The 57,671-nt window shown below is 61.7% G+C and carries 48 protein-coding genes, 1 tRNA gene and 2 pseudogenes (2 of these 51 only partly in view); 28 read left to right on the forward strand and 23 right to left on the reverse strand.

Annotation, left to right across the window (positions count from 1 at the left end; all coding sequences use genetic code 11):
- Positions 1-456, forward strand: a pseudogene (locus NB231_RS18050) (IS3 family transposase); it begins 720 nt to the left of the window's first position.
- A 191-nt stretch (positions 457-647) separates the two neighbouring features.
- On the opposite strand, the gene NB231_RS19910 reads toward NB231_RS18050, so the two are convergent.
- Complete coding sequence (locus NB231_RS19910) at positions 648-905, reverse strand: hypothetical protein (RefSeq protein WP_040662524.1); 258 nt, start codon at positions 903-905, stop codon at positions 648-650.
- 209 nt (positions 906-1,114) lie between these two features.
- On the opposite strand from NB231_RS19910, the gene NB231_RS14745 reads away from it, so the two are divergent.
- From NB231_RS14745 to NB231_RS14760, 3 genes are all read left to right on the forward strand, one after another.
- Entirely contained in the window at positions 1,115-1,384 is a 270-nt protein-coding gene (locus tag NB231_RS14745; RefSeq protein ID WP_005004396.1) for a DUF3892 domain-containing protein, read from the forward strand.
- Positions 1,385-1,662: 278 nt separating this feature from the next.
- Entirely contained in the window at positions 1,663-2,163 is a 501-nt protein-coding gene (locus NB231_RS14750) for a DUF2280 domain-containing protein (protein ID WP_005004397.1), read from the forward strand.
- A 331-nt stretch (positions 2,164-2,494) separates the two neighbouring features.
- Positions 2,495-2,740, forward strand: a complete 246-nt coding sequence (locus NB231_RS14760; protein ID WP_005004398.1) for a hypothetical protein — start codon at positions 2,495-2,497, stop codon at positions 2,738-2,740.
- A 277-nt stretch (positions 2,741-3,017) separates the two neighbouring features.
- On the opposite strand, the gene NB231_RS14765 is transcribed toward NB231_RS14760, so the two are convergent.
- The 10 genes from NB231_RS14765 to ybgC all read right to left on the reverse strand — a co-directional run bounded on the left by NB231_RS14765 (position 3,018) and on the right by ybgC (position 9,922).
- Positions 3,018-3,093, reverse strand: a tRNA-Lys gene (locus NB231_RS14765).
- Positions 3,094-3,143: 50 nt separating this feature from the next.
- Positions 3,144-3,875, reverse strand: coding sequence for a 7-cyano-7-deazaguanine synthase QueC (queC, locus tag NB231_RS14770; protein ID WP_005004399.1), 732 nt, complete (start codon positions 3,873-3,875; stop codon positions 3,144-3,146).
- Positions 3,876-3,877: 2 nt separating this feature from the next.
- Complete coding sequence (gene queE / locus NB231_RS14775; RefSeq protein WP_005004408.1) at positions 3,878-4,555, reverse strand: 7-carboxy-7-deazaguanine synthase QueE; 678 nt, start codon at positions 4,553-4,555, stop codon at positions 3,878-3,880.
- A gap of 40 nt (positions 4,556-4,595) precedes the next feature.
- The gene (ybgF, locus tag NB231_RS14780) at positions 4,596-5,474 is read right to left on the reverse strand and encodes a tol-pal system protein YbgF (protein ID WP_040662530.1); all 879 of its coding nucleotides are present in this window, start codon (positions 5,472-5,474) and stop codon (positions 4,596-4,598) included.
- A gap of 2 nt (positions 5,475-5,476) precedes the next feature.
- Positions 5,477-5,920: a peptidoglycan-associated lipoprotein Pal gene (pal, locus tag NB231_RS14785; protein WP_005004412.1), complete on the reverse strand. Its 444-nt coding sequence runs from the start codon at positions 5,918-5,920 to the stop codon at positions 5,477-5,479.
- Between the two features lie 155 nt (positions 5,921-6,075).
- The gene (gene tolB / locus NB231_RS14790) at positions 6,076-7,368 is read right to left on the reverse strand and encodes a Tol-Pal system beta propeller repeat protein TolB (RefSeq protein WP_332247713.1); all 1,293 of its coding nucleotides are present in this window, start codon (positions 7,366-7,368) and stop codon (positions 6,076-6,078) included.
- A 19-nt stretch (positions 7,369-7,387) separates the two neighbouring features.
- Positions 7,388-8,314 (reverse strand): cell envelope integrity protein TolA, encoded by a 927-nt coding sequence (tolA, locus tag NB231_RS14795; protein WP_005004419.1) that lies wholly within the window; start codon positions 8,312-8,314, stop codon positions 7,388-7,390.
- On the reverse strand, positions 8,314-8,760 hold the full coding sequence (tolR, locus tag NB231_RS14800) for a protein TolR (RefSeq protein ID WP_232210491.1): 447 nt from the start codon (positions 8,758-8,760) through the stop codon (positions 8,314-8,316). The genes tolA and tolR overlap by 1 nt, the downstream gene beginning before the upstream one ends.
- An 18-nt stretch (positions 8,761-8,778) precedes the next feature.
- Positions 8,779-9,483 carry a protein TolQ gene (tolQ, locus tag NB231_RS14805; protein ID WP_005004422.1) on the reverse strand — a complete coding sequence of 235 codons (705 nt, stop codon included), beginning with the start codon at positions 9,481-9,483 and terminating at the stop codon, positions 8,779-8,781.
- Entirely contained in the window at positions 9,473-9,922 is a 450-nt protein-coding gene (gene ybgC, locus NB231_RS14810) for a tol-pal system-associated acyl-CoA thioesterase (protein ID WP_005004423.1), read from the reverse strand. The genes tolQ and ybgC overlap by 11 nt, the downstream gene beginning before the upstream one ends.
- Before the next feature lie 372 nt (positions 9,923-10,294).
- On the opposite strand from ybgC, the gene NB231_RS14815 reads away from it, so the two are divergent.
- From NB231_RS14815 to murU, 8 genes are all read left to right on the forward strand, one after another.
- Entirely contained in the window at positions 10,295-12,574 is a 2,280-nt protein-coding gene (locus NB231_RS14815; RefSeq protein WP_198007312.1) for an LPS-assembly protein LptD, read from the forward strand.
- 177 nt (positions 12,575-12,751) lie between these two features.
- Positions 12,752-14,044 (forward strand): peptidylprolyl isomerase, encoded by a 1,293-nt coding sequence (locus tag NB231_RS14820; protein ID WP_005004425.1) that lies wholly within the window; start codon positions 12,752-12,754, stop codon positions 14,042-14,044.
- A 6-nt stretch (positions 14,045-14,050) separates the two neighbouring features.
- Positions 14,051-15,082, forward strand: coding sequence for a 4-hydroxythreonine-4-phosphate dehydrogenase PdxA (gene pdxA, locus NB231_RS14825; RefSeq protein WP_005004426.1), 1,032 nt, complete (start codon positions 14,051-14,053; stop codon positions 15,080-15,082).
- Entirely contained in the window at positions 15,079-15,894 is an 816-nt protein-coding gene (gene rsmA, locus NB231_RS14830) for a 16S rRNA (adenine(1518)-N(6)/adenine(1519)-N(6))-dimethyltransferase RsmA (RefSeq protein ID WP_005004427.1), read from the forward strand. Before pdxA ends, rsmA begins: the two co-directional genes overlap by 4 nt.
- 264 nt (positions 15,895-16,158) lie before the next feature.
- Entirely contained in the window at positions 16,159-16,542 is a 384-nt protein-coding gene (apaG, locus tag NB231_RS14835) for a Co2+/Mg2+ efflux protein ApaG (protein WP_005004428.1), read from the forward strand.
- Positions 16,505-17,422 (forward strand): symmetrical bis(5'-nucleosyl)-tetraphosphatase, encoded by a 918-nt coding sequence (locus tag NB231_RS14840; RefSeq protein ID WP_005004429.1) that lies wholly within the window; start codon positions 16,505-16,507, stop codon positions 17,420-17,422. Before apaG ends, NB231_RS14840 begins: the two co-directional genes overlap by 38 nt.
- A 75-nt stretch (positions 17,423-17,497) precedes the next feature.
- Positions 17,498-18,520: an aminoglycoside phosphotransferase family protein gene (locus NB231_RS14845; RefSeq protein ID WP_005004431.1), complete on the forward strand. Its 1,023-nt coding sequence runs from the start codon at positions 17,498-17,500 to the stop codon at positions 18,518-18,520.
- Positions 18,517-19,200, forward strand: coding sequence for an N-acetylmuramate alpha-1-phosphate uridylyltransferase MurU (murU, locus tag NB231_RS14850; RefSeq protein ID WP_040662533.1), 684 nt, complete (start codon positions 18,517-18,519; stop codon positions 19,198-19,200). Before NB231_RS14845 ends, murU begins: the two co-directional genes overlap by 4 nt.
- Before the next feature lie 55 nt (positions 19,201-19,255).
- Here the strand turns inward: murU and NB231_RS14855 are convergent, their stop codons facing one another.
- From NB231_RS14855 to NB231_RS14900, 10 genes are all read right to left on the reverse strand, one after another.
- Entirely contained in the window at positions 19,256-20,212 is a 957-nt protein-coding gene (locus NB231_RS14855) for a sulfotransferase family protein (protein ID WP_050756119.1), read from the reverse strand.
- A 224-nt stretch (positions 20,213-20,436) separates the two neighbouring features.
- Complete coding sequence (gene lipB, locus NB231_RS14860; protein ID WP_040664255.1) at positions 20,437-21,081, reverse strand: lipoyl(octanoyl) transferase LipB; 645 nt, start codon at positions 21,079-21,081, stop codon at positions 20,437-20,439.
- A 55-nt stretch (positions 21,082-21,136) separates the two neighbouring features.
- Positions 21,137-22,291: a D-alanyl-D-alanine carboxypeptidase family protein gene (locus NB231_RS14865; protein ID WP_040662537.1), complete on the reverse strand. Its 1,155-nt coding sequence runs from the start codon at positions 22,289-22,291 to the stop codon at positions 21,137-21,139.
- Between the two features lie 218 nt (positions 22,292-22,509).
- A complete protein-coding gene (locus tag NB231_RS14870; protein ID WP_005004439.1) occupies positions 22,510-23,289 on the reverse strand; it encodes a septal ring lytic transglycosylase RlpA family protein in 780 nt (259 codons plus the stop codon).
- The gene (gene mltB, locus NB231_RS14875) at positions 23,286-24,299 is read right to left on the reverse strand and encodes a lytic murein transglycosylase B (protein WP_005004440.1); all 1,014 of its coding nucleotides are present in this window, start codon (positions 24,297-24,299) and stop codon (positions 23,286-23,288) included. The genes NB231_RS14870 and mltB overlap by 4 nt, the downstream gene beginning before the upstream one ends.
- 155 nt (positions 24,300-24,454) lie before the next feature.
- Complete coding sequence (gene rodA, locus NB231_RS14880; RefSeq protein WP_040664270.1) at positions 24,455-25,558, reverse strand: rod shape-determining protein RodA; 1,104 nt, start codon at positions 25,556-25,558, stop codon at positions 24,455-24,457.
- A 45-nt stretch (positions 25,559-25,603) separates the two neighbouring features.
- Positions 25,604-27,454, reverse strand: a complete 1,851-nt coding sequence (gene mrdA / locus NB231_RS14885; protein ID WP_005004442.1) for a penicillin-binding protein 2 — start codon at positions 27,452-27,454, stop codon at positions 25,604-25,606.
- Between the two features lie 7 nt (positions 27,455-27,461).
- On the reverse strand, positions 27,462-27,911 hold the full coding sequence (gene mreD, locus NB231_RS14890) for a rod shape-determining protein MreD (RefSeq protein ID WP_232210492.1): 450 nt from the start codon (positions 27,909-27,911) through the stop codon (positions 27,462-27,464).
- Positions 27,912-27,946: 35 nt separating this feature from the next.
- Positions 27,947-28,834, reverse strand: coding sequence for a rod shape-determining protein MreC (gene mreC / locus NB231_RS14895; RefSeq protein WP_332247724.1), 888 nt, complete (start codon positions 28,832-28,834; stop codon positions 27,947-27,949).
- A gap of 353 nt (positions 28,835-29,187) precedes the next feature.
- Positions 29,188-30,231: a rod shape-determining protein gene (locus tag NB231_RS14900; protein ID WP_005004458.1), complete on the reverse strand. Its 1,044-nt coding sequence runs from the start codon at positions 30,229-30,231 to the stop codon at positions 29,188-29,190.
- Between the two features lie 119 nt (positions 30,232-30,350).
- On the opposite strand from NB231_RS14900, the gene gatC reads away from it, so the two are divergent.
- The 3 genes from gatC to gatB all read left to right on the forward strand — a co-directional run bounded on the left by gatC (position 30,351) and on the right by gatB (position 33,669).
- Positions 30,351-30,638 (forward strand): Asp-tRNA(Asn)/Glu-tRNA(Gln) amidotransferase subunit GatC, encoded by a 288-nt coding sequence (gene gatC / locus NB231_RS14905; RefSeq protein WP_005004459.1) that lies wholly within the window; start codon positions 30,351-30,353, stop codon positions 30,636-30,638.
- Between the two features lie 81 nt (positions 30,639-30,719).
- Positions 30,720-32,174, forward strand: coding sequence for an Asp-tRNA(Asn)/Glu-tRNA(Gln) amidotransferase subunit GatA (gene gatA, locus NB231_RS14910; RefSeq protein ID WP_005004460.1), 1,455 nt, complete (start codon positions 30,720-30,722; stop codon positions 32,172-32,174).
- Between the two features lie 61 nt (positions 32,175-32,235).
- Complete coding sequence (gene gatB, locus NB231_RS14915; protein WP_005004461.1) at positions 32,236-33,669, forward strand: Asp-tRNA(Asn)/Glu-tRNA(Gln) amidotransferase subunit GatB; 1,434 nt, start codon at positions 32,236-32,238, stop codon at positions 33,667-33,669.
- Positions 33,670-33,673: 4 nt separating this feature from the next.
- On the opposite strand, the gene NB231_RS14920 is transcribed toward gatB, so the two are convergent.
- Positions 33,674-34,474, reverse strand: a complete 801-nt coding sequence (locus tag NB231_RS14920) for a HesA/MoeB/ThiF family protein (protein WP_005004463.1) — start codon at positions 34,472-34,474, stop codon at positions 33,674-33,676.
- Positions 34,475-34,766: 292 nt separating this feature from the next.
- Between NB231_RS14920 and NB231_RS14925 the strand changes: the two genes are divergently transcribed.
- From NB231_RS14925 to NB231_RS19915, 5 genes and pseudogenes are all read left to right on the forward strand, one after another.
- Positions 34,767-35,555, forward strand: coding sequence for a MotA/TolQ/ExbB proton channel family protein (locus NB231_RS14925; RefSeq protein WP_005004464.1), 789 nt, complete (start codon positions 34,767-34,769; stop codon positions 35,553-35,555).
- Positions 35,539-35,940 carry an ExbD/TolR family protein gene (locus tag NB231_RS14930; RefSeq protein WP_232210494.1) on the forward strand — a complete coding sequence of 134 codons (402 nt, stop codon included), beginning with the start codon at positions 35,539-35,541 and terminating at the stop codon, positions 35,938-35,940. Before NB231_RS14925 ends, NB231_RS14930 begins: the two co-directional genes overlap by 17 nt.
- A 12-nt stretch (positions 35,941-35,952) precedes the next feature.
- Positions 35,953-36,354 (forward strand): ExbD/TolR family protein, encoded by a 402-nt coding sequence (locus tag NB231_RS14935; protein WP_005004466.1) that lies wholly within the window; start codon positions 35,953-35,955, stop codon positions 36,352-36,354.
- On the forward strand, positions 36,351-37,274 hold the full coding sequence (locus NB231_RS14940) for an energy transducer TonB (protein ID WP_005004468.1): 924 nt from the start codon (positions 36,351-36,353) through the stop codon (positions 37,272-37,274). The genes NB231_RS14935 and NB231_RS14940 overlap by 4 nt, the downstream gene beginning before the upstream one ends.
- A gap of 426 nt (positions 37,275-37,700) precedes the next feature.
- Positions 37,701-38,009, forward strand: a pseudogene (locus NB231_RS19915) (NERD domain-containing protein); the annotation flags it as partial.
- A gap of 144 nt (positions 38,010-38,153) precedes the next feature.
- Here NB231_RS19915 and NB231_RS14945 read toward each other — a convergent pair.
- Complete coding sequence (locus tag NB231_RS14945; protein WP_004998877.1) at positions 38,154-39,992, reverse strand: IS1634 family transposase; 1,839 nt, start codon at positions 39,990-39,992, stop codon at positions 38,154-38,156.
- 136 nt (positions 39,993-40,128) lie between these two features.
- On the opposite strand from NB231_RS14945, the gene pglW reads away from it, so the two are divergent.
- The 8 genes from pglW to NB231_RS14990 all read left to right on the forward strand — a co-directional run.
- Complete coding sequence (pglW, locus tag NB231_RS14950; RefSeq protein ID WP_269593440.1) at positions 40,129-44,001, forward strand: BREX system serine/threonine kinase PglW; 3,873 nt, start codon at positions 40,129-40,131, stop codon at positions 43,999-44,001.
- Positions 43,998-47,621, forward strand: a complete 3,624-nt coding sequence (pglX, locus tag NB231_RS14955) for a BREX-2 system adenine-specific DNA-methyltransferase PglX (RefSeq protein WP_005004474.1) — start codon at positions 43,998-44,000, stop codon at positions 47,619-47,621. Before pglW ends, pglX begins: the two co-directional genes overlap by 4 nt.
- A gap of 96 nt (positions 47,622-47,717) precedes the next feature.
- Positions 47,718-47,957 carry an antitoxin gene (locus tag NB231_RS14960; protein ID WP_005004476.1) on the forward strand — a complete coding sequence of 80 codons (240 nt, stop codon included), beginning with the start codon at positions 47,718-47,720 and terminating at the stop codon, positions 47,955-47,957.
- Positions 47,958-47,962: 5 nt separating this feature from the next.
- Positions 47,963-48,364: a type II toxin-antitoxin system VapC family toxin gene (locus NB231_RS14965; protein ID WP_040664278.1), complete on the forward strand. Its 402-nt coding sequence runs from the start codon at positions 47,963-47,965 to the stop codon at positions 48,362-48,364.
- Positions 48,361-52,029, forward strand: coding sequence for a hypothetical protein (locus tag NB231_RS19260; protein WP_005004488.1), 3,669 nt, complete (start codon positions 48,361-48,363; stop codon positions 52,027-52,029). Before NB231_RS14965 ends, NB231_RS19260 begins: the two co-directional genes overlap by 4 nt.
- A complete protein-coding gene (gene pglZ / locus NB231_RS14980; RefSeq protein WP_005004490.1) occupies positions 52,026-54,620 on the forward strand; it encodes a BREX-2 system phosphatase PglZ in 2,595 nt (864 codons plus the stop codon). Before NB231_RS19260 ends, pglZ begins: the two co-directional genes overlap by 4 nt.
- Positions 54,617-55,924: a BREX system ATP-binding protein BrxD gene (gene brxD, locus NB231_RS14985; RefSeq protein WP_005004492.1), complete on the forward strand. Its 1,308-nt coding sequence runs from the start codon at positions 54,617-54,619 to the stop codon at positions 55,922-55,924. The genes pglZ and brxD overlap by 4 nt, the downstream gene beginning before the upstream one ends.
- A protein-coding gene (locus tag NB231_RS14990; RefSeq protein WP_005004495.1) for a DEAD/DEAH box helicase crosses the window boundary here: on the forward strand, positions 55,921-57,671 show its 5' portion. The gene runs 334 nt beyond the window's last position; only the first 1,751 of its 2,085 coding nucleotides appear in the window; the start codon lies at positions 55,921-55,923; its stop codon lies off the right edge, out of view. The genes brxD and NB231_RS14990 overlap by 4 nt, the downstream gene beginning before the upstream one ends.

A 57,671-nucleotide genomic window follows, 5' to 3' on the forward strand; every position in this document is an offset into this window, starting at 1 on the left:
GTTTTCTGTACTTGGCGGTGGTACTCGACGTCTTGAGTCGGCGTATCGTGGGCTGGTCGATGGCCACGCACCTGAAGAGCCAGCTGGTAGTGGATGCTCTGGATATGGCGTTGTGCCAGCGCCAGCCTGAGGGCGTGATCCACCATAGCGATCAAGGCTGTCAGCTTAGGTTCAAGGAGTTGTCGCGACGCTGGCGTGCGAGCGTCGATGGGCTCGGTCGGTGATTGCTTCGACAACGCCATGGCCGAGAGCCTCTTCGCCACATTGGAGTGTGAACTGCTGGACCGGCGTCGGTTCCGCAACCCATCCGAGGCACGGCGGGCGGTGTTCCGGTTCATCGAAGGCTGGTACAACCCGCACCGGCGCCACTCTGGGATCGGTAACCAATCACCCGTGAATTACGAGAGGATGCACGCCGAACGTACCTTGGAACTCAACTCCAAACCTGTCCACTGAAACGGGGGAACTCCAATCCGGAAGTCGCCCGTAAGGCCAGACAAATGGCTCGCAAGTTATCCCAAGAGCAACGTAGGCAAGCCTACCCGTGCAGGATCTAGGTGATACAGTCACGCTGATGGGCCATACAGCGTTCGCTTGGCTCGATGCAGTCTATCTCGGGTTAAGGTGCTCGGCGGCCAATGCACGCACTATCCGACCGGCGGCAAGCGGCACTCGCAATGGGGAAGGTCGTAAACCTGAGCACTGATCCTCGCCGATACGCGACTCCCGATCGCGGCCAACCTCGTCGAGGGGTTGAACTTGTCGCGCTTGCCGGACCCCGGATCCCGTCCGGACGCCAGCGATTGGTCGGTTCGCCTGACCCTCACCCCGGCGAGCGCGGACAGCGTCGATGCCTTTGCCGTATCGGCGGGCCCGCCCGGGACGATGGCGATGACGATGGACACATCCGGGATCGGTATAGACGTCGACGACACCGACGAGATCTTCTACGGCGCCCTAAAATGGGTATTGACGATCGGCGCCTCGCTCGGCGCCCAGCTGAGCCTGCTCGCGCAGTCACTCGACGACTCGACGCCGGGCCGGGGAGCTCACCGTCGACGGCACGCCGGACGCGCTTGTCGTCGTCGAGGGCAACATCGTCCTATTCGCCCAGGTGATCATCGTCGGGATGCGCGCGCGGCTCCGGTCCGCGGAGTATTCGAAGGGGCTGCGTCGCTTCGCGATCTTCCAGCTCGATGACCGTCGCAAGTTCCGAGCCCAGGAGCTCGCTCGGCTCATGAAGGCAGGCAAGATCGCGGTCTCTGGTTTCCACGATGTCGGCGGCGACTACGTGCGATCGGACAACGACGATTCGCTCGCCAACAACCTGCTCCAGTCCTTCAAGGACAACGAGACGCGAGAGGTCGTAGTCAAGAACCTTTGACTCGTCAGCGCGAGCACCGGCTCGTCCCTTCCGGCCGCAAGTAGACGGCGCATACTCCGCGGCAGCTCCGCGAGCAACATTCCAAACGATGGGAGGTGCGGTGACCCTGAAGAGACTCGAGATTACCCAATCGCACAGCCGCCGCTATCGGCCGTTCACGGGCCAAGCTGTACCAGACCTGTGTTAAGGAACGAATCGGATCACGATGCGTTATGGCCGAATCGGTTTCGCGGTAACACGAAGCGACGCCGGGCGGCTCGGCGAGTTGAGGTGCGCTGATGATCAAGCGAGCTAAACGGGTGGCCAACAAGCTGACCGAGACCCAAAAAGAACATCTCGTACAGCGACTAGCGTGTTTCGAGTCGCCCAAGGAGGCGGCCGATGCGCTCAACGCAGAGCATGGCGTTAGGATCTCGCCGCAGGGCGCCGAGCGCTACGATCCGACTAAGCGCGCCGAGTTCCTCGCTAACCTCAAGGCCATCCCCGAGGCCAACAAGGCCGTGCGCATCCGCCAGTTGGCGCATGCCTCCCGGGCGTTCAAGGCCAAGGGCAACTACCGCGATATGGCCGACATGCTCGAGCGGATCGCCAAGGAGGTCGGTGACGTGTATTCAAACCGCCGTGAGGTCACCGGTCGCGGCGGCGGTCCGCTGCGGGCGGACTATAGCGATCTGACCGACGAACAGCTCAATGCCCGGATCGTCCAACTCCTCGGGATCACCGGGTTGCCCGTGCTCGACGAGGAGAAGGGAAGTAGCACTGGTCGCGGCCTCAATTGAGGAGTCGCGGATCGCGAGCCCGTTCGCAGCGAAGCACGACCGCCAAGCATGCAGCTAGCAGCAGGTCATCCTTAGCGGCGTTGCTCGCGGAAGCCGGGCGGGAAGTGGTGAACGTGATCGAGCGTCAAGCTGCGTACTATGACCCGGCTATGAGCTAACCTTCGCCAATTTTCGCCACCAATCGCCAAATGTTCGCCACGCCGAAAGCCAAGCGTACCAACGGTTTTCGCCGGATTCGCCGCTTTCGCCATCCCTGGACGCCAACGGTGCTGCCCGCTCCCAATCCTGCGCGCCTGCTATCCTGCCCGTTACAAGGTAACAGGAGATTGCCATGGGCATGAGCACAGCGGAGCGGCAACGCGCTTACCGGAGGCGGCATTTGAGGGATGGTGCGGACGAGCGATTAAGCATGGTAGTACCCGTGCAGGTAAAGCGGCGCCTCGAACGGCTGGCTCGCCATCGCGGGGTTAGCCAGCGCGTCATGCTAGCAGTGGCGTTAGCGAGCCTGGAGCAGGAGATACTGAATGGAATGGATGACACGTCGGCGTTTTACGACAGCGCAGGAGGGTCGCTCTAATGGAAAGCCATCCACGAGCGTGCCCGGGACATGACTGCCGTCATGGAGTGTCGGTTTTGCGTGGCGTCGGATGCGGGAACGTTTCTCTACAGAAGCGGATGGCGCGGGAGGAAGCACGGGAACGGCTGGCCGAACCGGCCTCATAGGAACGCCGAAGTCGCTGGGGGCGACGGACTAAAGGTAGATTTGGAAGGTTAAAAGCGAGTTATGCCTCTACATAGTCTCTACATGAGAGGAGGGCGGCTACCGAGAGAATTACTTAAGTATTTGTTTTATCTGGTGGGCCGTCTAGGATTCGAACCTAGGACCAGCGGATTAAAAGTCCGATGCTCTACCAGCTGAGCTAACGGCCCATCGCGAAAAGGAGACTAATAGTACCGAACAAGCCCGCTGTTAACAATCATTAGCTCTTTTCTTCCGGCGATGGTGATGTGTCGGAAACCGAAACGCCGGGTTGATAGCGGGTGGGGTCGGGCATTCCGGCTTGCCGAAAACCCTTGGCGCGATAATAACAGGCATCACAGCGACCGCAGGCACGGCCGATTTGATCGGCATTGTAGCAGGACACGGTGATTGAGTAGTCCACCCCGAGTCGGGCGCCGCACTGGATGATTTCGGCTTTGGTGAGCTGGATTAGGGGGGTGCTTATATGGTAGCAGCTTCTGTCTTCTGCCGACGATTTAGTGGCGAGATTTGCCATGTGCTCGAAAGCCGTAATGAACTCGGGGCGGCAGTCTGGATAGCCGGAGTAGTCGATGGCGTTGACGCCGATAAAGATATCATGCGCTTGCAATACCTCCGCATAAGCGAGGGCATAGGCCAAAAAGATGGTGTTGCGAGCGGGGACATAGGTCGCTGGTATGCCTTTGCTCGGGGGTTTTGGTAGCGGGGAAGCGACATCGGTAAGGGCCGATCCGCCTAGGTCATCGAGCCCAATTCGCAAAACTCGGTGCTCTGCCACACTCATGGCCTTGGCAATCGCTGTACCGGCCGAGAGTTCGGACGCATGGCGTTGGCCGTAGTCGAAAGAAAGAGCGAAGCAGCAAAAGCCTTGGGCTTGGGCAATGGCAAGTGTTGTGGTGGAGTCGAGGCCACCGGAGAGCAACACGACGGCCCGTGGGTGGCGCTCGTTCATGCTCAGCGCCCCGGCTGATCGCCCCAGAGGTATTTATGAAGCTGGATCTGCAGCCGCACGTTGAGGTGGTCGGCGAGTATCCAGTCGGCTAACAGCCGCGACGAGAGTTCACCATAGCTCGCGGAGAAAAAAACCGTCCACCGCTCACCGAGCTTCAGTTCACTCACCTTGGTGCGTGCCCAATCATAATCCTGCCGGTTGCAGATAACGAATTTCAACTCATCGTGTGGTCGCAGATAGTTTAGGTTTTCCCAACGGTTGCGCCGCTCTTCCCCAGAACCGGGGGTCTTGAGATCCATCACCTTGATGACCCGGGGGTCGACTGCTTGCACATCGAGAGCGCCGCTGGTCTCGAGTGAGACCCGATAGCCTCGGTCACACAGCGAGCTCAGCAAAGTTAGACAGCCTCTCTGAGCCAGCGGCTCGCCGCCGGTGACCGTGACGAATTTTGCCGCGTGTTCTCCAACCCGATCGAGAATTCGTATGATGCTCATTTTCTCGCCGCCGTGAAAGGCGTAGGCCGTGTCACAGTAATGGCAGCGAAGGGGGCAGCCCGTAAGGCGCACGAATACCGTAGGGGCACCGACAGTGCCTGCCTCACCCTGTAGGGAATAGAAGATCTCGGTCACACGGAGCGCTTCCGGCCGTGGCCGCATGGCTACGCTCGGCATAGCGCCCATTATACACGCTCCTTATTCGGTGAGTCGGCAGTGCGGACGCCTATTGCCGTTCATTGCCGATAAGCCGTAAGCGCTGCTGCGCCAGGTTCGCAGCGGTTGAGTTCGGGTAGCGCTGGATAACCTTGCCGAGCGTTTTTCGGGCTCGATCGAGTTTGCCTTGCTCGTGTTGTATGAAGCCGATCTTGAGCTGCGCACCGGGCCGCTTGCCACTGTGGGGAAAATCGTCCAGCACCTTTTGGAACTGCTGCATGGCCTGATCAAAGTGCCGTTCCACGTAGTAGGATTCACCTAACCAGTAACGTGCATTATCAGCATATTGGCTATCGGGATAATGGTGTAGAAACTCGTGGAATTCCTGCTGTGAACGTGCATATCGACCGTCTCTAAGTGTATTGAAGGCTCGCTCGTAAGCCGTTTGCTCTTCGCTAGAGTCAATCGTGTTGCCGTTTTGTCCCCTTGTTTGGTTGCCGTCGGCTGGCTGGTTCTTCTTCTGCTGCGCGTCTCCGTTTGGGGTCACGCCGTGGTCGGGGGCTCCCTCGGTTGGGGGGGGCTTATCTCCATGCGCTCGTTTGGGCGCTTTTGCAGCAGACGAGTTCGATTCCCTTTTCGAGGACGGATCGGGGCCACTTTGTTCCAGTTCGCGCAAGCGGCTATCCACATCCGAGTAGATGTCGCGCTGGCGCCCTTTAATCTCCTGGAATTGGCGTTGCATCCGTTCAATCTCGCCGCGCAGATCTTGCACTTGCTGGTGCAGGGCTTCCATCTGATTAGCCATTTCACCTAGCGCGGCACTATCGAGTTTATGCTCGACAAGCGTCAACCTTTCATCAAGGCTTTGCGCGAAGCTTGTACCAGCCGTTACCAGCAATACGATAAAAGTACTGCCGGCACACCAAGAGCGTCTGGTTGAACTGTTCATAACTATTGGCGATACACGATCAAGGCGCGGCGGTTCTTGGTCAAGGCTGCTTCAGTGTGCCCCGGATCCAACGGTTTTTCCTCTCCATAGCTCACGGTGCTTATTTGTTCCTTGGCCGCTCCGTTGAGTTCGAGAATTCGCTGCACCGCTTTGGCGCGGCGCTCGCCCAAAGCCAGATTGTATTCACGGGAACCACGCTCGTCAGTATGGCCTTCGATGGTCACTTGGTTTTCAGGGTGAGTGGAGAGATATTCGCCATGAGCCTTGAGGATGGGCATGTACTCCGACTTGACGACATTGCTGTCGAAATCGAAGTAGATGACCCGTTTAGCAAGCGGGCTGGCTGGATCCTGCAACTCCGTGCCCTTGAAGGGTTGGGCGCCTTGAGCACCCCTGGTCGCGATACCCGATCCGTCAGTGGCGGATGCGCCACCCCGTTCGCTCATGGGGGGTCCCCCTATAGCCTGCTCGTTATCTGTGGTGGCACAGCCACTCAGTATGAGCAACAAAACCAAGAATGGAGCAGCCATCTGGAATTTTAACCGGCACATTATCTTCTCCTTTGATTGTGCTTCAGAGCGATCCAGGCATGCGATTCGGCTCACAAAGGTGACCACGTGGGCTCCTGCACAGCGTTGTTGAATACCCCCAGACGCTCATGGGCCCGGCCGTAAATGGAAACTGTCGCTAATTCGGATTTGCCACCGAGCACACTGCTGTACAACAACGTAGCGCCGTTCGGTGCAAAGCTCGGCGACTCATCAAGTGGCCCATCCGTTAGTACACGCGTCAGCCGAGTCTGTAGGTCCAATACGGCGATCTTGAACTTGCCATCCTCGCGGTGCACCAGCGCCAGCAGTCGACCATCAGGTGAGAGTGTAGGGCGGGCATTATAGCTTCCCTCGAAAGTCAATCGCTCGGCTTTGCCCCCAGCGCTTGGAAGCCGATAGATTTGCGGGCTGCCGCCCCGATCCGATGTGAAAATGATTTGCTGGCCGTTCGGCGTCCATACCGGCTCGGTGTCTATGCTCGAATTGTGGGTGATTTGCCGTAGGCTTTCGCTCGCAAGATCCAGAATATAAATTTCCGGGTTACCGTCTTTGGAGAGCGTCAGCGCCAACCGGTTGCCCTGTGGAGACCAGGCTGGGGCGCTGTTGATGCCATTGAACGAAGCCACCGTGCGGCGTTTGCCGCTGGCCACTTCTTGGACATAGACTTCGGAGCGCCCATTTTCGAACGATACGTAACCAATCCGCTGCCGATCCGGTGACCAGGCCGGTGACATGATGGGGGCTTTGGAGGTTAAAATAACCTGTGGATTATGGCCATCGGCATCGGCAACGATGAGCTTGTGAACCGGCTGGTCGGCGTTGCGCTCGATTTCCACGTAGGCGATCTGAGTGTTGAAGCCCCCAGGGCGGCCGAACAGGCTTTGAAAAATGATATCGCTGATGGTATGCCCCAAAGTGCGCAGCGCATCGGGCCGCACGCGATAGCGTTTGCCCGTCAACCGGTTCGCCTTGTAAACATCCAGTAGCTCGAAGCTTACCTGATAGCCGTGATAGCCGCTATCCGGGTCTGATGCCAGAGCGCCCACCACTAAATTGTCGACCCCGAGCACTCGCCAGTTCTGGAAATTCACCTCTTCCAGCGTGGCGGGGTGGGCGATGAGATCCTTTCGAGGCAGCGGTTGCAACAGTCCCGTTCGGTAGAGATCATCCCGAATGATGGTGATCATTTCTTCGGGCGGGGCCGGGACACCGTTTTCGACCCGGAAGGGGACAAGGGCGATCGGTAAAGCGCCTTCGGCTCCCCCCGTGATCTGTATGGTCAGCTGCGCCGGCACTTGGGTGGATACCAATAGCATTAGCAAACCGAGGACAAGTGTCCGCATGAGCTTCATGAAGCGATACCTAGGAGCTTGGTTGAAATTCGAAACTGAGGTCACGAAACGCGGCGGCGATGGCGGGATCGTTTGGCACGGGAAGCGGTGAGGCTTTGCGCACGGCGGTTTCAGCAGAGTGATCGAATGCGGTGTTGCCACTCGATTGCACCACCCGCGCATCCAATACGATGCCGCCCGCGCCCATGCGCACGTGGATGACACAGGACAGCCCACGTGGGATACCAACGGGGCGTAGCCAGTTTTGTGTTACGTTGCGCTGTATCGCCGGAATATAATCGTTCTTAGCCGCGGCCACCTTGCGGGCATGCGCACGGGCGGCGGCCTCCTCAGCCAGCTTGCGTTCCAAGGCCGCCTCACGGCGCTGCGTTTCTCTCTGTTTTTCGCGGGCAAGCCGTTGCTGCTCAGCCTTGCGTTCGGCCTCGGCTGCGGCCTCTTGGGCTTTTTTCTGCTCCTGGCGGCGCCGCTCTTCTGCCTGTGCCTCGGTTTTAGCCTGCTGCTTACGCTGCTCGGCCAATTGCTGTTCTGTTCTCGCGCGCTGTGCTTTGAGCTTGGCGAGCCGCTGCTGTTCGGCCTCATGCTGCGCCGCCAGCGATTGCTGTCGCTGTTGGAGTTGCTCGCGTTGTTTCTCGAGTTCGGTCAGTGCGCGCTGCTTCTGCGTGCGCTGCTGCTCAAGCTGGCGAGTCTGTTCCTCCAACTGCGCCATTTTCTGCGTTTTGCTGCTTTGTTGCTTCTGGTTTTGAGCCTGCATACGTTGGATTTCTGTCTGTACCGCCTGTTCGTCAATCGCAACCGCCTGAATGGCTTGCGAGCTAGGTATCGGTGTGGGGGGGGGCGTGGGCGAGAAGGAGAAGCTTAGAATCAACAACAACAGCACGATGGCATGCACTGCCAGGGAACAGCCGACATAGAGCCAAGTGCGCGCGTGGTTGCCCATTAGCGCTCCATGGGGGGATGCGTCATGAGCCCGACCCGAGCGACTCCGGCTTGCTGCAATTGGGCCATCATTACCACGATTTTGCCGTATGCCACCTGCTTATCGCCGCGGATTAGAACCTGGGTTTTAGGTCGTTGGCGCATAACGGCGGCGACCTTCGTCAGCATGCTCATGGCGGTCAGTGCGGCCTTGGGGTTCTCACCGATGTTGAGGTAGTAGTTGCCGTCTCGATCCAGCCCAACGATGAGCGGCTCATCTTGTTGAGGTGGTATCGGTTCGGCGTTGGCTTGTGGCAGATTCACCTTCACCCCTTGGTAGAGCAAGGGGGCCGTGACCATGAAAATGACCAGCAATACGAGAGAGACGTCGATATAGGGTACGACGTTAATCTCGGCCAATACGCGGCGGCGATAACGCCGCGGGTTCACTGCAGTCGAACCTCGCACCCGGCGACCTCCTCAAATTTACTCCGCCGGTGCGGCTTTAGTGGCCAGGGGCGGGCTATGCACATGGCGTTGCAGAATGCTTGCGAACTCCTCCATGAAGATCTCGTAGTGATTGGTGAGCCGCTCAATCTGGCTCGCGTAGCGATTGTAGGCGATCACGGCGGGGATCGCGGCGAAAAGTCCCATCGCTGTTGCCACTAGAGCCTCGGCTATACCGGGCGCGACGGTGGTGAGCGTTGCCTGTTGCATGTTACCGAGGGCAAGAAATGCGTTCATGATGCCCCATACAGTACCAAACAGGCCGATATAAGGGCTGGTAGAGCCAACCGTGGCGAGGAATGGGACATAGCTTTCAAGGATATCGATTTCGCGTTGCAGAGATACGCGCATAGCCCGATGAGATGCATCCACGACGGATTCGGGATTACTACCTTGTTTACGCATGCGGGTAAACTCGCGGAAGCCAGCCCGAAATATACGCTCCAATCCTCCCGCTTGCTCATGGGGCTGACTCACTTGGGCGTAGATCTCCGCAAGGTTGCCCCCGGACCAGAAACGATCTTCGAATGCATTCGCTCCGCTTTGCGCCTGGCCGATTGTCTGCCATTTTCGGAAGATCAAGGTCCAAGAACTGATCGATGCGCCAAGCAGAATCAGCAAAACAAACTGCACGATGAGGCTTGCATTTAGGACCAAACCGGCTATGGAAAGGTCAGCCGACATTGATTAGCTCCGCAACGATGGCGCTGGGTACGGGGCGTGGCCGGAGATTCTGACTGTCGACACAGACGATCTCGATATCCGCCCGACATAAAACCGCCTTCTCTCCACTACCACTTTGCACTTGCCGGATATGTTGCGCGAAACGCAAGCCGGCGCGGCGGTGGTGGACTGCCCAAGTGTCGACAGCCAGCTGATCGTTGAAGAAGGCGGGCTTTTGGAACTCGATTCGCACAGATCGGACCGTGAACAAAACGCCGAATTCACGGCGCAGCCAGTCCTGTTCAAAGCCAAGGGCCCGCAGCCACTCGGTGCGCGCCCGCTCCATGAACCTGAGGTAGCTGGTGTGGTATACCACACCGCCACTGTCGGTATCCTCATAGTAGACCCGAACCAACCATTGAAACACGCCGTCTCCACCGGGTACAGCCACGTCGTTCATGTTTTGTATCCGCGTTCGCGCCATCATTTTAAAAAAACCGAGCCAATGTAGCCATCCGATTGTATCCGGGCAAGCTGTACGATTTGTGACTCCGTGGCGGCTGGCTTGGCATATCCCGCAACGCATTGATGTTTTTATTGAAAAAGCAGTGCGGCCCGGCATTCAAATGATGGATGCAATGGTGATTAATGCAGTGGAGCCCGACGCCTGCCTGACTACCCGGGTCGTTTGGCCTCGTCATGTTGCAGCACAACGCACGATCCTGGCGCGCCGGGCGGTTCGTGCGGAAGCCGCAACTGTACGCAGAGCAGTCACCTGCCGTTGCAGGCCCATGCGAGCTATGCGATGGTTAGGCCCCGCGGAGAGGACAGCGTGACATCTGCCAAGCTATCGCGATATTTGACGACCCTAGCTTTGTCCGGTTTGTTCCTGTTCGGGAAAGTCGTGCCAGCCCGTCCACCGAGTGGGCATTGGGGGCTGTGCGGTGGGCCATTGACGCCACCGCCGCTTGGCGACCCAAGTCTTCGCAACGCACCGAATACCGCGCTGCATATCGAAGCCGACACGGCTCGCCATGACGTCCGCAGCGGCGAGTATACTTTGTTTGGCCGGTCGGTGATCACCCGGGCCGATCAGCGTCTCAAAGCCGATCGCATGCATTACAATGCGCAGACTGGGCGCGTCGATGCCGAGGGCGACGTCTATTATCAGCAATCCGGTGCGACCGTTGCGGGCGAGCGCGGGCACTTCAATCTCAACACCAATTCCGGTGAATTCACTCAGTTGCGTTACCGAATCGAAGAAGGGCATATGCATGGTGATGCCACCCGCGCAGAAATAGAGAATCCGGATCGCACGAACTACCAAAACGCCCGTTTCAGCACTTGTCGGCCCGGCGCGGAGGATTGGTGGCTGCACAGCGGCTCACTCACCATTGACGAGGCTGAGCATCGGGGTACTGCACGCAATGTCTGGCTCAGCTTCCATGGCATACCATTCGCTTATGCGCCGTACTTGAGCTTTCCGGTGGGAGAAAAGCGCAAAACCGGTTTTCTGATGCCGGCCATCGGCAGCTCCAGCCAGGGGGGGTTGCAGTTCGGAGTACCCTGGTATTGGAATATCGCGCCCAATTACGACGCCACCTTCACTCCGACGGTCTTCGCCGAGCGTGGTCTACGGTTCGGCACCGAATTTCGCTACCTATTGCCAAGCGCGAACGGGCGCAGCCAATTTGATTTTCTACCCAACGATAGGGCGGCCGGTAAAAACCGCTGGCTGCTCGATCTCGACCATGCGCTGCATGCCGGTCGCCACTTGCAGGCTCACCTCGATGTAAACCGTGTCAGCGACAAGCAATACCTCAACGATTTCAGTACCAATCTGCAACAAAGCTCCAACGTCGCGCTACCCAGCCGCGCCGATGCGAGCCTGAATTTCCGCGACTGGAGCGTAAGCGTGCAAGCACAAAGTTGGCAGCCGATCGCGCAGAACTTGGCGCCACGTAATGAGCCGTTTTCGACCGTGCCGAGTATTCGCATTGGTTATTCCCCCAGCTTGACAGGGCTGCCAGTGCGGTTTCGGCTCGCAACGGAGGCGGTGCGTTTCCAACACTCCGAGTCGGACGTGCTCGATACCGGCTCCCGTATTGATGTCATGCCTCGGCTCAGCGTGCCGTTTAGAACACTTGGTTATTTTATCGAACCCGCCATCGCCTACCGTTATACGGCTTATCGCCTCGATCGACCGGATCCGACATTGCCAGATCGCCCATCACGGGGGCTGCCGATTTACAGTGTAGATAGTGGGCTGTTTCTGGAGCGCGAGCTCAAGCTGTTCGGCAACGCTCTTACCCATACCCTGGAGCCGAGGCTGTATTATCTATATGTGGCCAGGGATAACCAGGATGATTTGCCGGTGTTCGAAACGGCACAGGCCACGTTTACCTTCTCGCAGCTCTTCGAGACAAACCGTTTCACGGGTCCCGACCGGATGGGCGACGCCAACCAACTTACCGCAGCCCTGAGCAGCCGAGTGCTCTCGGCTGCTTCCGGCTTCGAGTACCTGCGCTTTTCCATAGGCCAGATCTTCTATTTCGATGACCGCACCGTCACACTACCGGGAATGGCCGAAGAATCGGCGCACAGTTCGGATTACATCACGGAACTGCGCACCGGGGTGCCGGGGCTAATGAACGCGTGGGTGGATTATCGCTGGAATCCTGGCGGGACGGACAACCAAAGGCTAACTTCCCAGCTTCAATTTCTGGGAGGGAATGGGCGCGTGCTCAATCTCGCCTACCGCCTTCAAAAAAACAATGGCCAAAGAGTTCTTTCAGAGGCGGAAGGCAGTGTTGCTTTTCCAGTCGGGACAAACTGGCAAGTCGTCGGTGGCTGGAATTATTCGTTCCTGAACGGCCAAACCCAGGAACGTTTTGCCGGCCTGGAGTTCAACAGTTGCTGTTATGCGGTTCGTGGGTTGTTTCGGCAGTTCCAGGCAAACCGCAGCCGTGGTTCCAGGCAGCGGCAAATCGGGTCCGCGCAGCTGCAAACCGGATATTTACTGCAGTTCGAACTCAAAGGGCTGGGGGCGTTGGGCGATGAGGTTCCGAAGTTCCTTCGTAAGGCCATCCCGGGCTTCCGCTCCTCATCTTGAGCCGATAATCTTAATATCCAGTTGTTGCTGAAAAATGTGTGGAATTTCGTGGTGCGGCCGTCGTTGTCTGCTTAATCAGGCGAATGAATTCATCCATTGACTGCGAACCGCTACTGCAGAGTAGTAGAGGCATTTACTCTCAGTGTCCGTAAAGTGTTCCCCGGAGAAATCGTGCCGATGAAGACACGCGTGCGCTCGCTCATAATATTCCTCGCCCTGGTCGTGTTCATCGAGGCGCAGACTCCCCTCCTGGCGGCGCAAGTTCTCGATCGTATCGTTGCAGTTGTCAATGATAGTGTAGTGCTGCAGTCCGAGCTCAAAGAAGAGCTTATCATCGTACGCCAACAGTTGCAGCGCCAGGACATGCAACTACCGGATCCCCGAAACTTGCAACACCAAGTGCTCGAACAGCTCATCCTGAAAAAACTGCAGCTGGATGCCGCCTCCCGCACCGGAATTTCCGTAGATGACGCTACTTTGGATGCCGCCGTACGCCGTGTCGCGGAGCAGAATCAGATGACGCTCTCACAGTTCAGGGATGCGCTAGCGGCCGAGGCGATCGGCTGGGAAGACTTTCGTGACAAGCTGCGCGACCAGATCATCATTTCTCGATTGCGACACCAGGTGATGCAGAGCCGAATTAACGTCACTCCGCAGGAGATCGCCCAGTTCGTAGCTCAGCAACGTGGTGGACAGTCTGCTGAGTATCATTTGGGGCATATCTTGGTTGCTTTGCCGGATGCCGCCTCACCGCAAACCATCGCCCAAGCCCGCGACAAGGCCGAGCGTATCCATCGGCAGTTGGAGCAGGAGGCGAGTTTCGAGACTTTAGCGGCGTCTTACTCCGATAGCCAAACAGCCCTGCAAGGGGGTGATCTCGGTTGGCGCAAGCAAGGCGAGCTACCCACCCTCATAGCCGAGCTGATCAGCGGGTTGCCGGTGGGCAAGGTTACCCCGGTGCTGCGCAGCCCAAGTGGTTTTCATATCTTCAAGCTGCTCGCTCGGCGCGAGGGCGAACGCCATATCATTACGCAAACCCACGCCCGGCATATTCTGATCGAGACGAATGCTGTCGTAAGCGACCGGGACGCGCGCCGCCGCCTTGAATCCCTGCGCAAGCGAATCGAAAATGGAGACTCCTTTGCGGCGCTCGCCAAGGCGCACTCGGACGACTCGACCTCCGCGTTTCAAGGCGGTGACCTCGGTTGGGTCGACCCCGGCCGTATGGTTGCCACCTTCGAGCAGGTCATGGACAGTCTGCAACCGGACGAAATCAGCCAGCCGTTCCATACCCGCTATGGATGGCACATCGTGCAGGTCTTGAATCGACGCAAGCAAGATACCACGGAGGCCTATCGCCGAGAGCAAGCCGCTCAGCAGATTCAAAACCGCAAGCTGCAGGATGAGACCCAGCTGTGGTTACGACAGCTCCGCGAAGAGGCCTACGTCGATCTCCGGCTGCAGAGCTAATCAACCATGGCGCTGGACCAACGCGACCGCTGCCCCCGCATTGCATTGACTACTGGTGAGCCGGCGGGAATCGGACCGGATCTCACTGCGATGCTCGCCCAGCAGCCGCCGCCGGCTTGCCAGCTGGTAGCGGTAGGAGATTCGACGCTACTCAGCGAGCGGGCGAAGGCGATTGGTCTGTGTTTGGAGACCCGGATTTTTCGGCCCGATGGCGTGGTGACAGATCGCCAAGGCCAGATCAGCGTGCTGCCGGTCAAGCTGCGCTCTGCAGTAACACCGGGACAGCTTGCCCCAGCCAATGCCCACTATGTACTGGAGACACTCGAGCGTGCTGGCCGTGGCTGCCTGGAGGGCCTCTTTGACGCGGTGGTTACGGCGCCGGTTCATAAAGGCATCATCAACCGGGCGGGTGTGCCATTTAGCGGCCATACGGAGTTTTTTGCCGAGCTGACCGGGGCGATCCAGCCGGTGATGCTGCTGATGGCGGGGCGACTGCGTGTGGCGCTGGTCACCACTCATCTGCCCCTACGAGAGGTGGGGGATGCGATCACCGACTCGCATCTGGAGCGGGTTGCCCGTATCCTGGAGCGGGAATTGCGTATTCGCTTTGGCATCGACAGACCACGCATTTTGGTAGCCGGCCTCAATCCGCACGCGGGCGAGCACGGTTATCTAGGGCGCGAGGAGATCGAGGTCATTCAGCCGGTGTTGGCGCGCTTGCGCGCGGAGGGTTTGGATTTCGAAGGGCCGTTGCCCGCGGATACGCTGTTCACGCCGCGGCGTCTCGAGGCGGCCGATGCCGTGCTTGCAATGTATCATGATCAGGGTTTGCCCGTGCTCAAATATGCCGGCTTTGGGCGCGCCGTGAACCTTACCTTGGGGCTGCCGATCGTGCGCACCTCGGTGGATCATGGCACTGCACTCGATTTGGCGGGCACTGGCCGGGCAGAGGAGGGCAGCCTGCGCGAGGCGGTACGCATCGCCAGTGAACTGGCTCGGCTTCACCGCACCGCCCAACCTTACCATTCGTTCCCATGAGTCAGCATCGCGCGCGCCGGCGTTTCGGGCAGAATTTCTTGCATGACCCAAGTATCCTGCATCGGATGGTCGACTCGATCGATCCGCGCCCAGGACAATGTTGCATCGAGATCGGTTCAGGCTTGGGTGCGCTTACTCGACCGCTGCTGGAGCGCGCGCGCGCGCTGGTGGCCATCGAACTCGACCGCGATTTGATCGAACCCTTGCGGCGTTGCTGCGATGGTGCTGGAGAGCTCGAAATTATCCAGGCCGATGCGCTCGGCTTGGATTTTGCCTGCTTTCGTCAGGGTCCGGAAAAGCTGCGAGTGATCGGTAATCTCCCTTACAATATTGCCACGCCATTACTGTTTCATGTCACTGGCTTCGCGGAGCATCTGGAGGATGCCCACTTTCTGCTGCAAAAAGAGGTGGTGGAGCGAATGGCAGCCGGTGCCGGTCAGGCCAGCTATGGCCGGCTCTCGGTCATGATTCAATACCGTTGTCGGGTCGAGCCGCTGTTCGACGTCTTGCCCAACGCGTTTCGTCCCGTTCCCAAAGTGACCTCTAGTTGGGTTCGCCTAACCCCCCTGTCCAGGCCACCCCGCGGGACATGGGATGATGAGCCCCGTTTGGCTGAGGTCGTAGCACGTGCATTCGGCCAGCGGCGCAAAACTCTGCGCAACGCTCTGCGGGGAATGATCTCGGAGCAGCAGATCAAAGCGGCCGGCATCGAGCCTTCGGCCCGCGCCGAAACGATCGACCTCGATCATTATCTGCGGTTGGCCGAAGTGATGGCTAAGCGCAGCCCGGGAAATACGCCCCTAAGAGCATAGCGACTTAGATGTTTGAATCAAAAGCTTCTCTTCCTACGTATGCGAGATTCAGCGGCAATCGAAAGCCCCGTGCGAGGCCCTCAATCCAACAGATTCGGAGTAATCAAGCGCGCAGGTCACCGGCGGGACGATTCTAAGTACTACGATGAGGCGATTTAACTTGCCAGGCGCATCACATAATGAGAAACCTGAGCGGTTTTCGCTGCCTGCGTGCAACGCTAATATTGGCTATTTCGTGCAAACTTTGACGAAGGTGGTGATTTTGTGACCGATCGGGGGCGCTATGCTGTGGACGTTAAAGTGGATGCCGTCTATCTGCCGACGCAGTCCAATCCGACGGAGCGACGTTATGCCTTTGCATACACGGTGATTATCCGTAATACGGGTGTTGTGGATGTAACGCTGCTCAGTCGCCATTGGGTCATTACGGATGCCGAGGGTAGAGTGCGCGAGGTGCGGGGCGAGGGCGTGATCGGCCAGCAACCCCTGATTGCCCCAGGGGAGAGTTTTAAATATACCAGCGGCACTGTAATTGAAACCCCGGTGGGCACTATGCATGGTAGCTATCGCCTGCAGGCCTCGGATGGGGTCGAGTTCGACGCCGCAATCGATGCATTCCGCCTGGCCGATCCTCGCACTGTGCATTGAGCGGTTCGCGGGTTTACATAAAGAGTGCCAGGAGCAATTGCAAGTGGCTGTCTACGCCATCGGGGATATTCAAGGATGCTATGAATCCTTGCGTGCTTTGCTCGATCGCATCGACTTCCAAAGCGCACGTGATCGGCTCTGGTTCACCGGGGATCTGGTAAACAGAGGGCCCCAATCCCTGGAGGTGTTGCGCTATATCTACTCATTGGGAGAGCGGGCCCAAGTGGTGCTCGGTAATCATGACCTGCATTTGCTTTCCGTATGGGCTGGCCCCGGGGAAATTAAACAAGGCGACAATCTTCGCTCTGTTCTAGAAGCACCTGATAGTGAGGAGCTCATGCAATGGCTGCGGCATCAGCCACTGCTCTATGAAGAGCCCGGCTCTCCTTACGTTTTGGTGCATGCCGGCATTCTCCCATCCTGGACGTTGGGCGAGGCGCGGTCGTGCGCACGTGAGCTCGAGACCGCGCTGAAGGGGCCCGATCTCGGCGATTTCTTCCGGCATATCTATGGCGATCGACCGGCCCGTTGGCATGATAGCTTGCGGGGTTGGGACCGATTGCGCTTCATTACCAATGCCTTTACTCGTATGCGCTATTGTGCTGCCGACGGAGCGCTGCTGTTCGACTATAAAGGCGCTCCCGAAACCGCGCCCAGTGGCTACTACCCATGGTTCGCCATCCCAGATCGCCGTTTTCGACAGCAAGCGATAACCGTGATCTGCGGCCACTGGTCGACTTTGGGGCTGCGGCGTGAGGCTGGGTTGCTGGCGATCGATACCGGCTGTCTCTGGGGGGGGCAATTGACGGCCGCCCGCTTGGACGGCGAGCCACAGCTCATATCCATGCCCTGCCGCGTCCGCATGAAACCCGGCCGATAAAGGGGCGGATTATCGGATGATTGCATTGCTTGCGTACAGCACGCACTGTTGTTTGCCAGTTGCACGGTGATACGGATGGGCACGACAGGATCGGGACCGGTTGCAGACGAGCGACTTGTTAGACTAAAGCAATGGCTTGCTCACGATCTGGGGCTGCGGCTGCGGTCACTCGAACCGATCGCCAACGATGCCAGCTTCCGGCGCTATTTTCGGGTGCATTTGGCAAAGACGACGTATATCGCCATGGATGCGCCGCCGGCCCATGAGGATTGTCACGCCTTCGTGGCGGTGGCGAAGTTGCTCCGCGAGGCAGGTATCAACGCTCCAGCCGTTTTGGAGCAAGAGCGTGTGCAAGGGTTTTTGTTGCTCGCCGATCTGGGGCGGGAGAGCTATCTCGACGCAATCGCCTACAATGATGCCGACGCGCTGTTCACGGATGCAATCGATGCGCTGATTCGCTGGCAGCTGGCGAGCGAACCGGGGCGGTTGCCTTCCTACAGTCGGGATCTGCTGCAACGGGAGCTGGATCTATTCCCGGACTGGTACCTCGCTCGGCATTTGGGGTTGGAACTCAGCGCCACGGAGCGGGATGGCTGGCAAGAGGTCTGCGCTCGACTTATCGACAGTGCACTTGAACAAGCGAGCGTATATGTGCATCGCGATTACATGGTGCGCAATCTGATGTACTGTGAGCCCAATCCCGGGGTCATCGATTTCCAGGACGCTGTCTATGGACCGGTAACCTACGATATCGCTTCGCTGCTGCGGGATGCCTTCATCTCCTGGGAACCGAGGTTGGAGACACGGTGGCTGCGCTATTATGCTACTCGCGCGCGCCTTGAGGGGGTTCCGATAGCGGTCGACGACGATGAGTTCGTGCGGCAGTTGGACTGGATGGGCGTACAGCGTCATCTAAAGGTCATCGGTATTTTCGCCCGTCTGTACTACCGCGACGGCAAGTCCCGTTATCTGGCTGAGGCGCCGCGCTTTTTTGACTACGTGCGCACGGTGGCTGCACGTTACTCGGAACTTGGTGCGTTGCTGAAGCTGCTCGATGGCCTGCAGCAGCGGCAGGGCTCGCAAAAGCCGCGGCTGTGAGAGCCATGATTTTGGCCGCCGGCCGGGGCGTGCGTATGCGTCCGCTAACCGATCGCCTCCCCAAACCGATGCTAGCGGTCGCCGGCCGGCCTTTGATCGACTACCAGCTGACGGCGCTTGCGCGCGCCGGTGTGGACACGGTGGTGGTCAACGTAGCTTGGCTGAGTACAAAACTCGTCCACTACCTTGGCGATGGCGCGCGCTGGGGAATTGAGATCCGGATTTCGGATGAGGGCGAGAGCGCATTGGAAACCGGTGGCGGCATACAGCGTGCGCTGCCGTTGCTCGGCGCCGATTCTTTTTGGGTCGTGAACGGGGATATTTGGAGCGATTTCCCGTTGCAGGATTTGCCGACCGAGCCGACTGCTTTGGCGCACCTGATTCTAGTGGATAATCCGCCGCACCACCCACACGGCGACTTCGCGCTGCTCGGAGACCGCGTAGTCGAGCCGCCTTGCACTCGGCGTTTGACCTTTGCCGGCATCGGCTGTTACCGACGCGAGCTGTTCGATCGGGCTTGCGCCGGGGCTTTTCGCTTGGCGCCGTTGCTACGCCAGGCCGCTGCACGGGGTCAGGTGAGCGCCGCGCATTATCGAGGTCGATGGCGGGATGCCGGTACCCCGGAGCGACTTGCGAGTTTGGACGCCGAGCTTCGCGCGTCTCGGCCAGGACGGCGCTGAAGTTGCCGGAGCAAGGCATGCGGCGTGCCCCACCCTCCGTATGGACCGGGCGGTTTTAGCCGTCGACCCAGTGCGAAAGATCCCGTTCCAGCAGCTCCGAGAGCTTCATGATCTCGCCGCGAAAAGTCTGCGCCAGCTCCCGGTGCATCCGCGAGTCGAGCTTCGCTCGTGGTTCGTTGATCGTATTCCAGTTTTGTAAGCGCTTTTGCGCTCGCTTGAGCAGCGAGCGTTTGCGTTCGCTTTTGGGGGCGTGTGGATGCACTCCCCCAACGAACAGGGTGGGTGGCCGTTTTACCAGACGTTGTAGCCATCGGGAACGGTATCGGCGGTTGCTCCTTACTGGGGAGAATACACTGCGGCCATCGTCCTTGGCGCCGATAAAGCTCAGCACTCCTCGGTACGTGGTCGAAGGGTCGCTGATGAAATCATCGAACACAATGACATGACAGCGTTGTCGGCCTGCGAGGCTGAAGATCTGCTCCAGGTAACTTCCCAGGCGACCGATCTCGGTATACTGCAGATGCCGCGGGTCGCTGCAGGTGGGCGGTACTCGGCGGCCCTGGGCGCGTAGACTCTGCAACTGCCAGGCTTGGCGGAAGTCACCGACATCCTCTTGCAAAATATAAAGCAAGCGGGCGTGATATGACTGGAGCATCGCCACCGGCGAGCGCAGCATCACAATGAAGCGCGCGTTTGGGTTGATCCGGAGGATATGCTCGAGGGCGTCTTTCGAGTAAAGATATGATACGGAACCCTCGCCGAGAATGCGGTTTTCATGGCTGCAATGGCCATAGAAGCGCTCGATGTAGTCCCGTTGCAGATTTAAGGTATCCGAGGTGGCCAGGGGCGAGGTAAAAAAATGTGGCTCCTTAGGGCGTGCGAAACATATTTTGGGGTGTTTGCTGAGATAGCGGCTCATTGCGGTGGTGCCGCAGCGGGGCGCGCCGACGATGAAAAATGTCGGTAGTGTTCTGACGCCGTGGATTGTCGGTTGACGGTTGAACGTGGTCATCTCGGTGAATCGATACTCATCTGCCGCGAGTAATAGGGGGGTTGCCGTATTTCTACGGGGCTCACGATACGTATACTTACTTAACCGCCGCTGTATGGTTCCGCTCTAACATGGCCAATCCAATAGGGCCGGCCGCAGCAGTGGTTCGATACGCGGCAACAACGACTCGCGACGTTGCGCCACCAGAGATTATTAGGGAGTCCATATAAGAACTCCCTTAGATTTTAGACATTAACCGAACGTACACGCGCTGCGCTGAGCTCATTTGCCAGCGCTCGGGCCACTGACTGGCCCACCGCATCCAGCGACAGTTCCACACCTTGTTCACGTAGGTCCGTCACCGCCAGTCCGGGATAGCCGCAAGGGTTGATTCGGCTGAAGGGCTCCAGCTCCATCGCGACATTGAATGCAAGGCCATGGTATGTGCAGCCGCGCCGCACCCGTAGCCCGACGGCCGCAATCTTGGCCGCACCGACATAGACACCGGGGGCCTCGCGGCGCGCATGGGCGGCAATGCCGTGGCCGGCAAGCACTCGAATTACCGTATTTTCCAATGCCGAGACTATACTACGCACCCCGATGTCCCGGCGTCGCAAGTCGACCAGTGTATAGGCCACCACTTGTCCCGGACCATGATAAGTGACCTGTCCGCCGCGGTCCACCGCCAGTACGGGTATCGCGCCGGGCGTTAGAATATGCTCTCGTTTGCCGCTCACCCCTAGAGTGAAAATGGGCGGATGTTCGAGAAGCCACAGCTCGTCTTCGGTGTCCGCACTACGGTCCGCCGTGAAGGCCTGCATGGCGCGCCAGGTTGGCTCGTATTCGACCCGTCCGAGTTCGCGCACGCGCAACCCCGCAGTTGCCATCATCTGTAATTGGTTTGCCTCCACCATCGCCTTGTTTTCAGTCTAGAAGCTCTCTGCGCTATTGCAGTATGAGCAAAACCTCGTCGGTCATGCGCCGCCATATGCCGCCTTCGGAGATGTCCTCGAGTGCCACGAGCGGCTCCGAAGAAATCGTCTGACCGTTGAGCTGTACATTGACCTTGCCGTATTGCTCGCCGCGCGTCACTGGCGCCATGAGCAAGTTGTCCACATTCATAGAGGCCTTGAGGTTGTCATACTGGTGCTCGGGGATGGTTACGAAAAGGTCATGGGTCAAGCCAAGCGGCAGCATCTCGAGCGCGCCTTTCCATACTCGGGCCTTGGTAAGGCTCTGACCGGCCTGGTACAGGAGGTGTGTCTTAAAGAAGCGGAAGCCGTAATTGAGCAGGGCCTGGGTGTCACTGAGCCGCGCTTCCTCACTGCCTGCGCCCATGACCACAGAGATCAAGCGCATGTTATCGCGCTCGGCGCTGGAGGCAAGGCAATAACCAGCCGCTTCGGTGTGGCCGGTTTTGAGTCCGTCCACCGAAGGATCGCGCCAGAGTAACTTGTTTCGATTGTACTGCTCGATTCCGTTGTAGGTGTATTTCTTTTCGGCGAACATGGAATGATATTGAGGGAAGTCACGCATGAGTGCCTGCGAGAGAAGGGCGGTGTCATGCGCCGTCGTGTAGTGCTTCGGATCCGGCAATCCGGTGGCGTTGACGTAGTGGGTGTGCTCCATACCCAACGTGCGAGCGTATTGGTTCATGACTTGCGCGAAGGTCGATTCGTTGCCGGCCACGTGCTCGGCGAGCGCCACGCTGGCGTCGTTGCCGGATTGCACGATCATACCCTGGAGTAACGCTTTGACCGGGACTTTGTCGCCGACTTCGATGAACATACGCGAGCCGGGCTCGCGCCACGCCTTTTCGCTCACGGTGACCTGATCGTCTATGGCAATGTGCTTGGATTTTAGCTCACTGAAGACCACATAAGCAGTCATCATCTTAGTTAGACTCGCCGGATCGTGACGTTTATCGACGTTGACCTCGACTAGCACCTGATTGCTGTCGTGGTCCATTAGGATGTAGCTGTCCGCACCTAGGGTGGGTGGTGACGGTACGGGAATGGCCTGTGGCTGTGGTGTGGCGGCAGCGGCGATCAGCGCTGTGTTGAGTACGATTAGGATAATCAATAACCTGATTGCCTGCATAATTTGGTTCGCTGTGTGGAGGTTGCTCGAAGGTTCGTTTGTTGTTAGACCGGCACGTTAGTCCGCAATGATTCGGTGTTGAGCGAAAATTCATCGGTTCGGCCCGAGTTTTGGATTCCTCAAGCAAAGACCGAATTCAGCAACAGGTTGCGGCGTAGCGCTAGCGGATGCAGCCCGCCCCATCGTCGCCGCAGCCGGCGCCGCTGACCGAATCGAATTTAGGGCGAATCGACCATGTGTGCATCGTCGACACCATAGTCAGCCAATTGTTGGGCAAGCCGGACGGCCGCTTCACGGCTGCGCAATGGGCCCAGCCTTACCCGGTAGTATTTGTTCCGCCCACGCTGAATAGGCTCCACCCGTATCGGAGTTGTGAATTGGCCGGTCTCGAGTTGTCCTTGTAGCCGATAGGCGTTCGCTTGATCAGTAAATGCTCCCGCTTGGACATAAAATACCGCGTCGCGTTGAGCGTCAATGGCACTCACGGGGACGGCTGCGGGCGCCTGAGGGGCGGCGCTTGGGTGTCGCTCACTCGCCTGGGTTGGCCTGGCGCTCAGGGCACGGATCTCCACCGTTGCAATGCCCTCATTGAGCATGTCGAGCTGCTTGGCCGCTGCATAGGAAAGATCGATGATGCGATTGCGCACGAATGGACCTCGATCATTGATGCGCACCACCGCGTGCCGCCCGTTTGTCAGGTTGGTTACTTCGACCCGGCTGGGGATGGGTAGGCGCTTATGAGCGGCCGTCATGGCATACATGTTATAAAGCTCGCCGCTGGAGGTGCGTCGGCCGTGAAATTTGCGGCCATACCAGGAAGCGATACCGTGTTGGACGAAACCATCGGCGCTACGCAGGACATGGTAGCGTTGACCGTGCACCACGTAGCTGCCTGTCTTGACGCTCGAACGGCTCGATCCGTTTTCAGGGTTGAGACTGCAGCCGGTGGTCGCCAAACCGAAGAGCAAAGCGGTCAACCAGCGCGGCGGCTGTGTCATCGGCCCGTCTCGTGCCGTTGGGAGATTGCCCGGCTCAATTGATAAACGGCCATGGCATAGAGCGCACTGTGGTTATAGCGTGTGATGACATAGAAGTTGGGTAGCCCGACCCAGTATTCGGGGCCCTCCTTACCCTCGAGAATGACCAGGCCAGCCGGCTGCTCGGCGGAGAGTGTATGCTTGGGGACTACCCCACGTTTGCGCAGCTCAGCCACGCTGCTATCGGCCTTGAGTTGCCGCGCTGCTTGGCGGCGTGGGAGCTCAGTGGCCACATTCGCTGGCACAGCTACGTTCTCGCTGTGCCGCCAACCGTGCTTCCTGAAGTAGTTGGCAACGCTGCCGATGGCATCCTCGGGCTGATCCCACAGGTCACGGTGGCCGTCGCGGTTGAAATCAACGGCATACACACGGTAGCTGCTGCTGATGAACTGCGGTATACCCATGGCCCCGGCGTAGGAGCCTTTGGGCTGCAGCGGGTCGAAGCCTTCTTCCCGGGAGAGCAACAGGTATTGTTCCAGCTCGCTTCGAAAGAATTTGCTGCGCGGTGGATAATCGAAGGCGAGCGTGCGTAGGGCGTCGATAACTCGGTGCTTGCCACGGTAGCGCCCGTAACGGGTTTCAACGCCGAGAATGGCGACAATAATCTGGGGGGGGACTCCATACTGCTGCGCCGCTCGTTCGAGCACGACTTGGTTTTGCTCCCAGAAGGTCACGCCCTGACGGATTCTGGATTGCTGCAGGAAAATCGGTCGGTAACGATGCCAGGGCAGCGCTTCCGCTGGTTTGGCGATTGCGGTCAGTATGTCATCCTGGCGCGCGCTTTGCGCAAGGAGGTGCTCGATTTCCCGAGCATCGAAGCCGTGCCGGCTGGCCATCTGGTCGGCGAAGCGTCCGAAGGCCTTGGTATCCGATGTGTTCGTGTCGGCATGGGCGATACTGACCAGGATCGCCCAGAGCAGTATGGATAAAAGCCCATTCAGGATGTGCGGATAGCATTTTTTTATAGACAAGCCTGTTCTCCTTGCCACATGACCACCCTGGGTTGCGCCGCGCAGTGCAATCCTCGCCGCGCTGGTTCACTGCATTGAGTGCGGTAGTATTAGGTCCGCTGCGCTGACAGATAGCGTCGCAATTCCAGGTTGCCCCCTCGACATCCCGTGCTGGCTCACGACACCCATAGACGTCGATGCGTATGGATGGACATGAGCATACCGAAGGCAGCCAGTAGGGTCACTATGGAGGTTCCGCCATAGCTGATCAGTGGCAGTGGCAGTCCTACCACAGGCAGCAACCCCGATACCATGCCGATGTTCACAAAGAAGTAGATGAAGAAGGTCAGCACGATACTGCCGGCAAGCAGCCGGCCATAATTGTCCTGGGCATGCGAGGCGATATGTAGGCCGCGGGCGATCACCATAAAATAGAGCACCAGTAACAGGATGACACCGATGAACCCAAACTCTTCGGCGAGCACGGCGAAGACGAAATCGGTGTGTTGCTCCGGTAGGAAGCTTAGATGCGCTTGGCTCCCGTTGAGCCAGCCTTTGCCGTACAGACCGCCCGAGCCGATGGCGATCTTCGATTGGATGACGTGGTAGCCGGTGCCGAGAGGGTCACGCGTCGGATCAAGGAAGGTCAACACCCGCTCGCGCTGATAATCGTGTAACAAGAGAAACCATAACGGCGGGGCGCTCGCTGCCATGGTAATGATCATGGTCAAAATCACCCACCAGGCGAGTCCGACCAGGAAGAGTACGGAGAGGCCGGATAGGGTTACCAGCAAGGCGGTGCCGAGATCGGGTTCGATGGCGATTACCCCTGCCGGTACGACGATGAGGAGCAGGCTGATGGCAAGACGACCCCAATGAGGGGGCAGATCCCTGGCACCAAGAAATGCGCTCAGCATCATGGGCAAGGCGAGTTTCATCATTTCCGAGGGCTGAAAGCGCACCACTCCCAGATCCAGCCAGCGCTTAGCACCGCCTCCGGCGACACCGAACAGGAGCACGCTGAACAGTAACAGTAGACTAAGCCCATAGAACCAGGGCGCCCAGCGTCGCAGCTGTCTCGGAGGTATTTGCGCGACCGCAAACAGCACGCCGAACGCGATGCCCAGCCGTACCACTTGCTTGTCGATCTGATCGATCTGCGCTCCAAACGCGCTGTAGAGGACGATCAGGCCAAAGACCGCGAGCAGCAGCAATGGCGTCAACAAGGTCGGATCGATATGCAGACGGCGCTGGATGAACGACAGTTGAGTAGTGGCCACGGTCGAATCGGTAGGGTTGAAGCGCACGCTTAGGGCATCCTTCAGTCAGCCGGTAAGCCAGGCATCCATTACTTGTCGGGCGATCGGGCCCGCCACGGCGCCCCCGCTGCCACCGTTTTCTACTACCACGGCCAGCGCGATGCGTGGATTGTTAACCGGGGCGAATGCGATAAACAGCGCATGGTCGTGTAAATGCTCGGCTAAGGCGTTGTCCCCAGCGCGTTCCTCGGCGGCGTGGTCCAGGCCGAAGACCTGCGCGGTGCCGGTTTTCCCGGCGATGACATAGCTCGCCCCTTCGCCCACGCGGCGAGCGGTGCCATGGTGGGCGTTGACTACCGCCACCATGGCCTCCTTGACCCGCTCCCAATGCTCGGGCGCTTTTAACGCAAGGGCCGCTCCAGGGTGGTGCGGTAAAGGTAAGGGCCTGAGCGTGCTCTTACCTGGCGCACGAGAGGCGCGCCCGAGGTGCGGAACGATGGGTCGGCTGTGGTTGGCGAGCAGCGCGGTCGCGTAGGCGAGCTGTAGCGGCGTCACCAGTAAAAACCCCTGCCCGATGCCGGTGATGACCGTTTCGCCAGGGTACCAGGGCTCACCTTTGGTCTGACGTTTCCAGCGCCTCGAGGGGATGAGCCCGCGGAGCTCACCTTTTAGGTCGATCCCGGTCGGTTGTCCGAAGCCAAATCGCGCCAGCGCATCATAAATGGCATCGATGCCAAGATCGTAGGCAAGTTTATAGAAGTAAACGTCGCAGGACTGGGCGATTGCCTGCTCGAAGTTCATCCAGCCATGCCCCCAACGCTTCCAATCATACCAACGATAACTGCTGCCCGAGAGGCTGAAGTGGCCGGGACAATAAATCGTGTCGTTGGCCTGGCGTACCCCCGTTTCGAGGCCGGCTAGACCGACGAACGGTTTGATCGTCGATCCAGGAGGGTATTGGCCGCGCAGGCTGCGATTGAACAGCGGTTCATCCCGGTTGGTTTGTAGGCGCTTGTAGTCCTTCAGGGCAATCCCGTTGACGAACAGATTCGGGTCATAGGCCGGTTTGCTGACTAAGGCGAGAATCTCGCCGTTGCGGGGATCCAGTGCAACCACGGCGCCGCTGCGGTTACCCAGCGCGTTCTCTGCGATCCTCTGTAGACGTAGATCCAACGTAAGATAGAGATCCTGCCCTGGGGTCGGGGCGCTGTGTGAGAGCGTTCGAATGATCCGGCCCAGCGCGTTCGTCTCCTGGTGTTCCAGCCCGGCCGCACCATGCAACAAAGTCTCGTAGTAGCGCTCGATTCCGATCTTGCCGATGTGGCTGCTGGGCTGGTACTGGGTAGGATCGGCTTGGCTGAGTTCGTGCTCGTTGATTCGTCCGACGTAGCCGAGGGCGTGTACAGCGATTTCCCTGTGTGGATAGTGGCGGGTCAGATGCGCCTTGACCTCCACACCAGGGAAGCGTTGGCGGTTCACCGCGAAGCGCGCCACTTCGACTTCGGTAAGCTCGAACTTGAGCGGAATTTCCTGAAACGGCGGTGATTGCTCGAGCAGGACGTGGAAGCGTTCCAGATCGGTCGGGCGCAATTTCACCAACCCGGCAAGGCCGCGCAGGGTAGCTCGCAGATCCTTCACCTGCTCGGGGACGAGCACTAAGCGGAAAGATGGCCGATTCTCGGCAAGCAGGATGCCGTTGCGGTCATAAATCAACCCCCGGGGCGGCGGTATGGCTCGCAGACGCAGCCGATTATCCTGCGAGAGGGTAGTGTAGCGTTGGTGGTTGAGTATCTGGAGGTAGCCAAGCCGGCTGATAAGGCCGCTGGCGAGCACCAGCATGCCGAGCAATGCAACGGCCAGGCGGCGGCGTATGATGCGGATATCGTGGGCATGATCGCTAAGGTGTGGCAAAAACATGATGGCTCTACCGCACCTGGAAGCGGCGGCGAACCGCGCGCAGACCTAGGAATAGAGGCGGCCAGAGCGCGGCGCCCGTCAGCGCCGGCAGCCAGTATTGCCAATCGACGCCCGGGTGGCCGATCAGTCCCCGAGTCCACAGCAAAATCAACCGTATGACCAGCAGCAACAGCAGCGTACTTAGAGCCTGTTGCCACAGTGGAAAGACGCGAATCTGCCGATGCAGTTTGAGTGTGAGGAAAGCGGCAACACTGAAGGCGAGCGCATGTGCACCGAGCAGGAATCCCTGCAGCACATCCTGCAGCAGCCCGACTGTCCACGCTACGGTGACCCCGACCCGTTGGGGAAGTGCCATACACCAATAGATGAGAATCAGGGCGGTCCATTCGGGGCGCAGTGGTTTTGCCCACATCGGCAACGGTAGGACAGTCAAAACCAGGCCTGCCAGCAGGCTCAACAGAATAATCCGAGCAGCGGAGGGCGCGCACACGCTCACGGACCGGGCTGCTTCCCCGGCGGCGGCTCAACCTTGTCGCCGGTGCTTGTCAGCCGCACGGCTTTTTGATCGCGTTTGACCACTAGCACCTCCTGCAGCCGATCCAGCGCCGCTGTAGGGCTGGCCAGCACCCGCGCGAATGGCGGCCCTGGATCCGTGGTAACGGATTTCACGCGTGCCACCGGGTAGCCGCGTGGAAAGCGCCCGCCCAAACCCGAGGTGATCAGTAAATCGCCAGCCCGAATGTCCGTATTATTGGGGAGATTGGTCAGCTTCAGTTCGTGGAGATTGCCGGTGCCCACGGCGATGCTGCGGATGCCGTTGCGGTTGACTCGCACAGGAATGGCGTGGCTGGGATCGGTGATCAGCCGCACCATGGCGCTGAGCGGCCCCACTTTATCCACCTGGCCGACGATCCCATCGGCATCGAGTACCGGCTGGCCGTGGAAGATACTGTCGCGAGCGCCTTTGCCGATCTGTATTAAGTGGCTGTACGGGTCTAGGCTGACGCGCATCAACGGTGCGATCAACACCGGCTTCCCAACGTCATAGGATGAGTCGAGCAGTTGACGCAAGCGAATATTCTCTTCTTCGAGTGCGTCGAGCTTTTGTAGTCGTGCTTCATTGAGGAGTCGTTGGGCCTGCAGACGCTCGTTTTCTGCCATCAATCGGCGCCGCCCGGAGAGCTCCCGCGAGATCACGTTGCCCATCTCGAAGGGAAAATCCACCACCACCCGAATGGGATACACCATTGCGGCGAGCGTATAGCGGATGGGTTCGGGCACGCCTTGCCGCTGGTCCAGCGCCATTAGCAATATCGAGAGCAGGGCCAGCACGATGACGCGTACCGTGATCGATGGGCCTTGTCTGAACAGCGGTTTGATGGTGTGCCCCCAAGACTCGGTATTACGTCGATATTACGAATAACACCTGGCGGTCGCGTCTATCGAGCGGTGTCGGCCAGCCCGCTTCTGGCCGATCGCTGTGGTAAAGGGTGACATTTTGGGCTTTAGCGTTGCTTGAGTCCATGAACAGCATCGCAGCTGCGCTAAAGAGACGCTGATTTATTCGATAAGCCTCCTTCGAGAGAGATCTACTGAGCGCAGTCGAAGGGTTCAGGGCGAGCAGCTAACGTATTGATGCCTATTCCCTTGTGTCCGCTCATGCTGAGTCATGAGCTTGACGAATGGCCGAGAAGCATGAGCGGAGTAAGCGTCTTGCTGAAGGAGTGGTTCGGTTACTCGGCAACGAACAGATCAGCACCGCGCTCGTCCATCAGTTCGAGCGCTTTGCCGCCTCCGCGGGCCACACAGGTCATCGAGCCCTCCGCGATCACTACCGGCAAACCCGTTTCCTCCATGATTAGGCGGTCGATGTTGCGAAGCAGCACGCCGCCGCCCGTCAGTACGATGCCGCGCTCGGCTACGTCGGCGCCGAGCTCGGGCGGAGTCTGCTCCAAGGCGGTTTTTACCGCGCTGACAATGCCGGACAGTGGCTCCTGTAAAGCCTCCAATACCTCGTTGCTGTTAAGGGTAAAGCTGCGCGGAACACCTTGAGCTAAGTTGCGTCCCCGGATCTCGATCTCGCGGACCTTGGTGCCGGGGAAAGCGGTACCGATCTCGTGTTTGATGCGCTCGCCGGTGGCCTCGCCGATCAAGATGCCGTAATTACGTCGCACATAGTGAATGATGGCCTCGTCAAAGCGGTCACCGCCAATGCGCACCGAAGCCGAGTAGGCGATGCCGTTGAGTGAGATCACGGCTACTTCCGAGGTGCCGCCGCCGATATCCAGAATCATCGAGCCATGGGCTTCGTCCACGGGCAGTTTGGCGCCGATGGCAGCCGCTATGGGTTCTTCGATCAGAAAGACCTCGCGTGCGCCGGCGCCGATGGCGGATTCTTTAATCGCCCGGCGCTCGACCTGAGTAGAGCCGCAGGGTACGCATACCAGCACTCGAGGGCTTGGTTTGAAAAAGCGTGCTTCGTGCACTTTGCGAATGAAGTGCTGGAGCATCTTTTCGGTGATCGTGAAATCCGCGATTACCCCGTCCATAAGGGGGCGGATGGCGCGGATCGTGTTGGGAGTTCGGCCCAACATCAACTTGGCCTCGACGCCCACTGCGGCAATGGATTTGGGGCCGCCGTCTCGATTCTGCCGGATGGCCACTACCGAGGGTTCGTTCAGCACAATCCCTTGGCCACGAGAGTAGATCAGTGTATTGGCAGTACCTAGATCGATGGAGAGGTCGTTAGAGAAGAGCCCACGAATTCCCTTGAACATGCTCGACGTAACGCCTATTCGGAAGACTCTGATAACCCAACCGAAAGGTGGGGCTTGGGCAAGCTTGCAAGTATGTTAAACTTTTTCGTTTTCTCGCTTGATTGAATGGAGTCTTGATTATGTCCCTTGGACCCTCGCAAGTTCGAGAAATTGCACATCTTGCACGTCTTACGATAGACGGCAACGATATACCGGCCTACGCGGAAAATCTATCGAGAATTCTTGATTTCGTGGATCAGTTGGGTTCGGCTGCAACCGAGGGCACCGCGCCGTTGGCCCACCCGCTCGAGATGCCGCAACGGCTGCGCGCGGATGCGGTCGATGAGGAGGATCAGCGTGAGCTGTTCCAGTCCATCGCACCGGCGACGCAAGATGGGCTGTATTTGGTGCCAAAGGTGATCGAATGACTCGGGCGTGAGCGGCGCCGGCACGTGTGATTGTTTTGCAAATCTAGGGCCCCGACCCCGTTTGAGTAGGATCCAAGAGCTATGCACAAAAAAACCATTGCGCAGCTGGTGGCGGGTTTGCGCAGCGGTGAATTTACCAGTATTGAGCTCACGCGGGCGTGTTTGGAGCGCATCCGGCGGCTCGACTCGAAACTCAACGCGTTCATCACCGTCTCCGAGGAGCAGGCTTTGGCCGCCGCGCAGGCGGCCGATAGCGCTCGGGCCGTTGGCCAGGGCGGAGCGCTTACGGGTATTCCTATCGCTCATAAGGACATCTTTTGCACCCGGGGGGTGAAGACCACTTGCGGCAGCCGCATGTTGGATAATTTCATTGCCCCCTACGATGCGCATGTAGTCGAGCGTTTGAAGGCCGCGGGCGCGGTCATGGTGGGCAAGACCAATATGGACGAGTTCGCTATGGGCTCGTCCAACGAGACCAGTTTCTTCGGCCCGGTGCGCAACCCTTGGGTCGATACGGCCGTGCCGGGCGGGTCCTCCGGTGGTTCAGCCGCGGCCGTGGCAGCGCGGCTGGTGCCGGCAGCGACGGGTACGGACACCGGCGGTTCCATCCGTCAACCGGCGGCTCTGTGCGGCATCAGCGGCCTCAAGCCAACCTATGGGCGGGTGTCGCGCTACGGCATGATCGCCTTTGCCTCGAGCTTGGACCAGGGCGGACCGATGGCGCGTACCGTGGAAGATCTGGCCTGGCTGATCGAGGCGATGGCAGGTTTCGATCCGCGCGATTCCACCTGCGTCGAGCGCCCGGTGCCGCGCTATGCGGCCGGTATCGATGCGCCGCTGACGGGCTTGACGATCGGTCTGCCCAAAGAATACTTCGGCGAGGGGCTGAGTCCGGCGGTCGGCGACCTCATTCAGGCAGCCATCGATGTGTTGCACCGGTTAGGCGCGCAAATCAAGGAGATTTCGTTGCCCAATTCGCGCCTGGCGGTGCCGGTCTACTATGTGATCGCCCCGGCCGAGGCCTCCTCCAATCTCTCCCGCTACGACGGGGCGCGATACGGCTATCGCTGTAGCCAACCCCGGGATCTGGAGGACATGTATGAGCGCACCCGTAGCGAGGGTTTTGGCGCCGAGGTCAAGCGCCGCATCATGGTGGGCACTTACGTACTCTCGGCGGGTTACTACGATGCCTACTACCTAAAGGCGCAACAAGTGCGCCGCATGATTCGGGATGATTTTATCCGCGCTTTCGAGGAAGTGGATGTCATCATGGGGCCGACCGCGCCGACGGCGGCCTTCGATCTGGGCGAGAAAACCTCGGACCCGGTGCAAATGTACTTATCGGATATCTATACGATCGCGGTCAACCTGGCGGGTTTGCCCGCGTTGTCGATTCCGACGGGTTTCGCCGCGGGGCGGCCGGTGGGGCTCCAGCTCATAGGCAACTTCTTCGCCGAGGAACGATTGCTCAACGTGGGGCATCGGTATCAGCAGGAAACGGATTGGCATGCGCGCATACCACCCGGCTATGAGTGAGCCGGGTGGCTGCCGATAAGCGGGCGGCGCACGGATTTTTGGGACTAAAGAAGAGGCGGGCATGAACTGGGAAGCGGTCATCGGGCTCGAAGTCCATATTCAGCTGGCGACCAAGACCAAGATTTTCTCCGGGGCGGCGACAGCTTACGGGGCGGCGCCGAATACCCAGGCCTGTGCCATCGATCTCGGCATGCCCGGTGTATTGCCGGTGCTCAATGAGCAGGCTGTGCGTATGGCCGTGAAACTGGGTCTCGCGTTGGGGGCGACTATTGCGCCACGTTCGGTGTTCGCCCGCAAAAATTACTTCTATCCGGACCTGCCCAAGGGCTACCAGATCTCGCAATACGAGCTGCCGGTCGTGGCCGACGGCGAACTCACTATCGAGCTCGACGCTGATGTGAGCAAGCGCATCGGAATCATCCGGGCGCACCTGGAAGAGGACGCCGGCAAGTCTCTGCATGAGGGCTTCGAGCAGGTTACCGCAATCGATTTGAACCGTGCGGGAACGCCGCTGATCGAGGTGGTTTCGGCACCGGATATGCGCTCCGCGAAAGAGGCCGTGGCCTATATGAAAAAGCTGCATAGCCTGGTGCGCTATTTGGAAATCAGTGACGGCAACATGCAGGAGGGCTCCTTCCGCTGTGACGCCAATATTTCGGTGCGTCCGCTGGGTGAGCAGCGCCTTGGAACTCGGACCGAGGTGAAGAACGTCAATTCCTTCCGCTTCGTCGAGCGCGCCATTAATTACGAAATCCAGCGCCAAATCGAGCTATTGGAGGACGGTGGCAAGGTAGTGCAGGAGACTCGGCTATTCGACACCAGCCGCAACGAGACCCGTCCCATGCGGACCAAAGAGGAGGCGAATGACTATCGCTACTTCCCAGATCCGGATTTGTTGCCGCTGGAGATCGAGCCCGCACTGATCGAGGAAGTTCGCAAGACGCTGCCGGAGCTTCCCGATGCCAAGCGCGAACGCTTCATGCGGGACTATGGGCTGGATGCCTACGACAGCACGGTGTTGACCGCAAGCCGCGCTCTGGCCGATTACTTCGAGGCGGTGGCGGCGCAGTGCGCCGACGCCAAGTTGGCCGGCAATTGGGTCATGGGGGAATTGGCCGGAGCCTTGAACAAGGCGGGGTTGGATATTACCGAGACGCCGGTTAGTTCCGAGATGCTCGGTGTTTTGCTTCAGCGCATAAAGGACAATACTTTATCGGGCAAAATCGCTAAGGAGGTCTTCGAGGCCATGTGGAACGGCGAAGGCGGGGCCGATGCCGTGATCGAGCGGCGCGGGCTGAAACAGCTCACCGATCGTTCCGCTCTCGAGGCTATTATTGAGGAAGTCATCGCCGCCAATCCGAACCAGACGCAGCAATACCGCGCCGGCAAGGAGAAGCTGCTGGGGTTTTTTGTCGGTCAGGTGATGAAAGCGACAAAGGGTCAAGCTAACCCGCAGCTGGTCAACGAATTGCTGCAAGAAAAGCTCGGCGGCTGAAAGATTATGGAATGAGGCCAGCTGTTGTCGCAGTGTTGGGCGTTCCTGGCGCAACGCTCCCGCCGGCGCTACAGACCGGGCACTTCGGATCCGAGCGCAGCCGCAGGATGCGGAATTGCATAGTCATGGCCTCGACGATCAGCAACCGAGAATCGAGCGGCTGCCCAAGTCCCACCAAGCTCTTTATGGCTTCTACCGCCTGAATGCTGCCGATAACCCCCGGCAACGGGGCCATGACTCCGGTTTCGCTGCAGGTCTCGCCGGCTTCGCCGGCCTCGGGATAGACGCAGTGATAGCAGGGTTCGCCAGGGCGGTCGGCGCGGAACACCGCGACCTGCCCTTCCATGCGGATCACTGAGCCGGAGACCAGTGGGCGCCGGGCGGCCACGCAGGCGGCGTTCACCGCATAGCGGGTGGCGAAGTTATCGCTGCCGTCCACGACTAAGTCAACGGTTTCGACCAGCGTGGGTAAATTATCCGAGTCGAGTGTTTTCGTGATCGACTCCACTTGGACTTCCGGATTGAGTGCCTGAATGGCCGCGGCGGCTGAATCGACCTTCAAGCGGTCAATATCGGCACTGCGGTGGATGATCTGGCGCTGCAGATTGGAGAGCTCGACGCGGTCGAAATCCGCCAGTACGAGCGTGCCGACTCCGGCACCGGCCAAATACATGGCCGCCGGCGAGCCCAGCCCACCTAGGCCAACGATCAATACCCGGCTGTCAAGGAGCTTCTCCTGGCCTTCGATGTCCAATCCAGGGAGCATAATTTGGCGACTGTAGCGAAGCAGTTGATCATCATTCATGGCACGAACAAACTCGTCAGCTAAACGGACCGAGCTGAATAGCAAGCATACAACTATAAGCCCTGTGCCCCTAGGCTGGCTAGCCGCGAGGAAAGACGCGCGCCTGCTCCAGCGATTTGAACCGTGGCAGGCTCGCCTGGCATCGAAAAAGGCCGCGGTTTTCTGGCGTTTTTGCAAGGAGGTATGTTAAAAAGCCACCCTGATAGAAATGATTCGTGTTCATAATTGAGCCGATGCTACTCTTGGCTCAAAGGCATTCTCCTGTTCGGAATAACATGTAGAGTCTGCATTTATGAATGTATTGGATGAGGGTCAAATCGGTTCCGCGAGCTTAGCCGGCACGCTTGCGCGGGTGCGCGAGCTAATCGACCTCGGCGGCCCCGTGGTCGTGATTCTAGGCTTCATGTCCATTATTGCGCTCACGATCCTATTCCTTAAGTTGTGGCAATTCCGCAGCCTGCAGCTTGGCGACCGGCGCACCGCCCGTGAGATGCTCCGGCTCTACCGCGGTGGACGTGGCAAGGAAGCGGTGGCCCTGGCTTGCCGGTCACGCAATCCGGTGGCGCAGGTTCTCGCGCTCGCGATTCGCGGGCGGCGCCGCAGTGAGCTGTCGGAAGCGCGGGTGCGTGAAGAGGTCGTCCGGGTCGCGGCCGATCAACTCGAGGCGCTGCGCTCTTATTTCCGTCCGCTTGAGGTCATTGCTTCGCTGGCGCCCCTGCTTGGCCTGTTCGGTACGGTATTGGGTATGATCACGGCTTTCCAGCAGCTCCAGCAAGCGGGTAATCAAGTTGACCCGGCTATTCTCTCGGGTGGCATTTGGGAAGCGCTGCTGACCACCGCCGTCGGTCTTGGCGTTGCGATACCGGTGGTCGTGGTGATCAATTGGCTGGAGCGTAAAATCGACCGTTTGGCGCACGAGATGCAGAGCACGGTTACCCAGGTCTTTACACTGGATCTTTTGCAGACAGCCGAGGATCTTGCGCCGAGTGCTGAGAGTGCTGAGGGAGACGATGAACGGTATGAAAACGCTGGGTTCCGTGCCGACGACATCGGCTTCCGCGCCCGTGTCGCTGGCGAATAGTCCCAGATCGCGTCGGACGCTGGTCAGTCTGACACCGCTCATCGACGTCGTATTCATTCTCCTCGTTTTCTTTATGTTGGCTTCTTCATTTTCGAATTGGCGGTCCATCGAGCTCAATACCCCGGTTCGTGCCGGGAGCGGCTCCACCACCGGGCAAGCGCTGTTGATCGAGGTGCGCCAGGATGGTCTGCGCCTTGCCGGGGCCCCCGTTACGCGCGCTGCTCTTGCCGGCCAGGTCAAAGAGCGATTGGCACGGCAACCGGATTTACGTGTTTTGGTTCGGTTGGCGGATGGTGTGGTTCTCCAGGAGGCGATCAGCGTGTTCGATCGGCTTACTGCCGCAGGGATAAAGGATCTATCGCTGGCCGGTAGTGCGCCGCAGTGAGCGAGGTTTGCTATGCAGTTTCAGCCGAGCCGCCCCAAAAACGACGAAGAGCGTATCTTGCCACTGATCAACGTGGTCTTTCTGCTGTTGATCTTTTTCATGTTGGCCGGGCGGCTCGCCGCCTCCGATCCTTTTAAAGTCAAGCCACCGGCCTCGGCCAATGAACACCCGGCTCAGGAATCGGAGGCGATCGTGCTGATTGCCGCCGATAAGCGGCTTGCCTTGGATGGCGAGGTGATGAGTGCGGAGGCGCTCGAGAAAGCCGTAGCCGAGCGCATTCGCAGCGGCGGGCCGACTGTGGTTCGGGTCAAGGCCGACGGTCAGGCGGAGGGGCGGCGTGTGGTTGACCTCATGGAGCGGCTGCGCCGGGCCGGCGTAGTAAAGTTGCGGTTGCTGACGGTGCCGGCCGGATGACAACACTCTCGGGTCGGCATTGGCTGGTGGCGCTTGCAATTGCAGCGACGGTGCATGCCGGTATGCTGCTCGGGCTCATGTGGCAGACGCCGCCGCCGAGTGCCAAGAGCGCCGGCTTCGGTGGCATCGAGATTTCATTAGGCCCGGCCGGTGGCGGCGGAGCTACTCAGGTGAACGCCGATACGCCGCCGCCCGAGCCAATCGCTTCGGAGCCGAAGCCGGAGGCGGCGCAGCCAACCCCGCCGCCAGCAGAAGAAACGGTCGCGGTCGCAGAGCAAAAGCCGGCCGAGCCTGTGGTCGACAATGAGCCGCACGTTCCAGCGCCGCCACCGATTCCAGTCAAGCCGGCCAAGAGCGAGCCCGTGGTGGAGCAGACACCGCGCGAAAGCACACCGCGGGAGCACACTCCGAAGCCTCCTGAGCCGCCGCAGCCCAAGCTGCAACCGTTAAAAGCCGCCGAATCGGCGCGGCCGCCTGCACCACTCAAACCTCCCACCTCGACCCATAATTCGGTTGACGAGCGCACGGCCGCGTTGGCGCCTTCGGCCAAGGGCGCAACGGCTAGCCCTGGACAGACGGCCGGGCAGGCAACCGATCATAGCGATGCAACCTCGGGCGGCGGATCACCCGGCGCGGTCGCCGATTATGCGGCACTCATCCGGGCTTGGTTGGAGCGGCACAAGCGCTATCCACACCGTGCCCAGCTGCGTCGCCTCGAGGGTACGGCGCTGCTCTACTTCGTCATGAATCGCCAGGGGCAGGTGTTGAATTACCGTATCCGGCAAAGTGCCGGCTCAGCCATCCTCGATCGGGCGGTGAAAGCGATGATCGAGCGGGCGAATCCGCTGCCTGCGATGCCGCAGGATATGCGCCAGGCGCGCCTGGAGTTGGTTATTCCGGTCCGGTTTTCGCTACGCTAAGCAAGCGCAGCCAAACGAGGCTGCGCTCGGGTCTTGTTTCAGTGCAGTGCGCGCGGTACCCAATTCACTCCATCCCGCCCACCGTGAATCGAGCTCTCCGGCGCGCTTTACCGATTAGCGGTGCGCGGCCCTACTGAAATAAAAGCGCCGATCGAGACGCTTCGCCGAATCGTGGCGGACCAGGGCGGTTTAAGGGTACCGGCGTGCGATTCGAAAAGTGCCAACGAGGCACACGCTGGCCACGATTTACTGCGTTAAGGTCCAAGCAGAGCTGATGGGCGATTCTGCCGGCGAAATCCAAAGAATGCCGCAGGCCAAGTCGATTGCATACTATCTGGTGCCGAGTTCGTCGGTTTGTTTCGGTAAGCTGGTTACCGCACCATCTGCTGGGAGTTCGGAGTGGGGGATTCCGGTCGTTGGCATGCCGTGCATCCGTCTGCGTTTCCGCACGAGCAGGAGGCGCTGGACACCTTGCGTGCGCAATTGCCCGAGACGCCGCCGTTTCGGGCCTGGTCCAACTTCGAGTTTATCGCCGCGGACGGCAGCATCAACGAAGTCGATGCGCTGGTGGTGTCCACCGACCGCGTCTATCTGATCGAGATCAAAAGCTGGCGCGGGCAGATTACGGGCAACCAGAACACCTGGCTGGTCACCCAGGCCGATGGCCGCCAGCGTTACGAGGAAAACCCGCTGCTGCTGGCCAACCGTAAAGCCAAGAAGCTGAAGTCGCTACTCGCCCGCCAGCTCCCCTTCAAGAAAGCCGCGGTGCCCTATCCCAAGTTTAACGTCCCCAAAAATAACTTCGCGATACTCAGAGAGTTAAGATCGGCCGCGGCGGCGAGTGGCACTACATTACGTTCATTTTATAAATCAGCGGGCTCACACGATTGTTTTCTGCACGCCGCCCGGGGCGGGATCGGCCCCGAGGGCCTGATAGATTCGCGCCTGATCGGGCTCGGCGCGGGTGGCCTTGCGCACGTGCAGGGTGCGGCCATCGCCGCGGTTGAACGTGGCGGTGACCCGGCACTGGCCGGCGAGGGTATCGCGTAGCGTGCTCCAACGCTCGCAGATGCCGTGGGCGGCGAGGCAGTGGCGGATGAGCTGGACGAACTGATAGGCGAGCACGGTGATGAACAGGTGCCCCTCGGCGCGCTCTTCCTTGTGATGGAAGATCGGGCGCAGGCCGAGCTCCGATTTCAGGCTTCGGAAGACCGCCTCAAGGTCGGTGAGCATGATGTAGGTGCGCCACATTGTCTTCTCGTCCCAGCCGGTCTCGTTGCTGCGCAGGCAATAGACGCCCGGCTCGGTGACCAGAGAGCCTTTCACGGGCAGGCGCTGCCAGTGGATCGCACGGGCGCGCTCGCCGCTGTCACCGGCGATCACTTCAATGTGGTAGTGCTGGCCGAGGCCGCGGCTTTTCTCCTTGAGCCGCCCGATGCGCTCCCAGAGCTTGTCGATGCGCTTGGTGGTGCCCCGCCGGCTGAGTCCGGTCGCAAGCTTGTCGAGCCCAGCCTCGAAGCGGTCCATCAGGCGCCCGGCGATCGCTTGCTCCTTGCGCACGCGGCCCTCGGAGCGACAATACAGGCGCACCTCCTGGCCATCAGCCGAGGGCACTTTGAGTAGCTCCACGGCCTGCCCGCCGGCGTTGTCGAGGGTGATGGCCTCTTTAAAATCGACCGCGCGGCGGCGCTCGCGGCTGACCACCAGATAGCGGTAGCCCTGCTCGGCCAGCCAGGCGAGGTTGGCCTCGGTGGCCACCCCGCGGTCCATGACCACAAGCGCGCCGGCGGGCGCCGCGAGGCCGGTGAGCATCCCCTGGAGGGTCTGCGCCTCGGCCGCATTGCCAGCGAAGACCCGCGAGCGGCGCACAAAGCCGCAGGCATCGAGCACCAGCGCCAGGGTGAGCAGCGGGCAGTCGCTGCGCCGCTCCTTGGAGTGGCCGTGGCGCGCGGCCGGATTGACCGGTGCCTCGCCCTCGAAGTAAGTGTTGGTCAGATCGTAGAGCGTGATTGTCGGGGCGAGCGCGAACAGATCGCTCACCCGGGCGAACAGATGCCCTTCGAGGGCCGCGCGGTGGCGCAGCAGGATATCGGAGGTACGGTAGAGCTGCATCGGGCTCATCGCCTCGAAGTCCACCTCCAGCAGCTCGCCGAGGCCGCTGCGCCGGGCGAGCCACTGATACGTCGCCCGCTCCGAGCCCGGGGCGGCCATGCGGGCAACGATCAGCCCCAGCGCCGCCGCACGTTGCGGGCCGGTCAGCCCCAGCGCTTGGAGCTGCTCCTCCAAGCCCGCCTGGCGCAGCGCCCACAGGGCGAGCTGCTCGACGCCCACCGAGCGCGGGCGCACCAGTGAGAGCGAGTCCACGTCCACCGACTGCACGTCACCCCCACCGCCGGGTACACCGCCAGCATCGGCCGGTGCCGGCGTACCGCCCTGCTCGGCGAGCAGCCGCGCCGCAATACGCTCGGCCTGGCGCTCGACGGCGAGCGGGAGGCCCTTCCCCTCCTCGTCGAACAGCGCCGCCTGGCCGCTGAGCCGTTGCTCGATGCGCGCACACAACGCCGACCAGTGTGCCTGCGCCACTGGGAAGTGCCGCCCCAGGTTCAACAGGGTGCGCTGGCGGACCTTACCGGCGCGCCGCTCGGAGCGCACCAGACGATACGTGACATACGACTCGCCGGTGGCCGTGCTGCGGGTCTGGGTGCGGCGGATGAACATGCCCGCGAGGCTAGCGTGGGCGGGCGCTCCGCACAAGGGATAACAACAAATATTATGGCACTACATCCAGCGCGCCACCCTCGCCACTATACGAATCAATAACTTCTCTTCGCATACACGCCCAAATCAGCCCGAAATCAGGCAGAGAGCGTTAAAGATGGGCTATGTTCAGGCGGCGGTGTTCCTGTCCTTACCCGAGTGCAGCCTGGCGCTGGACGAGATCGCCGGTCAGCACGTCTATTTGCGTCCGGATGCCGACCGCAAAGGTCAGTTCAGTGTTGCTGATTTGATTCGCGGCCGGGCCACCGAGGCCGAAGGCCGCCCACCGTTAAGCCGCGCCGTCGAGCGCGCATTGAGTCGTGCAATGGAGCAGCTCGGCTTGCGCAAGCGCACCCGCGCCGCCGCGCACGCCGGCGACTACCTGCTCACCCGCCTGATCCACGAAAACGATCGCTATCAGGACTGGGAAGCCCGCCATGCGCGGGTCGAGAGCGATCGCAAACGCGTCCGCATCTTCCCGTACGCGAAACAGGCACCCGCTGCGGACCAACGCGAACGCAAGGACATCGCCGCACGCGAGTACGAGTTGCTGCGCGAGGTGCGCCACGACCACATCCTTGCACCCATTCAGCTCACGCAAAGCGATATCGGTCCGGCGCTGATCTACCATTATCAACCCGACGCACAGCGTCTGGACCACCTGCTGGAAGCCGCCAGTACTTCGCTCGATGTGGGCCAGCGGTTGGATCTGGTGCGTCAGATTGCCGAAGCGCTGGGCTACGCGCATCAGCGCGGCGTTTACCACCGCGCGCTCAGCCCGTGGGCGGTCGAAGTGATTGCGCGCCCCGATGGCCAGCTAGCGCCGCGGTTGCGCGACTGGCAAAGCGGTGCCTCCGATCGGCAAACCCAGACCGCTACCCGCATGACGGTGCATATCGGCGAGCTCAGCGGGGTCATCGGCAGCGCCCAGGCCACCGTGTACGCGCCGCCCGAGGTCATCAGCGGTCACGGCTACGACGCGGCTAGCATCGACATGTTCTCGCTGGGCGCGTTGAGCTACGCCATCTTCAGCGGCCAGCACCCGGCCACCGATTCCGAGTACATGCTGGACAAGTGCCGTAGCGGACCGGGCCTGCTGATCTCCGAGGTGCTCGACGGCGCCCCGGACAGTCTGCAGATGTTGATCCAGTGCGCCACCGATCCCGACCCGGCGGGTCGCCCCGCCGACGTCCGCGAGTTTCTGACGCTGCTCGACGATGTCGAGAACGAGCTGACTACACCCGATACCGAAACCGGTGTGCCAGCCGCCGATGCCAGCGCCGACGACTGGCTCAGCCGTGGGTTGACCGGTGGTTTTAAGGTCCTCACCCGGCTGGGCAGCGGCTCCACATGTTACGCGCTGGCGGTGGAACGCGATGACGGCCAGCGTGGCGTGCTCAAGGTGGCCAAAGAGCCCTCGCTCAACGAGCGCCTGCGCAGCGAAGCCGACGCCCTGCGCGAGCTGCGCCATCCCAACATCGTCAAATACCTGGGCCTGGAGGAGATCGACGGTTGCACCGCGATCTTCATGGAGCAGGCCGGTGAACAGACCCTGGGTCAGCGCTTGCGCCGCTACGGTGTGCTGTCGCTGGATCTGCTGGAGCGCTTCGGCGAGGAACTCCTCAACACGCTGGTGTATCTGGAGCGCAGCGGCATCAACCACCGCGACATCAAGCCCGAGAACATCGGCATCGGCACCAACCGCAAGCGCGCGCTGACTCTGAAGCTGTTCGATTTTTCGCTCTCGCGCGCACCGCTCGACAACATCCGCGCCGGCACGCCACCTTATCTCGACCCGTTTCTGTGCCAGCGCCGGCCGCCGCGCTGGGATCTGCATGCCGAGCGCTTCGCCGCCGGCATAACCTTGCACGAGCTGGCCACCGGCGCGCTGCCCACCTGGGGCAGCGCCGGGCAAGATCCGGCCAGCACCGACCACGAACTCCGCCTCGAAGTCGAAGCGCTCGACCCGGCGATCCGCGATGCCCTCGCGGCCTTCTTCCGCAAGGTTCTGCATCGCGACTACCGCAAACGCTTCGACAATGCCGACGAGATGTACCTGGCGTGGCGCAATGTATTTCGGCACATCGACCGGACCACCCACGACGACACCGACGACGGCAGCACCACTATCGATTTGACCGCCATCGAGGAGCTGGGCCATGCCACCGAGCTGGCGCGGCTCGGCCTGAGCGCGCGGTTGCTCAACGCGGCCGAACGCATCGGCGCCACTACGGTGGGCGAGCTGCTCGACCTGCCCGGCATGCGCATGTACCGCAACCGCGGCATCGGCCAGCAGCTCACCCGGCGCCTGCGCGAGCTGCGCGAGCAATTGGCCCGACATCTCGGCAGTCCGGTCCCCGGGCCGATGGATGACGCGCCGGACCACTACAGCATCGACCGCCTGCTAAAGAGCCTGGAAGCGATCAAGCTCGACGAGCACCAGGCCGACATCGTCGGCGCCTGGCTGGGGCACAACGGGGACAGCGGCGCGCCGGCCGCCGAGCTGCCCAGCCTGCGCGAAGTGGCCGAGGCCTGCGGCGCCAGCCGAGGTGCGGTGCAGGACACCATCGACAAGGCGGTCGAGAAGTGGTCCAGGAATGCCTGGATGACCGCCCTGCGGGACGAGGCGGCCGAGTTCCTGCTGCGCCGTGAAGGTATCGTCACCGTGCCGGAGCTGGCCAAGCATTTGCTCAGCAAGCACGGCTCCACCGCCACCGGTGACCCACGTCTGCGCCAAACCGCTGCGGTGGTCCAGGCCCTGCTGGAAGCCGAGGCCCAGCGCGAGTCGGCGCGCTTCGTGCTATCACGCAGCCATGCACCGCTGCTGATCATCGCGACCAGTAGACTCGGTCAGGCCTTCGCCGCCGCAACCGGCGAACGCGCCGAATACGTCAAGGCGCTGGCCGCCCAGGCGCATCGGTTGGCGCACGAAGAGCCACTGCCCACCGAACGCCGTATCCATGCAACGCTGGCCGCGCTCGCCGCACCCGCGGCAGACCAACCGCTGTCGCCGGATCGCCGCCTGCGCCTTGCCGTGGCCGCCGCCCCCGCTGTTGCGCTCTCCGGCCGTCTGGAACTTTATCCCGAGGGCATGGCCGCCGAGCGCGCCCTGCGCCTGGGTACCAACAGCCTGCTGGGCGCATCGCGCCTGAGCGTGGCGCAGCTGCACGAGCGCATCCGCAGCCGCTTCGGCAAGGCCGAACCCCTGCCCCAGCGACCGGAGCTCGATCACTTGCTACAGAGCATCGAGTTCCCGCTGTTATGGCACGAAGCAACCGATGAACTACCCGCCGGCTACGCCATGCCGGTGCACGGCAGCGGCCTGACCCGGCACACCAGCACCCTGCGCCGCCGCACCACCGCCCAGCAGGCGGATTCCGACAGCCCGCAGGCGCGGCAGGCGCAGCGCTTCGAGGACACCGTCCAGCGTGCGGTGGCCGAGCGCCGCGTGCTGATCGTCACCTGTCCGCTGCGCCACATCGGGCAGGCCGCCGACGAGCTGGCGCGCACGCTCGCCCTCGACCGGCTCAGCCTGGAGCGCCTGCTGATCGACAGCCTGCGTACCCAGGCGCGGCAGGTCGGCGCCGACTGGCGCGTGGTGCTGCAGGCCGACGCCGCCGCGCGCGAATCGGTTGACTGGCGCCGCCTCAACACGCTGGTGCAACGCGCCATACCCAAGGTCAAGCAACAGTTGTTGGACCACCCGCGCCCGCTGCTGGTGCAGCACCTGGGCTTGCTGGTGCGCTACGGCCAGATTGGCTTGATCCAGGCGCTGCGCGACACGGCACTGACCTCGCCCATGCCGGCGCGCCTGCTGCTGGTGCCGGGCGATGCGCACCAGGCGCCGCTGCTGGACGGCCGCACGCTGCCGGTTATTACCCCGGCCGACTGGACCCACCTGCCGCGCCCCTGGCTGGAGAACCGCCACCGCGCCGCAAAACCATCACCGATAGAGAAGAACCACGCGTGATCGACCCCGTAACCCTGCTCAGTGCTCTGCGGACGCAACGCGACAAACTCGAAGGCGACCTGCGCCGGCAGGTCGCGGAGCTACCCGAACTCAAGGCACGCCTGCAAACCGATTACCGGGCCGCCCATGAGGCCGGCCGCACCGCCGCCACCTTCGGCACGTGGACCGACAATGAGATCACCCAGGGCGCCGTGGCCTGGCTGCTGGCCTGCGTCTTCGTGCGCTTTGCCGAGGACAACGGGCTGATTGCGGCTCCCCTGCTGTCCGGCCCCAATGATGCCCTGCGCCGCGCCCGGGATGCCGCGCGCGAATACTTCCGCCGCCATCCCACCGAACACGACCGCCACTACCTGCACCACGGCTTCGATCAGATGGCGGCGCTGCCGGCCGTGGCCGGCCTGTTCGACCGCGCCCACAACCCGCTGTTCGGCCTGCCGCTGTCGCCCGAAGGCGCGCAGGGATTGCTGAACTTCTGGCAGCAGGTCGATCCCGACAGCGGTGCGCTGCGCCACGATTTCACCGACCCCGGCCTCGACACGCGCTTTCTGGGCGATCTCTACCAGGACCTGTCCGAGGCCGCGCGCAAGCGTTATGCGCTGCTGCAGACGCCCGAGTTCGTCGAGGCGTTCATTCTCGAGCGCACCCTGGAGCCGGCCATCGACGCCTTTGGGTTAGAGGACATCCGCCTGCTCGACCCCGCCTGCGGCTCGGGGCATTTCCTGCTCGGCGCGTTCCAGTGCCTGCTGGGGCACTGGCAAAAAGCCGCGCCCGGGCTGGACGCGCGCGAACGCGTCATCCACGCGCTGGCCGGCGTGCATGGCGTGGATGTGAACCCCTTCGCCGTCGCCATCGCCCGCTTCCGCCTGCTGGTGGCCGCGCTGCAGGCTACCGGTATCAAGATGCTGAAGGAAGCGCCCGGCTGGTGTTTCAATCTCACCGCCGGCGACTCATTGCTGCACGGCCGGCGTTTCGGCCAGCTCGACCTGGTGGGGGGCAAGGGCCTGGATCAACGCTACGCCCATGCCTACGCCGCCGAGGACATCGACGAAATCAACCGCATCCTCGGCCAGCAATACCACGCCGTGGTCGGCAATCCGCCCTATATCACGGCATCTGACAAGGCGCTCAATACTCTGTATCGCGCGCGTTACGGCTCTTGCCACCGGCAGTTCTCGCTCGGCGTGCCGTTCACCGAACGATTCTTTCAGTTGGCGGTTGAAGATGCCAATGGGCCGGCCGGCTTCGTCGGCCTGATCACGACCAACTCCTTCATGAAGCGCGAGTTCGGTAAGAAGCTGATCGAGGATTACCTGCCGCGCCAGGATCTGACCCATGTCATCGACACCTCCGGCGCCTACATCCCCGGCCACGGTACTCCGACCGTAATCCTGTTCGGCCGCAATCGGGCGCCGGTTGCGGAAACCGTGCGCGCCGTGCTTGGCATTCGTGGCGAACCGAGCACGCCCGCGAACCCGGCGCAGGGGCTGGTATGGTCGTCGATCGTGGAGCTGCTCGATCGGCCGGGCGGGGAGAACGAATACGTCAGCGTGTCGGATATGACGCGCGAGCGACTGGCGCAGCATCCGTGGAGTTTGCAAGGCGGCGGTGCGCCCGCCGTTTTGGAAGCGATCGATTCAGCGCCCACAAAGCTCGCCGAAGCTTCAGCCTCAATTGGCTTCCACTGCATCACCAAGCAGGACGATGTTTTCAGCCAGCCCGAGCATGTGTTGGCAAAGGCAAATGTCGAGCATGAAGCGATCCGCGGCTTCGGTATTGGAGAGCAGGTCCGCGATTGGATGGTCGATGACGATGGTTTTGTGATCTACCCGTACAACACGGCTGTTGAAACGGTTGAGCCCTCTAAGCTGCCGTACGCGATTCGCTTCATGTGGCCTTTTCGCAGCACGCTATTCGAGCGCAAGGTCTTTGGCGGGCAAAGCTATAGGGATGCCGGCAAGCCTTGGTACGAATACGGCCAGATTCCACCGAGCAAACTCAAAACCCCACTCTCCATCACCTTCGCCTTCGTCGCCACGCACAACCATTTCGTGCTCGACCGCGGCGGCAAGGTATTCAAACAATCGGCGCCGGTGATCAAGCTGCCGGCCGCGGCCGGCGAGGACCAGCATCTCGGTCTGCTCGGCCTGCTCAACAGCTCGACGGCGTGCTTCTGGATGAAGCAGGTACTGCATAGCAAGGGTGGTGGAATCGGCGGCGGCTTGGCGTCCGAAGAGTGGGAGAAATTCTACGAACACACTGGGACGGGGATGCAGTCATTCCCCCTGCCAGACAAACGCCCCTTGCAGTTCGCTCGCCAGCTCGACCGACTCGCCCAGCAACGCGCCGCGAGTCTTCCGGCCGCGTTGGCACCGCGCCTGCCGCTCGGCCGTGCCGAGCTCGACAACGCCCGCGACACCGCCGTCTCACTGCTGGCGCAAATGCTTGCCCACCAGGAAGAGCTGGACTGGTGGTGCTACCGCGCCTACGGCCTGCTCGATACGGACCTGTGTTTCGCTGCCACGCCGCCCGAGGTCCAGCTCGGCGAGCGCGCCTTCGAGATCGTTCTCGCCCGCCGCATCGAAGCGGGCGAGGTGCAAAGCAAATGGTTCGAGCGCCACGGCTCGACGCCGATCACCGAGGTGCCGGCGCACTGGCCGGACGATTATCGAGCGCTGGTCGAGCGCCGCATCAATCTAATCGAATCCAACGCCTGGATCGATCTGCTGGAAAGACCCGAGTACAAGCGCCGCTGGAACCAGCCGGACTGGGCCGAGCTGGAGCAATCCGCGCTGCAAGGCTGGCTGCTCGATCGCCTGGAAACCGCGGATTACTGGCCGCAGCCCGCGCTTCGAAGCATCGAGACCCTGGCCGCCAGAGCCGAGCGCGATGCCGCCTGGATGCAGGTGGCCGCACTCTACACCGGTCAACCCGGCTTCGACATCGCGGCTCTGGTCGGAGAACTGGTGCACGATGAGTCCATGCCGGCGCTGAAGGTGCTGCGCTACAAGCCCTCCGGCCTGCGCAAGCGCGCCGACTGGGAGCGCACCTGGGAACTGCAACGCCGCGAGGACGTCATCGACGCCGAGATCGCCCGCGCCAATCCGCGCCGGGACGGCGAAGCCGCAGCCGCCTGGCGCTCGCGCATCAAACCCGAGCAGGACGAGCGCAAGGCCGCGGAGATCGGACCCATCCCGGCGCCGCCGAAATACACCCGCGGCGATTTCCTGGCCGGCACGTTATGGCGCCTGCGCGGCGGCCTGGATGTGCCGAAAGAGCGCTTCTTCCGCGTGCCCGACCCGCAGGCGCCCGGCGAGTGGCTGTATGGCTGGGCCGGCTGGAACCCCGCGCAACGGCTGCAGGCCCTGGCCGGCGCCTTTATCGCCGCCGAGCAGGGCAGCGGTGCGGAGCTGGCGCGGCTGATCCCGCTGCTGGCCGCCATCGACGAGCAGCTGCCCTGGGTGCGGCAGTGGCACAACGAGGTGGACCCCGACATGGACGTGCGCCCCGGCGACTACTTCACGAGCTGGCTGGGCGAGCAGCTCAACCGCCACGGCTGGACCGGCCGGACGCTCGCCGACTGGCAACCCGAATCGATCAGCCGCCGCCGGCGCCGCACCTGATGGCCGCGCCATGCACCACAGCCGGGGCACGGACAGATCGCGTCACCATTGCCCCATGTATATCCTTTTAAGTATATACATTAGGAGACTAGGATTGTGACCCGCACCGCCAAGGTATTCCAGTCCGGCAACAGCCAGGCCGTGCGCCTGCCCAAGGAATTCCGTTTCGAGAGCAGCGAAGTGGAGATTTTCCGCCGCGGCGATGAAGTCGTACTGCGCGAGAAGCGCCGCAACCTGGCCGAGGCGTTCGACCGGCTGACCGAGCTGCCCGATGACATGATCGAGGCCATCGAAGGCATGGACGATCTGCCGCCCGAGGAGCGCGAGGGTTTGTAGTGGCGCTGCGCTACCTACTCGACACCAACATCTGCATCTACATCCGGCGCGAGCGCCCGTTACAGGTGCGCGAGCGGCTTGCCCGGCAGCGGCCGGGCAGTGTGGGGTTGTCACTGATCACCTGGGGTGAGCTGCTGTGTGGCGCCGCGCGCAGCCAGCACACGGCGCTGGCGCGCGAAAAGCTGGATGCCATCGTGGCGATGATCCCGCTGCTGCCGCTACCGCTGGAGGCGGCGCAGCACTACGGCGATATCCGCGCGGCACTGGCCGGCGCCGGCACGCCGATCGGCGCCAACGAACTGTGGATCGCCGCGCACGCCCGCGCGGCCGACTTGACCGTAGTCACCAATAACACGCGCGAATTCGAGCGCGTGGACGGACTGAAGCTGGAGAACTGGGCGCAATGACCACTATTGGCGATATCTTCGACATCCCCGATGGCGTTCATCAGGGCGACTTCGTGTTGCGCCTGACCGAGGGGCTGCGAAGCGATCGGCGCAGGCAGACCTTGCGGCAATACGTCGTAACGCCGCAACTGGTGCGCTGCTTCGACCAGGCGCTGGCGCTGATCGGCGGCGCGGTGACCGGCAACAGCTCCAAGGGTGCGTACCTGCACGGCAGCTTCGGCAGCGGCAAGAGCCATTTCATGGCGGTGCTGGATCTGATCCTGGAAGGCGACGCCGACGCCCGCGCGATCCCCGAGCTGGCCTCGGTCGTTAGCAAACACAACCGCTGGTGGCAGGGCGGAAAGTTTCTGGTGGTGCCGTTTCACATGATCGGCGCCGAAAGCATGGAGTCGGCGATTCTTGGCGGCTACGCGGCCCATGTGCGCCAACATCATCCGGATGCGCCCACGCCCGGCTTTTACCGCAGCGAAGGCTTGCTCGCCGATGCCTCACGCCTGCGCGAGCAAATGGGCGCTGAGCGTTTCTTTGCCGCTCTGGCCGGCAACGACGCCGGCGGCGGTTGGGGCGCGATCGGCAGCGGCTGGGATGCCGACAGCTACGCCGTCGCAGCCAAAGCGCCGCCGGAGGATATCGAGCACCAGCGTTTGGTCGGCGATCTGGTGGATGCGTTCTTCGCCCATCTGAGAAGCGACACCGGCGCCGGCGACTACGTCAGCCTGGACCGCGGCCTGGCGGTCCTGTCGCGCCATGCGCAAAGCCTGGGCTATACCGCGGTGGTGCTGTTCCTGGATGAGCTGATCCTGTGGCTTGCCAGCCATTCGCAGGACCAGGCCTTTCTCAATCGCGAGGGCCAGAAAGTCTCCAAGCTGGTCGAGGCCGGCGAGGCCGGCCGGCCGATCCCGATCGTGAGCTTCATTGCCCGTCAGCGCGACCTGCGCGAGCTGGTGGGTAAGGCCGTGCCCGGCGCCCAGCAACTGGCGTTCGCCGACGTGCTGCAATGGTGGGAGGCGCGTTTCGACAAGATCGTGCTGGAAGACCGCAACCTGCCGGCGATCATCGAGCGGCGCCTGTTGCAGGTGCAGGGCCCGGAGCAGAAACGCCGGCTGCACGAAGCTTTCGAACAGACCGCGCGCGTGCGCCGGGAGGTGCTCGACATCCTGCTGACCCACGAGGGCGACAAGCGGATGTTCGAGCAAGTGTACCCGCTCAGCCCGGCGCTGGTGCAGGCGCTGGTGGCGTTGTCCAGCCTGCTGCAGCGCGAACGCACCGCGCTCAAGCTGATGCTGCAACTGCTGGTGAGCAACCGCGACAGCCTCACCCTGGGCGATGTGATCCCGGTGGGGGATCTGTTCGACGTGATCATCGACGGCGACGAGCCGTTCACGCCGGCGATCAAGAACCTGTTCGACCGCGCGCGCGAGGTGTGGACGCGCAAGCTCGCGCCGCTGCTGGAGGCCGAGCATGGCGTGTCCGACCAAGCCATCCATGAGGGCACGGCCGCCCCCGAGATCACCCGCCGCTACCGTGCCCATGCGGGCCTGCTCAAGACCTTGCTGCTCTCGGCGCTGGCCCCGGACGTGGAGGCGCTGCGCAATCTCACGCCCCTGCGGCTGGCCGCTCTCAATCACGGCACCATCCGCTCGCCGCTGCCCAACGCCGAGGCGACCACGGTGCTGGCTAAGATGCGCGAATGGGCCAGCCATGCCGGCGAGATCCAGATCAGTCCCGACGCCGCCAACCCGCTGATCAGCCTGCAGCTCAGCGGCGTGGACGTGGAGGGCGTGCTGGAGAACGCGCGCAGCATCGATAACTCTGGCAATCGCGTGCGCACCGTCAAGGAGCTGCTGTTCTCCGATATCGGCATCGACACCCAAACCACCACCATGCTGGCGCCGGAATACGCCTGGCAGTGGCGCGGCACGCCGCGCCGCACCGAAATCCTGCTACATAATGTGCGCCAATGCTCGGACGACAACTTCCGCCCGGGCGACGATGTATGGCGAGTGGTGCTCGATTACCCCTTCGACGAGGACGAACACTGCACCCCCGCCGATGATCGCGCCCGCGTTGACACCTTCCGCGAACGCGGCGAATCGGTACGCACGCTGGTGTGGCTGCCTTCGTTCTTCAACGAACGCGCGATGAGCGATTTGGGGCGGCTGGGTGTGCTGAACCATGTGCTGTCAGGCAACCGGCTGGAGGAATACGGCGCGCACCTGCAGCCGGCGGAACGATCCGAAGCGCGCGCCACGCTGAAAAACCAACGCGATCAGCTCGAGCAGCGCGTGCGTGATGCGCTCAAGCAAGCCTACGGCATCGCCCAGGGCATGGATTCAGCCATCCATACCACGCATTCACTCGATGAGCATTTCCAGTCGCTGTATGGTGGCCTGCGCCTGCAACCGCCGCCTGGCGGCAGCTTCAAGCAGAGCCTGGAGCATCTGCTGGATCAGGCTCTGGACGGCCAGTACCCGGCGCATCCGAAGTTCGAGATCGAGGTGAAGCGCGGCGGCCTGCGCCGGGCCTGGGGCGTGCTGGAGAAGGCCGTGGACTCGCCCGACGGCCGCTACGGCATGGAGCGTAGCCAGCGTGACGAGATCCGCCGCATCGTACAGCCTTTGAAATTGGCCGATTGCGGTGAAGGACACCTGGCGCTGAGCGACCACTGGCGCAATCACATCGAGCGTTTGATGGCGGGCAAGGGCGTTGCTACCCCGACTGTGCGGCAGCTGCGCGAGTGGCTTGACGAACCGCGCCCAATGGGCCTTCAGGACGATATCGCCGACCTGGTGATACTGACCTGGGCGGCGCAGACCGGGCGCAGCTTTTTCCTGCACAATAGCCCGCTACCGGGCCAGATCGGCAACCTGAATCGCGAATGCGAGCTGCGCGAACAAACGCTGCCGCCCGAGGACCGATGGCGCTGCGCCGTGCAGCGCGCCGCTGAGATCTTCGGCGAGGCCGGCAGCGGTGCCGGGCGCAACGCCGGCAACGTGGCGACGCTGGCGCAGGCGCTGGAGGCGCACGCCAAGGAACGTTTGGCGGCGTTACGCGACTATCAGCGGGCGCTGGAAAAACGCCTGCGTGACTGGGAAATGGGTAGCGCCGGCGCGCGCGCGCTGACCGCGGCGGCGAGTCTCGACCTGGCGGTGGCATTGACCGAGGGGGATTCGTCCAATCGAATCAGCGCCCTGGCCGCCGCGCGCATCGAGACCTCGGCCGCCGCCATGGGCACGATTATGGCCCGCGCGCCGGCATTAGCGCAGACGCTGCGCTCCCCGCAATGGGATGTGATCGACCTGATCCGACGGCGCGCTGACAAAGACACGAAAGTCAGCGCGATCGTCGACACGATGCGTGCCGCCCTCGGCGCCGACGAGCACGTCACCGCGTTGGAGCAGCAACTGGGCGCCCAGCATCGGCTGGCGCTGCAGTCGATGGAGCAACCGACGACGCCCACGCCCTTGCCGCCAACACCCGTTACACCAACGCCCAAGACCCCGGCGCCGGGTACCCGTCAGGTATGCCGCAACGCGGCTGCAATCGGCGGCATCCGGGAAGCGCTGCGCGAGGTGGAGCAGGCGTTGGCCGACGATCCGGAGCTGCGTGCGGACATCGATTGCCGGCTCTATCATCCGCAGGCAAGCACCGAGTCGAAGTCGTGAGCCTGACGCCGACGCAATTGGCAACGCATGCCGCCAAGGCCCTACAGCAGGCCACCGGCCCCGTCACTCTGGCGTACCACTGGCCGCAGCCCTGGAACGGCGGGGATAGCATCGTGGTCGATGGCCAAACGTTGCCGCTGCGCCATTGCGTATCGCCGCTGGAAATCCGTGAAGCGCTGGCTGAAGCCAGCGATGTGTCACGCGTGCTGCTGGTATCGCAGCAGGAAACCGGGCTGGGGCAGGACGTGCTTGCTCGAGTGTTCCGTCATCGCTTGCTGCACGTGGACCGCTGGCAACTGGTGCAGGAGATCTACGGCGTGTGCCAGATCGACCCGCGCCTGTTCGGCATGACCTGGCTGCCGGACGCGCTGCTCGCCGCCGCACCGGCGCGCCGTACCACAGCCGCTGCCGCGCTGACGCTCGACGAGGCCATGAGCACGTGTCTTGCGCCGGTGCTGGGCACCGGCGCTGCCCAAATTGATCTGGAAAGACTGCTGCACGCCTGTGAGGACAGCGGCCAACGTTGGGCCGAGCTGGGCGCCGAAGCGCGCGAGCAATTTCGCCACTTTTTGGTGAATCGACTCGGGGCGCTGGCCGACGCCTTGCTGCGCACGCTGGATGCCGGCAACGGTCACGCCGCGCTCGGCATCGGCCTCGCCTGCGAGGTGCTGTACTCGCCCCATGCCGCGCAGCAACTGGGGCTGCGCGATGCGCGGGTACGGCTGGAACAGCGTCTCGATGGCTTGCGTCTTAAGGACGACGCCGGCCGGCAGTGGGCCGAACTGTCGCAACGGGCCATACTGCAGCGCGATACGCTGCAGCGGCAGGAGGATTTCCGGTTGGCGATGGAGCTGCTCGAGTGGCTCGGCGCGGCCGACTTCATCGGCTTGAGCTCCCTGCTTCCGCAAGCATTGGACCGACGCCTGGCGGACCTGGGAAAGGCCGTGACGAGCTTCATGCGTTCACCCGCCACCTTGCCTGATGTCGAAGCGGCCTCTCAGCGGGTGTTGGATCATCGGCTGCCGCCGGCCGACCACCCGGGTCCGGAATGCGCGCGCATGCTCGCCCGGCTGTGCCGTTACGAAGCCAGCCTGTCCACGGCCGAACCGGCTGCGGATCCGGTTGCGGACTACCTCACCCACGGCGCCTGGGAGGATTGGGTGCGCCGATCGCTGCGCGGCGCGCGCCCGGAGGCATTGGCACGGGCGGTAGCACGCCTGCTTGACCGCGTCTCCCAACGCCGCACGAGCGGCGACCGTGCATTCGCCGAAAAGCTGGCGCAGGCCACGGCTGCCGACGAAACGCCCCGCGCTCTGTTGCCGATCGAATCGGCATTGTCTTTTGTGGTAGCGCCGCTGGCGCAACATAACCCCGTGGTATTGGTCGTGCTGGACGGAATGAGCCAGGACGTTTACCTGGCCATTGCCGAGACGATGGCCCATCGCGGCTGGTGCGCTTGGAGCCGACCCAGGCAACCACGCGCGCTGTTGGCCACCATTCCATCGGTGACCGAATGCAGTCGCGCCAGCCTGCTTGCCGGCCGCCTTGCGCGTGGTGGCGCCGCGCAGGAAAGGCAGGCTTTCGCCAGGCACGAGGATTTGCGCCAGGCCTCACGCGCCGGTAAGCCGCCTCTGCTATTGCACAAAGCGGGACTGGAGCAAAGCCATCAGCTGAGCGCTGCGGCGGTGGAAGCCCTGAGTGATCCCGAGCAGCGTATCGTGGCTGTGGTGATCAATGCCATCGATGACGCCCTGGCCAAGTCCGAGCAAGTGCGCATCGATTGGACGCTGGAATCGATCCCGCTGCTCGCCGCGGTATTGGAGCAGGCGCGGCGCGGCGGGCGAACGGTCGTACTGACCGCCGATCACGGCCATGTGCTGGAGCGTCAGAGCACGCTGCGTGGCAACGGTGAGGGTGAGCGCTGGCGACGTCCCGGCAACCCTCCCGAAGACGGTGAGATCCTCATGTCCGGCCCGCGTGTTAGCACCTTGATGGGTGAGCCGCTGGTGGCTCCGTGGTCGGAACAGATCCGCTATGGCGTAAAGAAGAACGGCTATCACGGCGGTGTGGCCCGGCAGGAGATGCTGGTGCCGTTGGGCCTGTGGACAGCGGATGCGGCGCCGCCGCGCAGCGACGCGGACGAGCTGGTTGCCGCCGTCCCGATGGCACCTGAGTGGTGGAATGCGACAGACGATGGCGCCACCGCCGCGCCGCCGCGTCCAGCCAAACGGCGTGGGCGCTGCGTAAGGCCACCAATCGATGACCTGTTCGCCACCTCGGCACCCAGCGCCTGGTTGGATGATCTTCTGCAAAGCCCGCAGCTCGCCAGGCAGCGCCAACGCGCCGGGCGCATGGCGTTACAGGAGGCGCGTTTATGCGCGCTGTTGACATACCTCGATGAGCACGGCGGTCGCGCCGGCATCGATCAACTGGCCGCGGCGATCGAGCAACCGCGATTGCGCATGCGCGGCATCGTCTCAGCGATGGAACGCATGCTCAACATCGATGGCTTCCCGGTGATCACGCTTGAGCAAGGCAGCGGTACGGTGCTGCTGGATATCGAGCTGTTGAAAAAGCAATTTCTGGCATGACAACGCTCTCTCCAGCCCGCGCCGACGAAATCCTCGACGCGTTGCGACGCGGCACGGTGCCGGAATCCGCGCTGGAGGCATTTGCGGTCGGATTGGACCGGTACCGCGAGACTCTGCATGCGGAACTTCAGCAGTGCACGACCGGACGCGGGCGTTTCAAGGCGGTGCGCGGCGAGTACGGCACCGGGAAGACCTTCTTCGCCCGTTGGTTTCAGGGGCTGGCCCGCAGCGAGAGCTTCGCCACCTCCGAGGTGCAGATCTCCGAGACGGAAACGCCGCTGCATCGCTTGGAAACAGTCTATCGGCGCCTGACCGAGCATCTTACTTCGGCCGAATCCCAACGCGGTGCCCTGCGCTCGACCATCGACGGCTGGTTTTATGCACTAGAAGAGGAAGTGGTCGGCCGGCAGGGTGACTGTTCCGAACAAGCGCTGCTCGACGGCACCGAGGCATTGATGCGCGAACGGTTGCGCACGATCGAGCGACGGGCGCCTGCATTCGGCGCGTGCCTGCGCGGCTACCGCACGGCTACTGCGGAGGGCAACGAGGAACTGGCTACCGGACTAATCGCGTGGATGTCAGGGCAACCCAATGTGGCTGCCGCGATCAAACGCGCAGCCGGCATCAAAGGTGAGATCGACCATTTCGGCGCGCTCGGTTTCCTGCAGGGCCTGCTACTGATCTTGCGCGATAACGGCTTTGCCGGCCTGGTGCTGGTGCTCGACGAGGTGGAGACGTTGCAGCGCGTACGCGGCGATGTGCGCGAGAAGAGTCTCAACGCGCTGCGCCAGTTCATGGACGAAATCGACGCCGGACGTTTCCCGGGTCTGTATTTGATGATTACCGGAACGCCCGCGTTCTTCGATGGCCCGCAGGGTGTGCAGCGCCTGCCGCCGCTGGCGCAGCGCCTGCATGTGGAGTTCGGCCGGAACGCGCGGTTCGATAATCCACGCGCGGCGCAGATCCGTTTGCAGGCGTTCGACTTCGACCGTCTGGTGGAGGTGGGGCAGAATGTGCGGCGGGTATTTGCCGCGCGCTGCGCCGATCCGGAGCGCCTGTTGCGCACGGCCGACGACACCTTGCTGGGCGATCTGGCCGCGACGGTCACGGGCAAGCTCGGCGGCAAGGTCGGCGTCGCACCACGGATCTTCCTCAAGAAGCTGGTCGCGGAGGTGCTGGACCGTATCGACCAGTTTCCGGACTTCGACCCGCGCCGGGATTACGACCTGAGCATCGCAGCGACCGAGCTGACGCGTGACGAGCAGCGCGTATTGTCGCCCAACGACATCGAGCTGGATCTGTGAAGGGTGGCGGCGCTGAGCGTGTCTCCGCCTTCGAGCGCCTGCACCCGGCGGTGCAGTATCACATCGTCAACTCGCTGGGCTGGCCGGCACTCCGGCCGCTGCAGGAGCGCAGCATTGCCCCGGTATTGGACGGCCACCATGCGCTGTTGATCGCGCCAACCGCCGGCGGAAAAACCGAAGCGGCCATGCTGCCGGTGTTGTCGCGCATGTTAAGCGAGGAGTGGCGCGGCCTGTCAGTCCTGTATATCTGCCCGATCAAGGCACTGCTCAACAATCTCGAGGCGCGGTTATCCCGCCTGGCGCGTCTGCTGGGCCGCACGGTGCAACTGTGGCACGGGGATATCGGCCAGGGCGAGAAGAATCGCGCACAGCGTGAGCCTCCGGACATCCTGCTGACCACGCCCGAATCGCTGGAAGGCATCCTGATCGGTGGGCGGCGCGATCATCTTCGCCTTCTGGGCGGTGTGCGTTGCGTGGTAATCGATGAGCTCCACGCCTTCGCCGGCGACGACCGCGGTTGGCATCTGTTGGCCTTGCTGGAGCGCATTCATGCATTGCGCGGCCATGAGCCGCAGCGTATTGGCCTGTCCGCCACCGTCGGTGAACCTCACGCACTGCTGAACTGGCTGGCCGCGCATTGTGCCGGGGAACGCAGCCTTGTGCGAGTTCAGGTACCGCCGACCGAGGTGGATTTGTGCGTGGATTACGCGGGTTCGTTGCGAAACGCCGCGATCCTGATCAGCCGTCTGCATCGCGGCGAGAAGCGGCTGGTATTTTGCGACAGCCGCAGCCGAGTCGAGGAGCTATCGATTGCATTACGCGCGCTCGGCGTGGACGTGTTCGTCTCCCATGCCGCGCTGTCCGTTGACACCCGCCGCCAGGCCGAACAGGCCTTTGCCGAGCGGCAAAACTGTGTAATCGTTGCCACCAGCACACTGGAGCTTGGACTGGATGTGGGCGATCTCGATCGCGTCATCCAAATCGATGCACCTGGGTCGGTGGCGTCCTTCCTGCAACGATTGGGACGTACCGGTCGTCGCGCCGACAGCCGCAGGAACCTACTGTTCATCGCCACCCGCGACGCTGGTCTGCTGGAATCGCTGGCGATTGCGCAGCTGTTCGAGTCTGGCTTCGTAGAGCCGGTTGTCGGCCCGCCCATGCCTTGTCATTTGGTGGTGCAACAACTGTTCGCCATGCTGTTCCAGCATTCGCTGGAGCTGGAAGAGCGTGTGTTTACCACCACGCTACGCCGTATCCCCGGGTTTGCCGGATTGATCGATGCGCATTGGGACGAACTGCGCGAGCATCTGCTTGCCCGTGGCTTTCTGATCCGCAACGGGCTGCTGCTTGCCCTCGGCCCCAAGGCTGAGCGCGCGTTTCTCGGGCGCGGCTTGGCGGATCTGTGTGTTTCCTTTGACTCGCCGCAATTATTCACGGCGTTTCACGGTAACAAGTTACTCGGTCATGTCGATCCTCTTAGTCTGTCCTGGCGGCGCGATGGGCCTACGGTACTGGCGCTGGGCGGGCGCTCATGGCGCGTCGTTTCCACAGATTGGACGCGTGATCGCGTGTATGTGGAAGCGGCCGATGAGAAGGGTACCAGTCGTTGGCTCGGTGAATCGCGCGGTGTTTCTAGGGTTATCGCCGAGCAGGTAAGACGTATTCTTGCAGCACCGCCGGCGGATTCGACGCTGCTCACTAAGCGCTCATCCAGCCGCATCGCCGAGTTGTGTGCTGCCCAGGAAGA

The sequence above is a fragment of the Nitrococcus mobilis Nb-231 genome (assembly GCF_000153205.1).
GTDB lineage: Bacteria > Pseudomonadota > Gammaproteobacteria > Nitrococcales > Nitrococcaceae > Nitrococcus > Nitrococcus mobilis.

Bases quoted from the DNA above. Each gene is read 5' to 3' on its own strand.
- NB231_RS14750 (WP_005004397.1), top strand. From the start codon at position 1,663: ATGATCAAGCGAGCTAAACGGGTGGCCAACAAGCTGACCGAGACCCAA.
- NB231_RS14760 (WP_005004398.1), top strand. From the start codon at position 2,495: ATGGGCATGAGCACAGCGGAGCGGCAACGCGCTTACCGGAGGCGGCAT.
- queC (WP_005004399.1), bottom strand. From the start codon at position 3,875: ATGAACGAGCGCCACCCACGGGCCGTCGTGTTGCTCTCCGGTGGCCTC.
- queE (WP_005004408.1), bottom strand. From the start codon at position 4,555: ATGGGCGCTATGCCGAGCGTAGCCATGCGGCCACGGCCGGAAGCGCTC.
- ybgF (WP_040662530.1), bottom strand. From the start codon at position 5,474: ATGAACAGTTCAACCAGACGCTCTTGGTGTGCCGGCAGTACTTTTATC.
- pal (WP_005004412.1), bottom strand. From the start codon at position 5,920: ATGAGCGAACGGGGTGGCGCATCCGCCACTGACGGATCGGGTATCGCG.
- tolB (WP_332247713.1), bottom strand. From the start codon at position 7,368: ATGCGGACACTTGTCCTCGGTTTGCTAATGCTATTGGTATCCACCCAA.
- tolA (WP_005004419.1), bottom strand. From the start codon at position 8,314: ATGGGCAACCACGCGCGCACTTGGCTCTATGTCGGCTGTTCCCTGGCA.
- tolQ (WP_005004422.1), bottom strand. From the start codon at position 9,483: ATGTCGGCTGACCTTTCCATAGCCGGTTTGGTCCTAAATGCAAGCCTC.
- ybgC (WP_005004423.1), bottom strand. From the start codon at position 9,922: ATGAACGACGTGGCTGTACCCGGTGGAGACGGCGTGTTTCAATGGTTG.
- NB231_RS14820 (WP_005004425.1), top strand. From the start codon at position 12,752: ATGAAGACACGCGTGCGCTCGCTCATAATATTCCTCGCCCTGGTCGTG.
- pdxA (WP_005004426.1), top strand. From the start codon at position 14,051: ATGGCGCTGGACCAACGCGACCGCTGCCCCCGCATTGCATTGACTACT.
- rsmA (WP_005004427.1), top strand. From the start codon at position 15,079: ATGAGTCAGCATCGCGCGCGCCGGCGTTTCGGGCAGAATTTCTTGCAT.
- NB231_RS14840 (WP_005004429.1), top strand. From the start codon at position 16,505: ATGCATTCCGCCTGGCCGATCCTCGCACTGTGCATTGAGCGGTTCGCG.
- NB231_RS14845 (WP_005004431.1), top strand. From the start codon at position 17,498: ATGGGCACGACAGGATCGGGACCGGTTGCAGACGAGCGACTTGTTAGA.
- NB231_RS14855 (WP_050756119.1), bottom strand. From the start codon at position 20,212: ATGACCACGTTCAACCGTCAACCGACAATCCACGGCGTCAGAACACTA.
- lipB (WP_040664255.1), bottom strand. From the start codon at position 21,081: ATGATGGCAACTGCGGGGTTGCGCGTGCGCGAACTCGGACGGGTCGAA.
- NB231_RS14865 (WP_040662537.1), bottom strand. From the start codon at position 22,291: ATGCAGGCAATCAGGTTATTGATTATCCTAATCGTACTCAACACAGCG.
- NB231_RS14870 (WP_005004439.1), bottom strand. From the start codon at position 23,289: ATGACACAGCCGCCGCGCTGGTTGACCGCTTTGCTCTTCGGTTTGGCG.
- mrdA (WP_005004442.1), bottom strand. From the start codon at position 27,454: ATGTTTTTGCCACACCTTAGCGATCATGCCCACGATATCCGCATCATA.
- NB231_RS14900 (WP_005004458.1), bottom strand. From the start codon at position 30,231: ATGTTCAAGGGAATTCGTGGGCTCTTCTCTAACGACCTCTCCATCGAT.
- gatC (WP_005004459.1), top strand. From the start codon at position 30,351: ATGTCCCTTGGACCCTCGCAAGTTCGAGAAATTGCACATCTTGCACGT.
- gatA (WP_005004460.1), top strand. From the start codon at position 30,720: ATGCACAAAAAAACCATTGCGCAGCTGGTGGCGGGTTTGCGCAGCGGT.
- gatB (WP_005004461.1), top strand. From the start codon at position 32,236: ATGAACTGGGAAGCGGTCATCGGGCTCGAAGTCCATATTCAGCTGGCG.
- NB231_RS14920 (WP_005004463.1), bottom strand. From the start codon at position 34,474: ATGAATGATGATCAACTGCTTCGCTACAGTCGCCAAATTATGCTCCCT.
- NB231_RS14925 (WP_005004464.1), top strand. From the start codon at position 34,767: ATGAATGTATTGGATGAGGGTCAAATCGGTTCCGCGAGCTTAGCCGGC.
- NB231_RS14935 (WP_005004466.1), top strand. From the start codon at position 35,953: ATGCAGTTTCAGCCGAGCCGCCCCAAAAACGACGAAGAGCGTATCTTG.
- NB231_RS14940 (WP_005004468.1), top strand. From the start codon at position 36,351: ATGACAACACTCTCGGGTCGGCATTGGCTGGTGGCGCTTGCAATTGCA.
- NB231_RS14945 (WP_004998877.1), bottom strand. From the start codon at position 39,992: ATGTTCATCCGCCGCACCCAGACCCGCAGCACGGCCACCGGCGAGTCG.
- NB231_RS19260 (WP_005004488.1), top strand. From the start codon at position 48,361: ATGACCACTATTGGCGATATCTTCGACATCCCCGATGGCGTTCATCAG.
- brxD (WP_005004492.1), top strand. From the start codon at position 54,617: ATGACAACGCTCTCTCCAGCCCGCGCCGACGAAATCCTCGACGCGTTG.